Annotated in this window: 58 protein-coding genes (2 of these 58 only partly in view); 24 read left to right on the top strand and 34 right to left on the bottom strand. The window is 73.0% G+C overall.

The genetic code is table 11. The annotated features are described in order from the left end of the window. Both MRBLML1_RS13545 and MRBLML1_RS13540 read left to right on the top strand, forming a co-directional pair. Positions 1–1071: the 3' portion of an MFS transporter gene (locus MRBLML1_RS13545; protein WP_364516677.1), read on the top strand. 273 nt of this gene lie to the left of the window's left edge; the window shows 1071 of its 1344 coding nt (coding positions 274–1344); its start codon lies beyond the left edge, outside the window; its stop codon occupies positions 1069–1071. A 133-nt stretch (positions 1072–1204) separates the two neighbouring features. Continuing rightward, entirely contained in the window at positions 1205–1594 is a 390-nt protein-coding gene (locus MRBLML1_RS13540; protein ID WP_192686794.1) for an RNA polymerase-binding protein RbpA, read from the top strand. A 12-nt stretch (positions 1595–1606) separates the two neighbouring features. Here the strand turns inward: MRBLML1_RS13540 and MRBLML1_RS13535 are convergent, their stop codons facing one another. From MRBLML1_RS13535 to MRBLML1_RS13520, 4 genes are all read right to left on the bottom strand, one after another. After that, positions 1607–2080: an FxsA family protein gene (locus MRBLML1_RS13535; RefSeq protein WP_364516674.1), complete on the bottom strand. Its 474-nt coding sequence runs from the start codon at positions 2078–2080 to the stop codon at positions 1607–1609. Between the two features lie 13 nt (positions 2081–2093). Further along, the gene (locus MRBLML1_RS13530; protein ID WP_364516672.1) at positions 2094–2876 is read right to left on the bottom strand and encodes a polyprenol monophosphomannose synthase; all 783 of its coding nucleotides are present in this window, start codon (positions 2874–2876) and stop codon (positions 2094–2096) included. Next, positions 2866–4389, bottom strand: a complete 1524-nt coding sequence (lnt, locus tag MRBLML1_RS13525; RefSeq protein ID WP_364516670.1) for an apolipoprotein N-acyltransferase — start codon at positions 4387–4389, stop codon at positions 2866–2868. The genes MRBLML1_RS13530 and lnt overlap by 11 nt, the downstream gene beginning before the upstream one ends. Positions 4390–4818: 429 nt before the next feature. Next, on the bottom strand, positions 4819–5280 hold the full coding sequence (locus MRBLML1_RS13520) for an Lrp/AsnC family transcriptional regulator (RefSeq protein ID WP_364516668.1): 462 nt from the start codon (positions 5278–5280) through the stop codon (positions 4819–4821). Positions 5281–5363: 83 nt separating this feature from the next. Between MRBLML1_RS13520 and MRBLML1_RS13515 the strand changes: the two genes are divergently transcribed. The 12 genes from MRBLML1_RS13515 (at position 5364) to MRBLML1_RS13460 (ending at position 15640) form a co-directional block, all read left to right on the top strand. Continuing rightward, complete coding sequence (locus MRBLML1_RS13515) at positions 5364–6314, top strand: 5'-3' exonuclease (protein ID WP_364516666.1); 951 nt, start codon at positions 5364–5366, stop codon at positions 6312–6314. Positions 6315–6452: 138 nt separating this feature from the next. Continuing rightward, entirely contained in the window at positions 6453–7697 is a 1245-nt protein-coding gene (urtA, locus tag MRBLML1_RS13510; protein ID WP_364516664.1) for an urea ABC transporter substrate-binding protein, read from the top strand. 101 nt (positions 7698–7798) lie between these two features. Then, entirely contained in the window at positions 7799–8683 is an 885-nt protein-coding gene (gene urtB / locus MRBLML1_RS13505; protein ID WP_364516662.1) for an urea ABC transporter permease subunit UrtB, read from the top strand. Then, positions 8680–9759, top strand: coding sequence for an urea ABC transporter permease subunit UrtC (gene urtC, locus MRBLML1_RS13500; RefSeq protein WP_364516660.1), 1080 nt, complete (start codon positions 8680–8682; stop codon positions 9757–9759). Before urtB ends, urtC begins: the two co-directional genes overlap by 4 nt. Then, positions 9756–10517: an urea ABC transporter ATP-binding protein UrtD gene (gene urtD, locus MRBLML1_RS13495; RefSeq protein WP_364516658.1), complete on the top strand. Its 762-nt coding sequence runs from the start codon at positions 9756–9758 to the stop codon at positions 10515–10517. Before urtC ends, urtD begins: the two co-directional genes overlap by 4 nt. Continuing rightward, complete coding sequence (locus tag MRBLML1_RS13490; protein WP_364516656.1) at positions 10510–11190, top strand: ATP-binding cassette domain-containing protein; 681 nt, start codon at positions 10510–10512, stop codon at positions 11188–11190. Before urtD ends, MRBLML1_RS13490 begins: the two co-directional genes overlap by 8 nt. Before the next feature lie 4 nt (positions 11191–11194). Continuing rightward, positions 11195–11497: an urease subunit gamma gene (locus MRBLML1_RS13485; protein WP_364516654.1), complete on the top strand. Its 303-nt coding sequence runs from the start codon at positions 11195–11197 to the stop codon at positions 11495–11497. Between the two features lie 10 nt (positions 11498–11507). Further along, positions 11508–11846 (top strand): urease subunit beta, encoded by a 339-nt coding sequence (gene ureB / locus MRBLML1_RS13480; RefSeq protein ID WP_364516652.1) that lies wholly within the window; start codon positions 11508–11510, stop codon positions 11844–11846. Then, on the top strand, positions 11839–13545 hold the full coding sequence (locus MRBLML1_RS13475; RefSeq protein ID WP_364516650.1) for an urease subunit alpha: 1707 nt from the start codon (positions 11839–11841) through the stop codon (positions 13543–13545). The genes ureB and MRBLML1_RS13475 overlap by 8 nt, the downstream gene beginning before the upstream one ends. 5 nt (positions 13546–13550) lie before the next feature. Continuing rightward, positions 13551–14207 carry an urease accessory protein UreF gene (locus MRBLML1_RS13470; protein WP_364516648.1) on the top strand — a complete coding sequence of 219 codons (657 nt, stop codon included), beginning with the start codon at positions 13551–13553 and terminating at the stop codon, positions 14205–14207. Further along, positions 14200–14910, top strand: a complete 711-nt coding sequence (ureG, locus tag MRBLML1_RS13465; RefSeq protein WP_364516646.1) for an urease accessory protein UreG — start codon at positions 14200–14202, stop codon at positions 14908–14910. The genes MRBLML1_RS13470 and ureG overlap by 8 nt, the downstream gene beginning before the upstream one ends. Then, the gene (locus MRBLML1_RS13460) at positions 14894–15640 is read left to right on the top strand and encodes an urease accessory protein UreD (RefSeq protein ID WP_364516644.1); all 747 of its coding nucleotides are present in this window, start codon (positions 14894–14896) and stop codon (positions 15638–15640) included. Before ureG ends, MRBLML1_RS13460 begins: the two co-directional genes overlap by 17 nt. 6 nt (positions 15641–15646) lie before the next feature. Here the strand turns inward: MRBLML1_RS13460 and MRBLML1_RS13455 are convergent, their stop codons facing one another. Beyond that, positions 15647–16723, bottom strand: a complete 1077-nt coding sequence (locus MRBLML1_RS13455; RefSeq protein ID WP_364516642.1) for a substrate-binding domain-containing protein — start codon at positions 16721–16723, stop codon at positions 15647–15649. 155 nt (positions 16724–16878) lie between these two features. Here MRBLML1_RS13455 and MRBLML1_RS13450 point away from each other — a divergent pair, with 155 nt between their 5' ends. Beyond that, the gene (locus tag MRBLML1_RS13450) at positions 16879–17241 is read left to right on the top strand and encodes a MarR family winged helix-turn-helix transcriptional regulator (RefSeq protein WP_364516640.1); all 363 of its coding nucleotides are present in this window, start codon (positions 16879–16881) and stop codon (positions 17239–17241) included. Here the strand turns inward: MRBLML1_RS13450 and MRBLML1_RS13445 are convergent. From MRBLML1_RS13445 to pafA, 9 genes are all read right to left on the bottom strand, one after another. After that, complete coding sequence (locus tag MRBLML1_RS13445) at positions 17238–17639, bottom strand: NUDIX hydrolase (protein ID WP_364516638.1); 402 nt, start codon at positions 17637–17639, stop codon at positions 17238–17240. The genes MRBLML1_RS13450 and MRBLML1_RS13445 overlap by 4 nt on opposite strands. Next, entirely contained in the window at positions 17636–20425 is a 2790-nt protein-coding gene (locus MRBLML1_RS13440; protein ID WP_364516636.1) for a DEAD/DEAH box helicase, read from the bottom strand. The genes MRBLML1_RS13445 and MRBLML1_RS13440 overlap by 4 nt, the downstream gene beginning before the upstream one ends. Further along, positions 20422–21291 (bottom strand): diacylglycerol kinase, encoded by an 870-nt coding sequence (locus MRBLML1_RS13435; RefSeq protein WP_364516634.1) that lies wholly within the window; start codon positions 21289–21291, stop codon positions 20422–20424. The genes MRBLML1_RS13440 and MRBLML1_RS13435 overlap by 4 nt, the downstream gene beginning before the upstream one ends. 20 nt (positions 21292–21311) lie before the next feature. Continuing rightward, positions 21312–22154 (bottom strand): twin-arginine translocase subunit TatC, encoded by an 843-nt coding sequence (gene tatC, locus MRBLML1_RS13430; protein WP_364516632.1) that lies wholly within the window; start codon positions 22152–22154, stop codon positions 21312–21314. 27 nt (positions 22155–22181) lie between these two features. Further along, positions 22182–22430 carry a twin-arginine translocase TatA/TatE family subunit gene (gene tatA / locus MRBLML1_RS13425; RefSeq protein WP_364516630.1) on the bottom strand — a complete coding sequence of 83 codons (249 nt, stop codon included), beginning with the start codon at positions 22428–22430 and terminating at the stop codon, positions 22182–22184. A gap of 76 nt (positions 22431–22506) precedes the next feature. Then, complete coding sequence (locus MRBLML1_RS13420) at positions 22507–23526, bottom strand: helix-turn-helix transcriptional regulator (protein WP_364516628.1); 1020 nt, start codon at positions 23524–23526, stop codon at positions 22507–22509. Further along, positions 23523–24485 carry a helix-turn-helix transcriptional regulator gene (locus MRBLML1_RS13415; RefSeq protein WP_364516626.1) on the bottom strand — a complete coding sequence of 321 codons (963 nt, stop codon included), beginning with the start codon at positions 24483–24485 and terminating at the stop codon, positions 23523–23525. Before MRBLML1_RS13415 ends, MRBLML1_RS13420 begins: the two co-directional genes overlap by 4 nt. Positions 24486–24510: 25 nt before the next feature. Next, on the bottom strand, positions 24511–25593 hold the full coding sequence (locus tag MRBLML1_RS13410) for an FKBP-type peptidyl-prolyl cis-trans isomerase (protein WP_364516624.1): 1083 nt from the start codon (positions 25591–25593) through the stop codon (positions 24511–24513). 55 nt (positions 25594–25648) lie between these two features. Beyond that, positions 25649–27010 (bottom strand): Pup--protein ligase, encoded by a 1362-nt coding sequence (pafA, locus tag MRBLML1_RS13405; protein ID WP_364516622.1) that lies wholly within the window; start codon positions 27008–27010, stop codon positions 25649–25651. A 44-nt stretch (positions 27011–27054) separates the two neighbouring features. On the opposite strand from pafA, the gene MRBLML1_RS13400 reads away from it, so the two are divergent. From MRBLML1_RS13400 to MRBLML1_RS13390, 3 genes are read left to right on the top strand one after another with little or no spacing between them, the layout of a single operon-like run. After that, positions 27055–28464 carry an FAD-dependent oxidoreductase gene (locus MRBLML1_RS13400; RefSeq protein WP_364516620.1) on the top strand — a complete coding sequence of 470 codons (1410 nt, stop codon included), beginning with the start codon at positions 27055–27057 and terminating at the stop codon, positions 28462–28464. A gap of 46 nt (positions 28465–28510) precedes the next feature. After that, complete coding sequence (gene kstD, locus MRBLML1_RS13395; protein WP_364516617.1) at positions 28511–30184, top strand: 3-oxosteroid 1-dehydrogenase; 1674 nt, start codon at positions 28511–28513, stop codon at positions 30182–30184. Further along, positions 30174–31055 (top strand): MaoC/PaaZ C-terminal domain-containing protein, encoded by an 882-nt coding sequence (locus tag MRBLML1_RS13390; RefSeq protein WP_364516615.1) that lies wholly within the window; start codon positions 30174–30176, stop codon positions 31053–31055. The genes kstD and MRBLML1_RS13390 overlap by 11 nt, the downstream gene beginning before the upstream one ends. On the opposite strand, the gene MRBLML1_RS13385 is transcribed toward MRBLML1_RS13390, so the two are convergent. After that, on the bottom strand, positions 31048–31473 hold the full coding sequence (locus MRBLML1_RS13385; protein WP_364516613.1) for a MarR family winged helix-turn-helix transcriptional regulator: 426 nt from the start codon (positions 31471–31473) through the stop codon (positions 31048–31050). The two genes, MRBLML1_RS13390 and MRBLML1_RS13385, sit on opposite strands and share 8 nt — an antisense overlap. A gap of 69 nt (positions 31474–31542) precedes the next feature. Between MRBLML1_RS13385 and MRBLML1_RS13380 the strand changes: the two genes are divergently transcribed. Further along, positions 31543–31983 carry an OsmC family peroxiredoxin gene (locus MRBLML1_RS13380; protein WP_364516611.1) on the top strand — a complete coding sequence of 147 codons (441 nt, stop codon included), beginning with the start codon at positions 31543–31545 and terminating at the stop codon, positions 31981–31983. Here MRBLML1_RS13380 and MRBLML1_RS13375 read toward each other — a convergent pair. Continuing rightward, a complete protein-coding gene (locus MRBLML1_RS13375; RefSeq protein ID WP_364516609.1) occupies positions 31955–32407 on the bottom strand; it encodes an MOSC domain-containing protein in 453 nt (150 codons plus the stop codon). The two genes, MRBLML1_RS13380 and MRBLML1_RS13375, sit on opposite strands and share 29 nt — an antisense overlap. A gap of 30 nt (positions 32408–32437) precedes the next feature. Between MRBLML1_RS13375 and MRBLML1_RS13370 the strand changes: the two genes are divergently transcribed. After that, positions 32438–33016 (top strand): hypothetical protein, encoded by a 579-nt coding sequence (locus MRBLML1_RS13370; protein ID WP_364516607.1) that lies wholly within the window; start codon positions 32438–32440, stop codon positions 33014–33016. On the opposite strand, the gene MRBLML1_RS13365 is transcribed toward MRBLML1_RS13370, so the two are convergent. Next, positions 33013–33585: a hypothetical protein gene (locus tag MRBLML1_RS13365; RefSeq protein ID WP_364516605.1), complete on the bottom strand. Its 573-nt coding sequence runs from the start codon at positions 33583–33585 to the stop codon at positions 33013–33015. The two genes, MRBLML1_RS13370 and MRBLML1_RS13365, sit on opposite strands and share 4 nt — an antisense overlap. Before the next feature lie 72 nt (positions 33586–33657). Between MRBLML1_RS13365 and MRBLML1_RS13360 the strand changes: the two genes are divergently transcribed. After that, a complete protein-coding gene (locus MRBLML1_RS13360; protein WP_364516603.1) occupies positions 33658–34485 on the top strand; it encodes an ERCC4 domain-containing protein in 828 nt (275 codons plus the stop codon). 6 nt (positions 34486–34491) lie between these two features. On the opposite strand, the gene rpe is transcribed toward MRBLML1_RS13360, so the two are convergent. Beyond that, a complete protein-coding gene (gene rpe, locus MRBLML1_RS13355; protein WP_364516601.1) occupies positions 34492–35157 on the bottom strand; it encodes a ribulose-phosphate 3-epimerase in 666 nt (221 codons plus the stop codon). Between the two features lie 152 nt (positions 35158–35309). On the opposite strand from rpe, the gene MRBLML1_RS13350 reads away from it, so the two are divergent. Then, on the top strand, positions 35310–35516 hold the full coding sequence (locus MRBLML1_RS13350) for a hypothetical protein (RefSeq protein WP_364516599.1): 207 nt from the start codon (positions 35310–35312) through the stop codon (positions 35514–35516). On the opposite strand, the gene MRBLML1_RS13345 is transcribed toward MRBLML1_RS13350, so the two are convergent. The 4 genes from MRBLML1_RS13345 to MRBLML1_RS13330 all read right to left on the bottom strand — a co-directional run bounded on the left by MRBLML1_RS13345 (position 35506) and on the right by MRBLML1_RS13330 (position 40069). Then, positions 35506–36711: a kynureninase gene (locus MRBLML1_RS13345; RefSeq protein WP_364516597.1), complete on the bottom strand. Its 1206-nt coding sequence runs from the start codon at positions 36709–36711 to the stop codon at positions 35506–35508. The genes MRBLML1_RS13350 and MRBLML1_RS13345 overlap by 11 nt on opposite strands. Positions 36712–36720: 9 nt before the next feature. Continuing rightward, the gene (ligD, locus tag MRBLML1_RS13340; RefSeq protein ID WP_364516595.1) at positions 36721–37668 is read right to left on the bottom strand and encodes a non-homologous end-joining DNA ligase; all 948 of its coding nucleotides are present in this window, start codon (positions 37666–37668) and stop codon (positions 36721–36723) included. A gap of 9 nt (positions 37669–37677) precedes the next feature. Further along, positions 37678–39450 carry a phosphatidylglycerol lysyltransferase domain-containing protein gene (locus MRBLML1_RS13335; RefSeq protein WP_364516593.1) on the bottom strand — a complete coding sequence of 591 codons (1773 nt, stop codon included), beginning with the start codon at positions 39448–39450 and terminating at the stop codon, positions 37678–37680. A gap of 73 nt (positions 39451–39523) precedes the next feature. Further along, positions 39524–40069: an NUDIX hydrolase gene (locus tag MRBLML1_RS13330; RefSeq protein WP_364516591.1), complete on the bottom strand. Its 546-nt coding sequence runs from the start codon at positions 40067–40069 to the stop codon at positions 39524–39526. A gap of 75 nt (positions 40070–40144) precedes the next feature. Here MRBLML1_RS13330 and MRBLML1_RS13325 point away from each other — a divergent pair, with 75 nt between their 5' ends. Continuing rightward, positions 40145–40651: a SigE family RNA polymerase sigma factor gene (locus MRBLML1_RS13325; RefSeq protein ID WP_364516589.1), complete on the top strand. Its 507-nt coding sequence runs from the start codon at positions 40145–40147 to the stop codon at positions 40649–40651. After that, the gene (locus tag MRBLML1_RS13320) at positions 40648–41247 is read left to right on the top strand and encodes a hypothetical protein (protein ID WP_364516587.1); all 600 of its coding nucleotides are present in this window, start codon (positions 40648–40650) and stop codon (positions 41245–41247) included. The genes MRBLML1_RS13325 and MRBLML1_RS13320 overlap by 4 nt, the downstream gene beginning before the upstream one ends. Here MRBLML1_RS13320 and MRBLML1_RS13315 read toward each other — a convergent pair. The 12 genes from MRBLML1_RS13315 to mihF all read right to left on the bottom strand — a co-directional run. Continuing rightward, the gene (locus MRBLML1_RS13315) at positions 41234–42016 is read right to left on the bottom strand and encodes an alpha/beta fold hydrolase (protein ID WP_364516585.1); all 783 of its coding nucleotides are present in this window, start codon (positions 42014–42016) and stop codon (positions 41234–41236) included. The genes MRBLML1_RS13320 and MRBLML1_RS13315 overlap by 14 nt on opposite strands. Positions 42017–42038: 22 nt before the next feature. After that, complete coding sequence (locus MRBLML1_RS13310; RefSeq protein ID WP_364516583.1) at positions 42039–43058, bottom strand: LLM class flavin-dependent oxidoreductase; 1020 nt, start codon at positions 43056–43058, stop codon at positions 42039–42041. Between the two features lie 28 nt (positions 43059–43086). Next, entirely contained in the window at positions 43087–44421 is a 1335-nt protein-coding gene (locus tag MRBLML1_RS13305) for an RsmB/NOP family class I SAM-dependent RNA methyltransferase (protein ID WP_364516581.1), read from the bottom strand. Beyond that, positions 44418–45344 carry a methionyl-tRNA formyltransferase gene (gene fmt, locus MRBLML1_RS13300; protein WP_364516579.1) on the bottom strand — a complete coding sequence of 309 codons (927 nt, stop codon included), beginning with the start codon at positions 45342–45344 and terminating at the stop codon, positions 44418–44420. Before fmt ends, MRBLML1_RS13305 begins: the two co-directional genes overlap by 4 nt. Beyond that, positions 45341–45886 (bottom strand): peptide deformylase, encoded by a 546-nt coding sequence (def, locus tag MRBLML1_RS13295; RefSeq protein WP_364516577.1) that lies wholly within the window; start codon positions 45884–45886, stop codon positions 45341–45343. The genes fmt and def overlap by 4 nt, the downstream gene beginning before the upstream one ends. Before the next feature lie 20 nt (positions 45887–45906). Next, a complete protein-coding gene (locus tag MRBLML1_RS13290; protein ID WP_364516575.1) occupies positions 45907–47955 on the bottom strand; it encodes a primosomal protein N' in 2049 nt (682 codons plus the stop codon). Between the two features lie 49 nt (positions 47956–48004). After that, a complete protein-coding gene (locus tag MRBLML1_RS13285; protein ID WP_364516573.1) occupies positions 48005–50782 on the bottom strand; it encodes a M4 family metallopeptidase in 2778 nt (925 codons plus the stop codon). 132 nt (positions 50783–50914) lie between these two features. After that, a complete protein-coding gene (gene metK, locus MRBLML1_RS13280) occupies positions 50915–52114 on the bottom strand; it encodes a methionine adenosyltransferase (protein ID WP_364516571.1) in 1200 nt (399 codons plus the stop codon). Positions 52115–52195: 81 nt separating this feature from the next. Beyond that, positions 52196–53422, bottom strand: coding sequence for a bifunctional phosphopantothenoylcysteine decarboxylase/phosphopantothenate--cysteine ligase CoaBC (gene coaBC, locus MRBLML1_RS13275; protein ID WP_364516569.1), 1227 nt, complete (start codon positions 53420–53422; stop codon positions 52196–52198). 13 nt (positions 53423–53435) lie between these two features. Further along, on the bottom strand, positions 53436–53768 hold the full coding sequence (gene rpoZ, locus MRBLML1_RS13270) for a DNA-directed RNA polymerase subunit omega (RefSeq protein ID WP_364516567.1): 333 nt from the start codon (positions 53766–53768) through the stop codon (positions 53436–53438). 8 nt (positions 53769–53776) lie between these two features. Beyond that, on the bottom strand, positions 53777–54349 hold the full coding sequence (gene gmk, locus MRBLML1_RS13265) for a guanylate kinase (protein WP_364516565.1): 573 nt from the start codon (positions 54347–54349) through the stop codon (positions 53777–53779). After that, on the bottom strand, positions 54346–54641 hold the 3' portion of the coding sequence (gene mihF / locus MRBLML1_RS13260) for an integration host factor, actinobacterial type (RefSeq protein WP_364516563.1). 25 nt of this gene lie beyond the right edge of the window; only the last 296 of its 321 coding nucleotides appear in the window; its start codon lies beyond the right edge, outside the window; it ends in the stop codon at positions 54346–54348. The genes gmk and mihF overlap by 4 nt, the downstream gene beginning before the upstream one ends.

Genomic DNA, 54641 nt, shown 5'->3' with positions numbered 1-54641 from the left:
CGCACCGACCGCAAGCCCGACCTGCTCGTCGCGCTGTCCTGGATCGGCGCGACCGCGGCCGGGCTGCTGTTCTTCATGAGCGGGGAGAACTGGCTGTTCGGCAGCATCGCCTTCATGGTCGCCAACCTGGCGGCCGGCGCGGCGATCGTGGTCAGCGACTCCGTGCTGCCGCTGATCTCCACCGAGCGCGAGCGGGACCGGGTCTCCTCGGTCGGCTGGGCCTACGGCTACGCCGGGGGCGGGCTCCTGCTCGCCGTGAACTTCGCGGTGGTGACCTTCCACGACAGCCTCGGCCTCGACAAGGAGATGGCGGTCCGGCTCTCCCTGCTCTCGGCGGCCGTGTGGTGGGCGGCGTTCATGGTCATCCCGTGGCGCGGCATCAAGCGGCACCAGCCGGTCGACGTGGAGGAGGTCGAGGGCGGGCTGATCAGCCGGTCCTTCGGCCAGCTCTGGGCGACCCTGAAGGACCTGCGCAACTACCCGGTGGCGCTGACCTTCCTGCTCGCCTACCTGTTCTTCAACGACGGCATCCAGACCGTGATCGCCTCAGCCTCCACCTTCGGCATCGAGGAGCTCGGCTTCGGCGAGGGCACCGTGCTGGGGACCTACCTGCTCGTCCAGGTGGTCGCGATGGCCGGCGCGATCGGCTTCGGCCGGGCCGCCGCCCGCCACGGCGCGAAGCGGGTGATCCTCGCCGGCATCGCGGGCTGGATGGTGATCGTGACCGCCGCGCTCGTCGTACCGGACGGCCAGCTCGTGCCCTTCCTGGTCCTCGGCGTGGCGATCGGGATCGTGCTGGGCGGCACCCAGGCGCTCGCACGCTCCTACTTCTCGCTGTTCATCCCGCGCGGCAAGGAGGCGGAGTACTTCAGCCTCTACCACGCCATGGACCGCGGGACCTCGTGGTTCGGGACGCTGACCTTCGGGTTGGTCTACCAGGTCACCGACTCCTACCGTCCTGCCCTTTTCGCGCTCGTCGTGTTCTTCGTCCTGGGTGGTCTGATCCTGCTCCGCGTGGATACCGAACGAGGGATCCGGGAGGCCGGGAACGAGCGGCCGGCCGTCATCTGAGGTTCCGCCTCCGATTCGCGGTCCGGTGGCCGATCTGGCACTGTGATCTGATCTGACAATCGCTTATGGTTGGAACTTTTTCGGCCCGGGTAGCGTTGTCAGATCGAGACGAAACACGGGAGGTGGATGTCGTATGGCTGAGCGGACACTGCGCGGCGCCCGACTGGGGGGCCAGTCGTTCGAGGACGAGCGTGGCATCGAGTTCGCGGCCCGGCAGCAGGTGGGCTACCGCTGTCCCCAGGGTCACGACTTCGAGATCACCATGTCGATCGAGGCCGAGGTCCCCGCGATCTGGGAGTGCCCGCGCTGCGGCCTGGAGGCCGAGAGCACGGCGGGCATCGAGCGCGAGGTCAAGGTCGAGAAGCCGCAGCGCACCCATTGGGACATGCTGCTCGAGCGGCGCTCGGAGAAGGAGCTCGAGGAGATCCTGACCGAGCGGCTGGAGCTGCTGCGCGGCGGAGAGATCGGCCCGGCCCACCTGCACCGTGCCAACGCGCGCAAGAAGAAGCCCGCGAAGGCCTGAGCCCCGCGGAGGCTAGTCCTCCTCGACCACCTCGCCCTGGACCACATCCGGTCCGGGGCGAGTGGCATTTCCGGGGCCACCCGCGCCGGGGTAGGCACGGATGCTGACCCGGGAGACGGCGTACGACGTCAGCAGGCTGCGGAACAGCGGCCGGGTGAACGGCAGGATCAGCAGGATGCCGAAGGCGTCGGTCACGAAGCCGGGGCTGAGCATCAGCGCGCCACCGAGCACGATCAGGGCGCCGTCGGCGAGCTCGCGGTGCGGCATCCGGCCGGTCTCGACCCGCTCGCGCAGCGCGTCCCAGGCCCGCCGCCCCTCGCGCTTGATCAGCCAGGTGCCGAGGATGCTGTCGAGGACGAGCAGCAGGATCGTCCACCAGGGACCGATGACCTGCCCGACCTGGATGAGCACGTAGATCTCCAGGACGGGCACCACCAGGAAGACGAGCAGCAGCAGCGCCGCCACCCGCCGCCCACGGCGGCTCATCGCTCCCTCGGTCTCATCGGGTCGACACCAGCTCCCGGCCGGCCGTGGGCCGGCCCTTGAGCTGCTGCCAGCGCTCGCGCAGGCCCCAGGCGGTGATCCGCTTGAGGGACTCCAGCGCCACCTGGCCGCTCATCTTGGACTCCCCGCGCACCCGCTCGACGAACTCGATCGGCACCTCACGCACGGTCAGGCCGGCGTGCAGGGTGCGGCTGACGAGGTCGGTCTGGAAGACGTAGCCGGTCGAGCGCACCTCGTCGAGGTGGATCTTCTCCAGCGTCGTGCGACGGAACAGTCGGTAGCCCGCGGTCGCGTCGCGGATGGTGATGCCGAGCAGCATCCGCACGTAGAGGTTGCCGCCGCGCGAGAGCGCCTCGCGCTGCCAGGGCCAGTTGACGACGGAGCCGCCGGGGACCCAGCGCGAGCCGATGACCAGGTCGGCCGACAGCAGGCCGCTCAGCAGCCGCTGCAGCTGCTCGGGCTGGTGCGAGCCGTCGGCGTCCATCTCGCCGATCACGTCGTAGCCGCGGTCGAGGGCCCACCCGAAGCCGGCGAGGTACGCCGCGCCGAGACCGCCCTTGCTCGTGCGGTGCAGGACGTGGACCTGGCTGTCCGCCTCCGCGAGGCCGTCGGCGATGCCGCCGGTGCCGTCCGGGGAGCCGTCGTCGACGACGAGCACGTCCACGGTGGGCTGCGCGGCGCGCAACCGCCCGACGATCCAGGCGATGTTGGCCGCCTCGTTGTACGTCGGGACGACCATCACGACTCGGCCGAGGTCGGAGGTGTGGTCAGCAAGCATCGGTGGGCTCCTTCGCCGGAACGTGCACAGGTCCGGCAAACTCTCGCCCTCGACGGTACGCGATGGCACCAGCGACAAGAGCGCCAAGGGTCGATCCGATGAACAACCGGGTGGGCCAGGCGCCCAGCCGCATGGCCGGGGTGAGGTCGGTGCTGAGACCCACCTGCTCGACCAGGACGTCGGTGGTGCGGGTCGACGCGGTGGCGACGACCGAGCCGTCGGGCCGGATGATGCCGGTGCGCCCGTTGGTCGAGGCGACCGTCAGCCAGCGCCCCGCCTCGATCGCGCGCAGCCGGGTGATCGCGAACTGCTGCTCGATCTGGTGGGTGAAGATGAAGCTCGCGTTGCTGGTCTGCACAGTGAGCAGCTCGGCGCCGGCCCGCACCTGCGGGGGCATCACGTCGTCGTAGGCGACGTCGAAGCAGATCGCGTCCGCGACCGGGATCCCGGCCACCCGCAGCGGCTCGGTGCTGGTGCCGCTCTTCATGTCACGGGTGATCAGGCCGAGCTGGCCGAACTTGGGGTCCCAGATGTCGCGGAAGGGGATGTACTCGCCGTACGGCACCGGGTGGTGCTTGGTGTAGCGCTCCCCCGGTCCCGACACGGGGTCCCACACGATGCCCTGGTTGAGGATGTGCTTCGGGCCGTCGTCGACGATCGCCCCGACCACGACCGGCACCTGCACGGCCGCGACCGCACGCAGGATCATCGAGTTGACGGGTACGTCGGAGAACGGGTCCACCGCCGTGGAGTTCTCCGGCCACAGCACGAAGTCCGGGCGCGGCCGCTTGCCGGTCACCACGTCCTCGGCGAGCTGCACGGTCGCGTCCACGTGGTTCTCGGTGACGCCCTCGGGGTCGAAGAGGATGTCGTTGCCCGGCCCCGGCACGTCACCCTGGACGACCGCGACGGTCGCCGACCCGCTCTCCTCGACCGTGAACGGCCGGACGGCGGGCAGGACGAAGAGGGCGAGCAGCCCGACCACACCGGCCACGTGCGGCAGGGTGCGTTCCTCGACCGCGCGCGCGAGCAGGAAGCCGAGCAGCGCCAGGAGGAAGGACAGCCCGGTCATCCCGACGTAGGCCACCATCGGCGCCGCCGGGGTGTCGATCGCCGCGAACGACAGCCGCCCCCACGGCATCCCGCTGAACGGCCACCCGCTGCGGACCGTCTCCATCGTGGTCCAGGCCGCGGCCAGCCACACCGGCCACCACGGCAGCCGCCGCAGCACCGGCGTAGCGAGCCCCAGCAGCCCGTAGAACGCCGCCTCGATGCCCGCCAGCGCCGCCCAGGCGTCCGGGCCGATCGACGTCCGCATCCAGGCGATGTGGGTGAAGTAGAAGGCGACCCCGAACGCGAGGCCGACCAGGCCGGCGCGTCGTACGGTCAGGTCGCGGGTGACCAGCGCGAAGCAGGCGACGCCGAAGGGCAGCAGCCACGGCAGGGCCAGCGGCTCGAAGGACGCGGTGAGGAGGAATCCTCCGAGGACCGCGAGGAACGAGCGCTGCAGCACGCCGGAAGCCTAGTCGGCCCACCGAGGAACGGTCGCGGCCCTCAGGCGCGGAGGAGCCCAGGGTGCCTTCGGACCATCCCGGCTCCCGGCTGGCTGCCGATGCGCGCGACGTTGTCTAGGGCGACCCCGAGCCCCTCCGGTCCGCTCTCGAGGTGCGAACCGACCTCCGCGAACCGTGTCCGGGTGGAGCTGGTGCGACTCCCCCGACGTGACGGCCACTCGGACGTCGGTCCGCCGGCCACGACCTGCACGAGCGAACGGTTCCGTACTTTGGTCACCCTGACCGGCGCTGTCAACCGGCTGCTGACCTGCGGTGATACGTGTTCTCGCAGGTCAGGAAGCCCCCGTCGGAGCGGAAAAATCTCAGAAATTCGCCGGTAGAACCGGCGTGTCGCGCCGCGCCACGCCGACGGAACGTCGAGGCGCCGGTCAGCGGACCGGGCGGTTCTCGTAGTACGTCGAGAGCACCATCGTGGTGCGCGTGGAGACGTTCGCGACGGAGCGGATCCGGGCGAGCAGGCTCTCCATCTCGGCGGGCGAGGTGGTGCGCACCTTGAGGACGTAGGACTCCGCCCCCGCCACCGACCAGCAGGACTCGATCTCCGGCATGTCGACGAGCCGCTCCGGGCAGTCGTCGGGCGCGGAAGGGTCGATCGGGCGGATCGCGATGAAGGCGGTGAGCGGCAGACCGATCTCGGCGTAGTTGACCGTCGCGCCGTAGCCCAGGATCAGGCCGCGCTGCTCGAGCCGCTTGACCCGCTGGTGCACGGCCGAGGTGGAGAGACCGGTCGCGCGTCCGAGGTCGGTGTAGGACATCCGCCCGTCCTTGGCCAGGAGCTCCAGGATCTGCCGGTCGGTCGACTCGACCGCGGGACCGTTGCTCTGACTCACGCGGGCCACCCTAGCGGCGACCGGTGCGATCCGACGGCGACGCGCCACCATCCGGTCACGAAGAGGCAATATGCTCCCTCTCGATGACGACCACGACACAGCGCCTCCTGCTGCTCGACACGGCCAGCCTCTACTTCCGCGCCTTCTTCGGATCCCCCGAGATCCTCTCCCCCGACGGCACCAACGTGAACGCCGTGCGCGGCCTGCTCGACTACATCTCCCGCCTCGCGGAGCAGTACGAGCCGACGCACCTGGTCTGCTGCTGGGACGACGACTGGCGCCCCCAGTGGCGGGTGGACCTGCTGTCGTCGTACAAGGCGCACCGGGTGGTCGCCGAGATCGCCGGCGCACCGGACGTCGAGGAGGTGCCGGACCCGCTGGAGCTGCAGGTCCCGGTGATCCGCGAGGTCCTCGCCGCCTTCGGCATCGCGGTGGTCGGCGCCCCCGGCTACGAGGCCGACGACGTGATCGGCACGCTCGCCACCGGTGCCGGCCTGCCGGTCGACGTGGTGACCGGTGACCGCGACCTGTTCCAGCTCGTCGACGACGCGGCCCAGGTCCGCATCCTGTACGTCGGCCGCGGAGTCGGGCGGCACGAGAAGGTCGACGAGGCCTGGGTGCTGGAGAAGTACGCCGTGCGCGCCGACCAGTACGCCGACTTCGCGACGCTGCGCGGAGACGCCTCCGACGGCCTGCCCGGCGTGAAGGGCGTGGGCGAGAAGACCGCGGCCAGCCTGCTGCAGAAGTACGACGACATCGCCGGCATCCGCGCCGCGGCCGAGGACCCGGGCAGCGACCTGGGGCCGGGACCGCGGACGAAGATCAAGGACGCGGCGCCGTACCTGGAGGTGGCGCCGCGGGTGGTCGCCGTCGCCCGCGACATCGACCTGCCGCGGGGCGACGCGCTCGCCCTGCCGGCCACGCCGGCCGACCCCGAGGGCCTCGAGGCGCTGGCCGAGCGGTGGGGACTGACGAGCCCGGTGGCCCGGCTCACGGGCGTGCTGGAGAAGCTCGGAGCTGCGCGCACCGTGTAACACCGATTTCATTCCATTTGGTACTAGTTCGAAATCAGCCCTTCCTAGGTTCGTCGTCACCGGGGCCCGGCGCCGTGCCCCATGGCCCAGCACCTGCCTCCCGAGAGGGCGGGTGCGATGACCGAAGGGTTGTCCCACGTGACGATTTCCCGCGCCCGTCTAGCGACCGGCACCGTCCTCGCGCTCACCACAGCGCTCAGCCTGAGCGCCTGCGGGGGCTCCAAGTCCGGGGAGTCGAGCGCAGCCGAGAGCTGCGTCGACACCTCCGGCGACACCATCAAGCTCGGGTTCCTCAACTCCACCTCGGGAGCCATGGCGATCAGCGAGCAGACCGTTCGCGACTCGCTCGCCATGGCGGCGGAGGAGATCAACGCCAGCGGCGGCATCCTCGGCAAGAAGATCGAGCCGGTCGTCGAGGACGGCGCCAGCGACCCGGCCGTCTTCGCCGAGAAGGTCGAGAAGCTGCTGACCGGTGACTGCGTCGCGGCCGTCTTCGGCGGCTGGACCTCCGCCTCGCGCAAGGCGATGCTGCCGGTCGTCGAGGCGGACAACGGCCTGCTGTTCTACCCGGTGCAGTACGAGGGCCTGGAGGCCTCGAAGAACATCTACTACACCGGCGCGACCACCAACCAGCAGATCATCCCGGCGATGGACTTCTTGAAGTCGAAGGGCGTCAAGACGCTCTTCCTCGCCGGCTCCGACTACGTCTTCCCGCGCACCGCCAACAAGATCATCAAGCAGTACGCCAAGGAGCTCGGGATCGAGATCGTGGGCGAGGAGTACGTCCCGCTCGACGACGACGACTGGACCACCCAGGTCTCGAAGATCGTCAAGGCCAAGCCGGACTTCGTGTTCAACACGATCAACGGCTCCTCCAACGTCGGCTTCATCAAGGCCTACTACGAGCAGGGCCTGAGCCCGGCCACCTCGCCGATCATCTCGGTCTCGATCGCCGAGGAGGAGGCGCCGGCGATGGGCAAGGACGTCACCGGCCAGTTCGCGGCGTGGAACTACTTCGAGTCGGTCAAGAGCCCGGCGAACGAGAAGTTCATCAAGGCCTTCCAGTCCAAGTACGGCGCCAAGCGGCCCACCTCGGACCCGATGGAGGCGGCGTACACCTCGCTGTACCTGTACAAGGCGCTCGTCGAGAAGGCCGACTCCTTCGACGTCGACAAGATCAACGAGAGTGCCGACGGCGTCAGCTTCGACGCGCCCGAGGGCACCGTCACCATCGACGGCGACAACCACCACATCGCCAAGACCGGGCTGATCGGGCGCATCAACTCCGACAACCAGTTCGACGTCGTGTGGTCCTCGGACGCACCCATCGAGCCCGACCCGTTCCTCAAGGGCTACGACTGGTGGGACCCGAGCGGCAAGTGACCTGAGCCGGCACCGCCGGTCCAGCACACCCTCCCCTCCCGGGGGTGCCGCGCTCGCGCAGCGCGGCATCCCCGGGCACTGCCCTCAGGAGACCCTCCGCCGTGGATGCCTTCACCACCCCGCTGCTCGCCGGTACGGCGACCGGCGCCCTGCTCCTCATCGCCGCGCTCGGCCTCGCCCTCACCTTCGGACAGATGGGCGTCATCAACATGGCGCACGGCGAGTTCCTCATGGCCGGCGCCTACACGACCTACCTCACCCAGCAGGTCGTCACGAACACCGACCTCTCCCTGCTGGTCGCGCTGCCCGCCGCGTTCCTCGTCGCGGGCGCGCTCGGCCTGCTGCTCGAGGTGGCGATCATCCAGTGGATGTACCGCCGCCCGCTCGACACCCTGCTCGTGACGGTCGGCGTGAGCCTGCTCCTGCAGCAGCTGGCCAAGGACGTCTTCGGCGCCCAGGGCGACCCGGTGCACACCCCGGGCTGGCTCGACGGCAACGTCGACGTCTTCGGCTACCACTGGCCCTACCGGCAGATGTTCACCATCCTGCTGGCCGTCGCGGCCCTCGCCGGGCTCGGCGCGCTGCTGAAGTACACCGCCTACGGTCGCCAGATCCGTGCCACCGTGCAGAACCGCGACCTCGCCGAGACCATGGGCGTCTCCACCCGCGCGGTCGACCGGGTCACCTTCTTCGTGGGCTCCGGCCTGGCCGGGGTGGGCGGCGTGGCCGTCTCGCTGATCTCCGGGACGAACCCGAACCTCGGGACGACGTACATCATCTCGGCGTTCCTGGTGGTCGTGGCCGGCGGCCTCGGCCAGCTCAAGGGCACGGTCATCGCGGCCTTCGTGGTCGGCGTGGTCGGCGCCTACTTCACCGACTGGTTCAGCTCCAGCCTGGCGCAGGTCCTCACCTTCGCCCTGGTCGTGGTCTTCCTCCAGCTCAGGCCCCAGGGCCTGTTCACCGTCCGGACGAGAGGTCTCGCATGAAGCACCTGCAGGCGAGCGCGCGGACCTGGGCCCCGCTGCTGGCGATCGCGGTCCTGGCCGTCGTCCTCATCGTGGTGGCTCCCGCCGTGCTCAGCCCGTTCCGGCTCAACAACCTCGGCAAGTACGTCTGCTGGGCCATCGCAGGCGTCGGCATCGGTCTCGCGTGGGGTCGCGGCGGCATGCTCGTCATGGGCCAGGGCGTCTTCTTCGGGCTCGGCGGCTACGCCATGGCGATGCACCTCAAGCTGGAGGCCGCGATGGCCACCGGCGGCCCGGACGCCATCCCCGACTTCATGGTCCTCTACGGCGACGGCACCATGCCCGGCTGGTGGGAGCCGTTCCGCAGCGGCGCCTTCACCCTGTTCGCCATCGTCGCGGTCCCCGCCGTGGCGGCGACCGTGCTCGGCTGGGCGATCTTCAAGCGACGGGTCAAGGGCGCCTACTTCGCGATCCTCACCCAGGCGCTCGCGGTCGCCTTCGCCACCCTGCTGGTGGCGACGATCAAGCAGACCGGCGGATTCAACGGCCTCAACCAGTTCACCCAGTTCTTCGGCTACAACCTCTACGACCCGGTCAACAAGCGGATGATCTACACGATCGCCGCGGGCGCGCTCATCGTCTGCCTGCTCGTGGTCTGGCAGCTCTACCGCAGCCGCTTCGGCGAGCTGCTCGTCGCCACCCGGGACGCCGAGGAGCGGGTCCGCTTCCTGGGCCACGACCCGGCGAACATCAAGCTGGTCGCCTTCGTGGTCGCCGCGATCATGGCGAGCATCGGCGGTGCGCTCTTCGCGCCGATCACCGGGATCATCTCCCCCTCGGACGTCGACGCGACGGCCTCGATCTTGCTCATCGCCGGTGTCGCGCTCGGTGGACGTGCGCTGCTGCTGGGCCCGGCCCTCGGCGCGCTGGCGGTGGGCTACGGGCGCACCTCGCTCTCCGAGTCCTTCCCCGACCAGTGGACCTACTTCCTCGGCCTGCTGTTCATCGTGGTCATCCTGTTCTTCCCCGCGGGGCTGGGCAGCGCGTGGTCGCAGGTGACGGCGCGGCTGCGCAAGCAGAAGGCGGTGACGTCGTGAACGACGACTACCTGGAGGTGCGCGGGCTGACCGTCTCCTTCGACGGCTTCACCGCGGTGGACGCGGTCGACCTGACCCTGCTGCAGGGCCGCCTGCACTTCCTCATCGGGCCCAACGGCGCGGGCAAGACGACCCTGGTGGACGCGGTGACCGGGCTGGTGCCCGGCACCGGGCTGGTGCGCTACCGACGCAAGGACCTGCTGCGCACCAAGTCCCACCGCATCGTGCGCGCCGGCATCGGGCGGACCTTCCAGACCGCGACGGTGTTCGAGGGACTGTCGGTGCTGCAGAACCTCGACATCGCCGGTGGGATCCACCGCCCGGCCTGGCGGATGCTGCTGGCCCGCCGTGGCACCCCGGCGTACGTCGAGGAAGCGCTCGAGACGATCGGTCTGACCCACCTGCGGGACAAACCGGCGGGGGTGCTGGCGCACGGGCAGAAGCAGTGGCTCGAGATCGGCATGCTGCTCGTGCAGGACGCCCGGGTGATGCTGCTCGACGAGCCGGTCGCCGGGATGAGCGCCGAGGAGCGCGAGCAGACCGGCGACCTGCTGCGCCGCATCGGCCGCGAGCGCACCATCGTCGTCATCGAGCACGACATGGAGTTCGTGCGCAGCTATGCCGACGTCGTCACCGTCCTGCACGCCGGCAAGGTGCTGGCCGAGGGATCGGTGGCCGAGATCCAGGCCGACCCACGCGTCCAGGAGGTCTACCTGGGCCGCACCCCCGACCCGATCGAGGAGACCGACCATGCTTGAGCTGCGCGGGGTGACGGCCGGCTACGGCCGGACCAGGGTGCTGGAGGACGTCTCGCTGGTGGTGCCCGAGGGCGGCGCGGTCGCGGTGATGGGCCACAACGGCGCGGGCAAGACCACACTGCTGCGGGTCGCCGTCGGGCTGCTGCCGGTGATGCGCGGCCAGGTGCTCGTCGACGGCGAGGACGTGACCCGGCTGCGCCCCAACAAGCGGGTACGGCGCGGCGTCGGCTACGTCCCGCAGGGCCAGCTGTCGTTCCCGCAGATGACGACCCTGGAGAACCTCCAGCTCGTCACCACCGACAAGGCGGCGATCGACGGCGTGCTGGACACCTTCCCGGCCCTGGGCGACCTGCTCGCCCGCCGGGCCGGGCTGCTCTCCGGCGGCCAGCGCCAGCAGCTGTCGATCGCGCGCACCCTGCTGACCCGGCCGCGCCTGCTCATCCTCGACGAGCCGACCGAGGGCATCCAGCCCAATGTCGTCGCCGAGATCGAGGCCGTCATCACCGCGCTGACCGCGCGCGGCGACCTCTCGGTGCTCCTCGTCGAGCAGCACGTGGGGTTCGCGCTGCGGAGCACGGACTCGTACTACGTCCTCGAGTCCGGCCGGGTGACCTCGAGCGGTGAGGGCGGTCCCGGGGCGCTGGAAGCGGTCCGCGCGGCGATGGCGGTCTGAGCCGATGCACCTGACCCCCGCGGACACCGAGAAGCTGCTGCTCAGCGTCGCCGGGATGGTCGCCCGCGACCGCCTGGCTCGAGGCGTGCTCCTGAACTACCCCGAGACCGTCGCCCTGCTCTCCTGCTGGGTCATCGAAGAGGCCAGGGCCGGCGCCCGGGTCGCCGACCTCATGGAGCGGGGCCGGGACGTGCTGACCCGCGACCAGGTGATGGCCGGCGTCGCCGAGATGCTCGTCGACGTCCAGGTCGAGGCCACCTTCCGCGACGGGCGCAAGCTCGTCACCCTCCACCACCCGATCGCCTGAGGAGCCGCAGATGGGAATCGTGACCGACGGACCGGGCGCCGTCCGGACGGGCGAGGGGACGGTCGTGCTGAACGGCGACCGCTCCCCCGCCGAGCGCCTCGAGCTCGTGGTGACCAACACCGGCGACCGGCCGGTGCAGATCGGGTCGCACGTGCACCTGCCCGATGTGAACCCGGCCCTCGCCTTCGACCGGGCGGCCGCGCACGGCTTCCGCCTCGACATCCCCTCAGGTACGTCGCGGCGCTTCGAGCCCGGTGCCTCCCAGGAGGTGGCGGCCGTCGCGCTGCGAGGCGCCCGCGTGGTCCCGGGCATCCAGGTGCGCGAGGGGAACGGCGCCCTCGATGGTTGAGATCTCCCGGGCGGCGTACGCCGCGCTGTACGGGCCGACCGTCGGCGACCAGGTCCGCCTCGGCGACACCGACCTGTGGATCGAGGTCGAGCGGGACCTCACCGTCGGGGGCGAGGAGGCGGTCTTCGGCGGCGGGAAGTCGATTCGCGAGTCGATGGCCCAGTCCACCCGGACCTCGGCCGAGGGCGCCCTGGACACGGTGGTCACCAATGCCCTGGTGCTCGACCACTGGGGCGTGGTGCGTGCCGACGTCGGGATCCGCGCGGGCCGGATCGTCGCGCTGGGGCGTGCGGGCAACCCGGACGTCGCCGACGGCGTGCACCCCGACCTCGTCATCGGTCCGGGCACCGACGTGGTCTCCGGGGAGGGGAAGATCCTCACCGCGGGCGCCATCGACATCCACGTCCACCTGCTGTCCCGCTCACAGCTCGTCGAGGCGCTGGCCACCGGCATCACGACCATCGGCGGGGGCGGCACCGGTCCCTCGGAGGCGTCCAAGGCGACCACGGTGACGCCGGGTGCTTGGCACCTCGCCGCCGTGCACCGCGCGCTCGACACGCTGCCGCTCAACATCCTGCTGATGGGCAAGGGCAACACGGTCAGTGCCGGGGGGCTGGCCGAGCAGGCGCTGGCCGGCGCCGCGGCGTACAAGGTCCACGAGGACTGGGGCGCCACCCCGGCCGCGATCGATGCCTCGCTGCGCGCGGCCGACGAGTTCGGCCTCCAGGTCGCGCTGCACTCCGACAGCCTCAACGAGGCGGGGTACGTCGAGTCCACGATCGGCGCCATCGGCGGGCGCGGGGTCCACGCCTTTCACGCCGAGGGCGCCGGCGGCGGCCACGCGCCGGACATCCTCACCGTCGCCTCGCTGCCGCACGTCATCCCCGGCTCGACGAACCCGACCCTGCCGCACACCGTGAACACGGTGGCCGAGCACCTCGACATGCTCATGGTCTGCCACCACCTCAACCCGCAGGTGCCCGAGGACCTGGCCTTCGCCGAGTCCCGGATCCGGGCCACGACGATCGCCGCCGAGGACCTGCTCCACGACATCGGGGCGCTGTCGATCACCTCCTCCGACGCCCAGGCGATGGGGCGCGTCGGAGAGGTGGTCTGCCGGACCTGGCAGGTCGCGCACGTCATGAAGCACCGGTACGGCGCGCACGGCGACCTCGCCGCGGGTCCGGCGGACAACGCCCGGGCCCGCCGGTACGTCGCGAAGTACACGATCAACCCGGCCGTCGCGCACGGCATCGACCACGAGGTCGGCTCGGTCGAGCCCGGCAAGCTGGCCGACCTGGTGCTGTGGGACCCGCGCTTCTTCGGCATCCGACCGCAGGTGGTGATGAAGTCCGGCACCCTCGTGTGGGGTGCGCTCGGGGACCCGAACGCCTCGATCCCGACACCGCAGCCGGTGCTGATGCGGCCCACCCTGGTCGAGGACGGCAGCCGCCACGGCGTCACCTTCGTCTCCCCCGCGGCGCTCGCGGACGGGCTCGCCGACCGGCTCGGGCTGCGCCGGCGGCTCGTGCCACTGCGTCCGACCCGTGCGGTGACCAAGGCGGACATGGTCAACAACACCGCGCTCCCGCGCATCGACATCGATCCGGAGACCTTCGCGATCGACGTCGAGGGCGAGCGGGTCGTCCCCTCCCCGGCCACGGACCTGCCGCTGGCGCAGCTCTACGCGATGTTCTGAGCGCCGTGCCCCACCCCGAGCTCCTCCTGCTGCTGCTCGCCGACGCGCGCCTGCCCGTCGGCGGGCACACCCAGTCGGGCAGCCTGGAGGGCGCGGTGATGGCGGGCCTCGGTGCTGCCGACGTCCCGTCGTACCTGCGGGCGCGGCTGCTCGGGGCGACCCGGACCGAGGCCGGGACCGCCGTCGCGGCGCGGCGTCGCGTGGTCGACGGCGGCAGCCTGGGGGACGTCGACCTGGCGTGGCAGGCGCGCACCGTCACGCCGGCGCTGCGCGCGGTCTCGCGCACCCAGGCGGTGTCCCTGCTCCGGCTGGCCCGCGGCCTGTGGCCCGCGATCGAAGGCGTCGGGCTCCCGGACGCTCCGGGCCGGGCCACCGTGCTCGGTGCCCTCGCGGGACTCCTCGGCCTGGACGCCGAGCAGGTCGCCCGCCTGGTCGCGTACGACGACGTGCAGACCGTCTGCGCCGCGGCGCTCAAGCTGCTGCCGCTGGACCCGGCCGTCGCCACCGGCTGGGTGGCCGGCGCGCTGCCGGCCGTCGAGGACGTGGTGAGCGCCGTCGCCGGCATCGAGGACCCCGCCGAGATCCCGGCGGTGGCCTCTCCCCAGATCGAGGCGTGGGCACAGGCCCATGCCCGCACCACCAGGAGGTTGTTCCGTGCCTGAGCACACCCATCGCGCCGCCCGCCCGCTGCGGCTCGGCATCTGCGGACCCGTCGGCACCGGCAAGAGCTCGCTCATCGCGCTGCTGTGCCGCGAGCTCTCGAGCCGGCTCGACCTGGCCGTGGTCACCAACGACATCTACACCGACGAGGACGCCCGCTTCCTGCGCTCCTCGGGCGTGCTGGCCGCCGAACGGATCCGGGCCGTGGAGACCGGTGCGTGCCCGCACACCGCGATCCGCGACGACATCAGCGCCAACCTGGCCGAGGTGGAGACCCTGGAGGCGGACTACCCCGGGCTGGACCTGGTCCTCATCGAGTCCGGCGGCGACAACCTCACCGCGACCTTCTCACCCGCGCTCGTGGACGCCCAGGTCTTCGTGCTCGACGTCGCCGGAGGCGGCGACGTGGCGCGCAAGGGCGGGCCGGGCATCGAGCGCGCCGACCTGCTCGTGGTCAACAAGACCGACCTGGCGCCGTACGTCGGCGTCGACGTGCCACGGATGCTCACCGACGCCACCGAGGCCCGCGACGGGCGCCCGGTGATCGGGTTGTCGCGTCACGACCGTGCCTCGGTCGACGCCCTGCTGGCGTGGGTGGACGGCATGCTCGCCGGGCACTCGGCCGGCACCTGGGTGCCGGTCGACCCGGGGCCGATGGCGCGGCACGTGCACGCCGACGGGACGGCCCATGCTCACGAGCACTGAGCGCCTGGGCCGGACCCGTCTGCGGGTCTCCCCCGGCACCGGGACCGGCCGGTGCCGGGTGCGCACCGCGACCACGCAGTCGGACGCGACCGCCTCGGTCGTGCGCCCCGTGCTGGTGGCCCACGACCGGGACCGGGCCCGGGTCTCCCTGGTCCCGGAGGGGGCCCTGCTGCTGGCCGGCGACGCCGTGGAGATCGACGTGACCGTCGATCCCGGGATGAGCCTCGACCTGGTGGAGCCCGGCGGCACGGTCGCCTTCGACATGCGCGGCGGGACCGCCCGGTGGGACGTGCGGATCGACCTCGGCGCGGGCGCCCGGCTCACCTGGGCCGGCCTGCCGTTCGTGGTGTCCGAAGGCGCCGACGTGTCCCGCTCGCTGCGGGTGCGCTGCGGCCGCGACGCCCGGCTCCTGTTGCGCGAGGTGCTGGTGCTGGGCCGCTACGGCGAGGGCCCCGGGCGTCTGCGCCAGACCAGCACGGTGCTCGACGGCGACGGCCGCCCGGTGCTGGTCGAGGACCTCCCGCTCAGCCCCTCCTCGACCGCTCTGCTGCTCGGCGGCCACCGGGTGCTCGCCTCGGTGCTGGCCCTCGGCACCGACCTGCCGGCCGGCGACGACCCGGACCGCTACGACCTCGCCACCCCCGGCGCGGTGCTGTGGCGCCGTCTGGGCCACCACGCGCACGAGGCCGAGCTCGCCGCCGTGTGGCGGCAGGTCACCGGCGAGCGGTGAGGTGCCTCAGTGCACGCGCGCGATCTGCTGCTCGACCCGGAACTCCAGCCCGTCCGCGGCGGCGACGTACACGTCCTGGTCGAGCAGGTTGCCGTCCAGGCGCACCAGCCCGCGCGGGCTGGAGTAGAAATGCCCGCTCGGCAGCGCGGAGGCGGCGCCGACGGTGAGCGAGCCGCACACCTCGCCGACCCGGGCAAGGAACATGATCGACTCGAAGCACGACTCGCCGACGGCGTTGAGCGCCGGCGCCCAGCGGCCCCACCGGGCGTAGTAGTCCCGCGCCAGCGCCGAGCTCTCCGCGGTCCCGAGCCCGTCGAAGTACGCCGCTGCGGCGTAGAGGCCCTCGTTGGCCGGCGCACCGGCGGCGAGCAGCGTGTTCTCCTCCACCGCCGGGCTCAGCCGCGGCAGCGCGGCCGTCAGGCCGGCCCGGGCGAACTGGCGGTTGAAGTGGACCGCGTCCTGGCCCATCAGCAGCATGATCACGCCGTCCACGGGCTGTCGCGCGAGATCGGCGATGACCGGCGCGAAGTCGCTCGTGCCGAGCGGCACGTAGGTCTCGCTGACGACCTCCGAGGCGGTGTCCTGCAGGGCCAGGCGGGCCGTCGTACCGGTCACCCGGGGGAAGACGTAGTCGTTGCCGACGATCGCCCAGCGACCGACGCCCAGCTCCTCGCGCATCCAGTGCGCGGCCGGCAGCAGCTGGTTGATCGGACGCTCGCCGATCATGAAGACGCCGGGCGTCGGGTCGCCGCCCTCGTGCATGGCGGCGAAGGCGTAGACGACCCGCCCACCGACCCGGCGGGTGATCGCCTGGCGCACCGCGGAGATGTGCCAACCGGCCACCGCCTCCACCCGACCGCTGTCGACGAGGCGACCGACCTCCTCGGCGACGACCTCCGGCGCGCGGCCACCGTCGACGACCACGAGCTCGACCCGGCGCCCGGTGATCCCGGAGCCGGCGTTCAGCTGCTCAGCGGCCAGCTCCGCGCAGGCGAGGCAGGACGGCCCGTAGATGCCGGTCGGGCCCTGGAGCGGGACGACCAGTGCGACGGGCAGGACCTCGTCGGAGCGGGTGCGGGGCACGGGACCTCCGTGCGGGCCGGGGCTGCGGCCGCCGGCGTCGTTGCGGGCGAGGCGATCAACCGGAGTCTCTTGTGATCCCGCCTAGGATAGGCCCGACGCCGCGGCGTGGCAGCGTCGTCCCAGAGTTCGTGACGCATCCGAGCGAGGAGAGCGCCGTGACGCAGTCCGCACCGGCAGCGCTGGAGGCGCCGAGCCTGGCCGTCCACGTGCGCCAGGTCGAGGCCCGGCTGCGGCGCGTCCTGCAGCCCCTGCTCGACGAGCATGGGCTGAGCATGGACCACTGGCGGATCCTGGCCGTGGTCGGCGCGGCTCCCGGGCTGGGGATGGCGGACGTGGCGGCGCAGGCCGTCGTCGCTGCTGCGAGCCTGACGCGGCACATGGACCGGCTCGTCGAGCGCGGCCTCGTCGTACGACGTGTCGACACCGGCGACAAGCGCCGGGCCGTGGTCGCGCTCTCGCCGCTCGGCGAGGACTACGCAGCCCGCCTCCGCGGCGCCGAGGGCGACGCCGGCGCCTAGCCTGCGCTCGGCCCGAGCAGGCCCGCCCTGACGAGCGCGGGCACCACGTGGTCGCGGATGGCCGGCCCGAGCCCGGGCTTCGTGGCGTCACCGATCCAGTCGAGCGCGGCGAGCTCCGCCTGCGGCACCGGCTCGCCGTCGGTGTCGGCCAGGAAGACGGTCAGCCGCATCGGGACGCGCTCGATCGCGGCCGGCGCCTCGACGTCGAGGAAGTGCGTGGCCGTACCGACCACGAGACCCAGCTCCTCGCGGACCTCGCGCCGCATCGCCTGCTCCTGCGACTCACCCGGCTCCGGCTTGCCGCCGGGCAGGTAGAAGACATCGGGTGCAGCCTGCTTGCTGACCACGAGCAGGCGGCCGGCGCGCAGGATGACGGCGCCGGCGACGACCAGCGTCATCCGGCGGCGACGATGCCACGCCGCAGCAGCTTGACCAGCTGCCGCGCGGTGTCGCGCACCGGCGTCCCGGCGGCGGCGTCGGCGACCTGGCCGGCGAAGTCGATGAGCTGCTTCATCTGGCGCACGAAGTCACCCGCGGTCTGGTCGTTGCGGGTGATCACCTCGTCGAGCTCCTGCCCCTCCGCCCAGCGGTAGGCCGTCCAGGCGAAGCCCGCGTCCGGGCGCCGCAGGAAGTCGAGCCGGTGCGTGCGCTCCAGCCGCTCCAGCTCGCCCCACAACCGGGTCATCTCCTCGATCGTGGTGCCGATCGCACCGCCCGGCACGTTCGGCGGGCCGTCCTCGGGCCGCCGCGCCTCGTAGACCAGCGCGGAGAGCACGGCACCGAGCTGGGCCGGCGACAGGTCGTCCCACAGCCCCAGGCGCAGCGACTCGGCGGCGACCAGGTCGAGGTCGGAGTAGATCCGCATCAGGCCGCGACCACGCTCGGTGACCTCGTCGTCGGTGAGGTACTCCAGCGCCTCCAGCACCTCGCAGACCCGGTCGAAGGTGCGCGCCACGGTGTTGGTGCGCCGCTCGATGCGCTGCGCCAGGAGCTGGGTGTCCTTCTCCAGCTTGGCGTAGCGCTCGGCCCACCGGGCGTGGTCCTCGCGCTCGGCACAGCCGTGGCAGGGGTGCTCGCGGACCTGGGCACGCAGCGCGGCGATCTGCTGCGCGGTCTCGGCGTCGACCGGGCCGCGCTCGGCCTTGGGCCGGGTCACCGACAACGGCAGGCCGCGCACCGCCTCGCGGACCGCCTGGGCGACGTCCTTGCGCTGGTGCGGGTTGCGCGGGTCGAGCTTGCGCGGCAGCTTGATCTTGGCGACCGGCTCGACGGGCGTCGGGAAGTCCATCATCGCCAGCCGGCGGCCCTGGCGCTCGGCGGTGATCACCAGCGGCCGGTGCCCGTGCTCGGACAGGCCCGGGTCGACGACGACCGCCGGGCCCGCGAACTTCCCGACCGGTACGACGACGACGTCACCCGGCTGGAGGCGTTCGAGCGAGGCCTCCGCCTCGCTGCGCCGGTCGTGCCGGCGGGCCTTGCTCGACTCCTTCTCCAGCTCCGAGATCCGGCGCCGCAGGGCGGCGTACTCCAGGAAGTCGCCCAGGTGGCACTGCGCGGCCTCGGCGTAGCCGGCCAGGGCGTCCTCGGCCTTGCGCTGCTGCCGGGCCAGGCCGACGACCGCGCGGTCGGCCTGGAACTGCGCGAAGGACTGCTCCAGCAGCTCCCGGGCGCGGTGGCGGCCGTAGGCGTGGACCAGGTTGACCGCCATGTTGTACGACGGCCGGAAGGACGAGCGCAGCGGGTAGGTCCGGGTGGAGGCGAGCCCGGCGAGGTCGCGCGGGTTCATCCCCGGCTGCCACAGCACCACCGCGTGGCCCTCGACGTCGAGCCCGCGGCGGCCGGCGCGACCGGTGAGCTGGGTGTACTCCCCCGGGGTGATGTCGGCGTGGGTCTCGCCGTTCCACTTCGAGAGCTTCTCCAGGACCACGGTGCGCGCGGGCATGTTGATGCCGAGCGCGAGGGTCTCCGTGGCGAAGACCATCTTGACCAGCCCGCGCAGGTAGAGCTCCTCGACGCACTCCTTGAACGCCGGCAGCATCCCCGCATGGTGGGCGGCGATGCCGCGCGAGGCGGCGTCGAGGAAGTCGTGGTAGCCGAGCACGTGCAGGTCGTCGGCGGGCAGGCCACCGAGGGTGCGCTCGACGTAGGCGATCGCCTCGTCGCGCTCCTCGGGGTCGGTGAGGCGCAGGTTGGCCTCCAGGCACTGCTTGACGGCGGCGTCGCAGCCGGCGCGACTGAAGATGAAGTCGATCGCCGGAAGCAGGTTCTTGCGCTCCAGCTGGTCGATGACGTCGACCCGGCTCGGGATCCAGATCCGCCGCCCGTTGCCGACGTTGCGGCTGCCGGGCCCACCCTGGCGGCCACGCTGGCCCTTCGGCGTACGGCGGTCCTTGAGCCGGCTGGCGGCCCAGTCGTCGCGCGCGAGCTTCATCAGCTCGTCGTTGACCGGAGCGCCCTCGCGGACGAAGCCCGCGGCCGCGTCCACGTCGGAGGAGGCAAAGAGGTCGAGCAGGCGGCGGCCGACCATCACGTGCTGGAACAGCGGCACCGGGCGCCGCTCGGCGACGATCGTGCGGGTCGCGCCGCGCACCGTCTCCAGCCACTCGCCGAACTCCTCGGCGTTGGAGACCGTCGCGGACAGCGACACCACCGACACCGACTCCGGCAGGTGGATGATGACCTCCTCCCACACCGCGCCACGGGCCCGGTCGGCGAGGTAGTGCACCTCGTCCATGACCACGAAGCCCAGGCCGACCAGCGTCCGGGAGCGGGCGTAGAGCATGTTGCGAAGCACCTCGGTGGTCATCACGACCACCGGCGCCTCGCCGTTGATCGTGGTGTCACCGGTGAGCAGGCCGACCTTGTCGGCGCCGTGGCGGTCGACGAGGTCGCTGTACTTCTGGTTCGACAGCGCCTTGATCGGCGTCGTGTAGAAGCACTTGCGGCCGGTCTCCAGCGCCAGGTGGACCGCGAACTCCCCGACGACGGTCTTGCCGGCGCCGGTGGGCGCGGCGACGAGCACCCCGTCGCCGTCCTCGACGGCCTTGCAGCCCTCGACCTGGAAGTCGTCGAGCGGGAAGGCGTAGCCGGCCGCGAAGTCGCGGAAGACCGGGTGCCCCTTGTCGCGGCGGTACGACGCGTAACGCTCGGCGGCGCTCGGCTCGCCCTCGGTCGGACGGCTCATGCGCGCACCCGCACGGCGCCGGGGACGGCCTCGACAGTGAGCGGCAGCGGGCCGAAGCGCTCGCCGTCGGCGTACCCGACGATGCCGGCGCTGGCCACCGTCACCCGCCGGACGCGGTGGTGCTCGTACTGCGGATGGTTCACGTGGCTCCCGTCGAAGAGCTGGGGGAAGGTGCGCAACAGCTGGACCCGGCTGAGCGGCTTGATCAGCACCACGTCGAGCAGGCCGTCGTCGAGCTCGGCGCCGTGGGTGATCCGCAGCCCACCGCCGAACGACGGCCCGTTGCCGACCGCGACCAGCATCGCCTCGACGTGCCGCTCGACGCCGTCGAGCTCGAGCACGTAGCGCAGCGGCTGGAAGGTCCGCAGCTCGGCCACGGTGGCGAGGTTGTAGCGCATCTGCCCCTTGGGCCAGCGCATCCGGTTGGCCCGCTCGTTGACGACCGCGTCGAAGCCGGCCGCCAGGACCCCGCCGAAGTAGCGCCCGCCGATCCGGGCCAGGTCGATGGTGCGGGTGCGTCCGGAGATGATCCGGCCGGCCGCCGCGGCGCCGTCACCGAGCGGGACGTCGAAGTAGCGGGCGAAGTCGTTGCCCGTCCCGGCCGGCAGCACCCCGAGCGGCACGTCGGTGCCGGCCAGCGCCTGCAGGGCGATGTTGACCATGCCGTCCCCGCCACAGACCACCAGCACGTCGGGCCGCTCGGCCACCGCCACGCGGGCCAGGTCGGCGGCGTCGTCGGCGCTGCGGCTGGTCAGCGCCGTGGTCTGCCAGCCGGCGCCGTGGAAGCGCGGCAGCGCCTCGTCGAGCAGCCGCCCGGCACGCCCCTTCCCCGAGGTCGGGTTGGTCAGGACGACGGCGCGGGGCACGGGTGAAGGCTATCCCCGGCTCACAGGTCGAGCGGACTCGCCTCGTCGGGCGAGAGCCCCGCGTTGACGGACCTGCCGGCGCGGCGGCGGTCGTTGTAGCGGGCGATCACCTCGGAGACGAGGAACAGCAGCACCATCGGGACGGCCATGAAGGTCATCGTGAACGGGTCGCCGGAGGGCGTCATCACCGCGGCGAAGATGAAGGTGCCGACGATCATCCACGGTCGGTGCGCGCCGAGGGACTTGCCCTTGACGATGCCCGCGAGGTTCAGCAGGACGACGAAGACCGGGATCTCGAAGGCGATCCCGAAGCCGAGCAGGGTGCGCACGAAGAACGACAGGTAGTCGTTGAACTCCACCAGGTTCGTCAGGTCCGCCTGGGTGAACCCGATCAGGATCTCCAGGCCCTTGGGCAGGGTGACGTAGCCGAGCACGATGCCGACCAGGAAGAGCGGCCCCGCGACCAGCGCGAAGACCAGGCTCCACCGCTTCTCCTCCCGGTGCAGCCCGGGCAGGATGAAGGCCCAGATCTGGTAGAGCCAGACCGGGCTGGTGGCGATCACCGCGGCGATCCCGCAGAGCTTGAGGTAGAGCAGGAAGGGCCCGCCGATGCCGTTGGCCGTGGCCATCGTGCGATCGGCGCCGAGCGCTTCCCGAGCCTGCTGGTAGGGCTCGTTGATGACCGCGAAGATCGGGTCGAAGAAGAACAGCGCGACCACGAACGCCACCAGGATGGCGAAGGCGGACTTGAGCAGCCGGGCGCGCAGCTCACGCAGGTGGTCGGACAGCGCCATCCGGCCGTCGGTCCCGACGGGGTGGAGGGGCTTGCCGAGGAACAGCCGGGCGACCCCGGTCAGCGACATGGAGGAGAGACCTGCGGTGCGGGTCGGTCAGGCGTTCTTCTCACGGGGCTCGTCGACGATCTCGCCCTCGGCGACGTCGTCGGCGACACCGAGCTGGCTCGGCGGGGTCGGCTTCGCCGGGGGCGCGGCCTCGTCGTCGTCGCGCAGGCCCTTGGTCTCGGCCTTGAAGATGCGCAGCGCCTGGCCGGTGCCTCGGGCGAGGTCGGGCAGCTTGGCGGCACCGAACACGAGGACGACGATCGCCAGGATGATGAGCCACTCGGCGCCCTGGGGCATTCCGATCAGGGAAGACATCGTGCGGACCAACTCTCGCTTCTCAGGTGCAACGGACTCCGTCCATGCTACGCCCCCCTCACCCGTAGAGGCTGAGGGTCTCCTGTGCACGGGCCGTGAAAGAGTCGGTGAACTCTGCGGGCCGCACCACCACGGCGTACGGCGCCAGGCGCAGCAGCAGCCGGTCGAGCCAGCGCCGGTCGACGACCACGAGGTCCACCTCGGCCGAGCCGTCGGGGTCGGTGCGCACCGTGCGGACCGGGTAGTACTCGGTGGCCCAGCGGGCCTCCGGCGCCAACCGCAGGGTGACCACGACGTGGTCCTCCCCCGCGACGTCGGTGAACAGCCCGCTGCTCAGGTCGCGCGGCGGGCGGGGGTCGGTGGCGGTGGGCGTGTCGAGCACCTCGAGCTTGGTGATCCGGTCCAGCCGGAACAACCGCTCCCCCTCGGCCCGGTGGCACCAGGCGTCGAGGTAGGAGAAGACGCCGTGGCTGACCACCCCGCGCGGGTCGACCAGGCGCTCGGACTCCTCGTCGCGCGAGGGCACCCAGTAGGTCAGCCGGACCTGCTTGCCCGCGGCTGCCGCATCGGTGAGCACCCGGGTCCGGTCGACGATCGCGACCTGCTCGGCGTCGCGCGGCGAGGGCGTCACGTCCACGTGGGCCGCGCCCGCGGTCGCCGCCGCACCCTCCAGCTTCTCCAGGACCCGGCCGACCAGGTCGCGGTTGTCACCCGTGGAGGTGTCGCGCAGCATCCGCAGCGCCACGATGATCGCCGAGGCCTCGGTGGCGCTCAGCCGCAGCGGCCGGGCGAGGTACTCCGCGTTCTCCACCCGGATCATGCCCTCGGTGATCGCGCCGCCCTGCTCGGTCTGGATCGCGTCCATGTCGACGTCGATCAGGTCGTCCGGCAGACCGCCCGGCAGGCCGCACATGAAGAGCACCTTGAGGTCGCGGACCACCTGCTCGGAGGTGGTGCCGAGCAGCCGGGCCGCCTCGTCGAGGCGTACGCCGTCGCGGTGGTGCAGGAAGGGGACCAGCGTCAGCAGCCGGGCGACCTGGTCGCGCGCGCCCGAGGCGGGCAGGGCGTGGCGACTCATGCGACCACCTGGCGCAGCCGCTCCACGACCTGCTCACGCACCGCGAGCGGCTCCAGGAGCACCACGTCCGGACCGTGGGCCAGCACCTCGTCGGCGAGCCCGATCGCCGGGCGCACCAGCTCGACCCGGTCCCAGCGGGTCCGCTCGTCGGGGCCCGGTACGCCGGTCTCGACCCGCGCCGCGGAGCGCCGGAAGCCGTGGCCCGCACCGGCACGCACCAGGAGCACCGCGTGCTCGGTCGCGCTCGGCGGGGCCAGCCGGCGGGCGATCTCGCGCACGTCGGTGTCGGGCGGGACGTCGTAGGCGCCGGGGAGGCCGACCGTGCGCACCTCGCCCTGGACCCGTGACAGGCGGAAGACCCGCTCCGCCTGACGGTCGAGGTCGAAGCCCACGACGTACCACCGGCCGGTGGAGCGGACCACGCCCCACGGCTGGACGCGCCGGGTGCTCGGTGCGTCGGCGCCGGGGCGCTGGTAGTCGAAGGCGATCTCGGTGCGCTCGCACACGGCCAGCCAGCAGGTCTCGAAGCCGGGCTCCTCGGCGGTGAGCAGCGGCTGGGCGATGTCGAGCGCGTCCAGGTCGACGTCGATGCCGGCGGCGGACAGCTTGCGCACCGCGTCGGAGGTCGCCTGCGCCATCGTCGCGTGCTGCCAGACCCGCGAGGCGAGCCCGACCACCGCGGCCTCCTCGGCCGTCAGCTCGACGTCGGGCAGCGCGAAGGCCTCCGGCGGGATCCGGTAGCCGACCTCGTCCTCGAACAGCGGGTCGATCGTCGCCACGTCGACGGGCACGCCCAGGCTGCGCAGCTCGTCCTTGTCGCGCTCGAACATCTTCTCGAACGCCTCGGGGCGCGAGTCGGGGTAGAGCAGCTCCCGGATCCGCTCCTTGGCGATCGGGCGCCGCTGGACGAGCAGCATGATCAGCAGGTTGAGCAGCCGCTCGCTCTTGGGTGCGGGCATGGGGTCGATTCTGCCCTGTGGGGCGCTACTGCGAGGGCGTCGCCGACGGCGAGGCCGGCGCGCTCGTCGAGCCCGACGGCGAGGCGGCGCCGGTCGGCGCCGGGGTCGGCTCGGGCTTGGCGGTGTCGAGGACGTCGACGACGAAGTAGAGCGTGGAGTTGGCCGGGATGTCGGTGCCCTGCGCCTTGTTGCCGTAGCCGAGGCTCGGCGGGATCTCCAGGATCACCCGGCTGCCGACGGTCTGGCCCACCAGGCCCTGCGACCAGCCCTTGACGACGCTCGCCTGGGCACCGCCCAGGACCGCGGTGAACCCGCCGCGGGTGAAGCTCTCGTCGAAGGGCTTCTTGCCCTTGGCGAGCTGGCCGACGTAGTTGAGGATCGTCTCCTGGCCGCTCTTGACGACCGGGCCGGTGCCCTTGGTCAGCACCGCGACGCGGAGCTGGCCGTTGGGGGCCGGGACGCCGGTGAAGTCGAGACCGGTCGGGATGCCGTCCTTCTCGACGACCTTCGGGGCCCAGGCGGGCGCGGCCTGGGTGGCGCCCTCGGGCTTGGCGAGGCCGACGATGTCGGCGACGTAGAGCATGCCGTCCTCGTTGCCGATGTCGAGGTCGGCGAGCAGGGACGCGGCCTGGCTGCCGAAGTAGTTGCCGAAGGCCTTGTCGCTGCCGACGGTGACGGCGATCCGGCTGCCGATGGTCTGGCCGGCCTTGATCTGGCCGTCGAGGCCGAGCGCGAGCACGTCGGACAGCGAGGTCGGGTCCGCGGCCTTCGCGCCGATCCGGACGACCCGGCTCAGCTTGGTGTCCTGGTAGCTGTCGTAGGTGACCTTGTGGGTCCAGCCGTCGGCGAGGGTGAACTCGACCTTGACGATGTCGCCGTCCTTGAGGGCTGCGCCGTCGCCCTTGGTGACCACCTTCGACTTCGCCGCCTCGGCGGTCATGGTGCCCTTCCAGTCCAGCTTCGGCGTCTCGCCGACCTTGCCGGAGATGGACACGGCGTCGAAGCCCTTGAGCTCGGAGTCGTCGCTGCCGCACGCGGCCAGCGCCAGGGAGGCGGGCAGCAGAGCGGTCAGGAGCAGGGTCGTGGGACGTCGCAGGCGCAGCAGCACGCGCAAACCTTACCCATGGGACCCGAAATCCGGCGGCACCGGGCGGCGCCGGCGATCACATGCCGTCGATGAGGCGCTGGACGCGCTCGTCGTAGGCCCGGAAGGGGTCCTTGCACAGCACCGTGCGCTGCGCCTGGTCGTTGAGCTTGAGGTGCACCCAGTCGACGGTGAAGTCGCGACGCCGCTCCTGGGCCTTGCGGATGAACTCGCCGCGCAGCCGGGCCCGGGTGTTCTGCGGCGGCACCGACTTGGCCTCGAAGATCTTGAGGTCGTTGGTGACCCGGGTGACCGCGCCGCGCTTCTCCAGCAAGTAGTAGAGGCCGCGGCCGCGGTGGATGTCGTGGTAGGCCAGGTCGAGCTGGGCGATCCGGGCGTGGCTCATCGGCAACCCGTGCTTGGCGCGGTAGCGGTCGATCAGCTTCCACTTGATGACCCAGTCGATCTCGCGGTCGACCAGGCCGAGGTCGTCGGACTCCACGGCCTTGAGGGTGCGCTCCCACAGGTCGAGCGAGCGCTCGATGACGGGGGTGCTGATGCCGCGGCGGTCGACGAAGTCGCGGGCCTTGGTGAGGTACTCGGCCTGGATGTCCAGGGCGCTGGCCTCGCGGCCGTTGGCGAGGCGGACCTTGCGGCGGCCGGTGACGTCGTGGGAGATCTCCCGGATCGCGCGGATCGGGTTCTCCATCGTGAGGTCGCGCATCACCACGCCCTCCTCGATCATCCGCAGCACCAGGTCGCAGGAGGCGACCTTGAGCATCGTGGTCGTCTCGCTCATGTTCGAGTCGCCGACGATGACGTGCAGGCGGCGGTACTTCTCCGCGTCCGCGTGCGGCTCGTCCCGGGTGTTGATGATCGGCCGGCTGCGGGTGGTGGCGCTGGAGACGCCCTCCCAGATGTGCTCGGCGCGCTGGCTCACGGCGTACGACGTGCCCCGCGGCGTCTGGGTGACCTTCCCCGCGCCGACGATGATCTGGCGGGTCACCAGGAACGGGATCAGCACGTCCGCGAGCCGGGAGAACTCCCCGGCCCGGCTGACCAGGTAGTTCTCGTGGCAGCCGTAGGAGTTGCCCGCGGAGTCGGTGTTGTTCTTGAACAGGTAGATCTCGCCGGCGATGCCCTCGTCGTGCAGGCGCTGCTCGGCGTCGAGCAGCAGCCCCTCCAGGACCCGCTCCCCCGCCTTGTCGTGGGTGACCAGCTCGGCGACGTCGTCGCACTCGGGCGTGGCGTACTCGGGGTGGCTGCCGACGTCGAGGTAGAGCCGGGCGCCGTTGCGCAGGAAGACGTTGCTGGAGCGACCCCAGCTGACGACCTTGCGGAAGAGGTAGCGGGCGACCTCGTCCGGGCTGAGCCGGCGCTGTCCCCGGAACGTGCACGTGACGCCGTACTCGTTCTCGATGCCGAAGATGCGGCGGTCCATGTAGGCACACTACTGTCCCGGGCCGCATCGGGTAGCGAACCTGCATGGACACCCCGATCCCCGCCTCCAGCACCCCTGTCTGGTTCGACCGGCCGCGTCCGGAGCAGCGTCCCGCGGCGACCGGCCGGGCGTCGTACGACGTCGTGGTGGTGGGTGCCGGCATCGCCGGCCTGCTCACCGGCCTGCTGCTCGCCCGCGGCGGCCGCTCGGTGGCGGTGCTCGAGGCGCGGCGCGTCGGCGACGGCACCACCGGCCACACCACCGGCAAGGTCAGCCTCCTGCAGGGCACGAAGCTGAGCCGGGTGGTCCGCACGAACCCGCTCGGCGTCGCCCGGCAGTACGTCGAGGCGAGCCGCGAGGGCCAGGCCTGGCTGCGCCACTACTGCGCCGAGCACGGCGTCGACCACCGCTCCGGGCACGCGACGACGTACGCCACCACCCGGCTCGGCGAGCTCCGGGCCCGGGCCGAGCTCGCCGCTGCCCGCTCGTGCGGGCTGGACGTGACCTGGACCCGCGAGACCGAGCTGCCCTACGACGTGCACGGCGCCGTGCGGATCGAGGACCAGGTCCAGCTGCACGCGCTCGACCTGCTGTCCTCGCTGGTGAGCAGCCTGGAGGCCGAGGGCGGGACGCTCTTCGAGTCCTCCCGGGTGCTCGGCGTCGACCGGTCCGGCGACCGGGTGGCCGTCCGCACCGAGCAGGCGGAGATCGACGCGGACCGGGTGGTCCTCGCGAGCGGCCAGCCGATCCTCGACCGCGGCGCCTTCTTCGCCCGGCTCAAGCCGCAGCGCTCCTACGCCGCCGCGCTGTCCTCGCCGTGGGTGCCCGAGGGGATGCACCTCTCCTCGGACCAGCAGACCCGTTCCCTGCGCTCGGTCGCCACGGCCGACGGCGAGGAGCTGCTGATGGTGGGCGGCTCGGGCCACGTCACCGGACGCAGCGACCCGCCGCGCCGGCTGGCCTCCTTGTTGTCCTGGGCGGTCGAGACCTTTCCCGGCAGCGAGGTGCGCCACGTGTGGTCGGCCCAGGACCAGTCCCCGGTCAGCGGCCTGCCCTACGTCGGCCCGCTCCTGCCCGGGGACCACCGGATCCAGGTCGCGACCGGCTTCGACAAGTGGGGGCTGACGGCCGCGCCGGCCGCCGCCCTGGCGATCACCGCCGACCTGCTCGGCGGCAGCGTGCCGTCGTGGGCGCGGGCACTGCGCAGCTGGACCCCGCGCGAGGCCCTCGCCGCGGGCCGGGCCGCGCTCTTCAACGGCGAGGTCGGCGTGCAGATGGCCTGCGGCCACGCGGCTCGCCCGTTCCGCGGTGACGACGCGCCGCTGTGCACCCACCTGGGCGGCGTGCTGTCGTGGAACGCGACCGAGGAGTCCTGGGACTGCCCGCTCCACGGCTCGCGGTTCGGGGCGGACGGCGCGGTGCTGGAGGGTCCCGCCACCCGTCCCCTCCACTGAGCGGCAGGTCACCCGGACGACGGGTAGAACCTGTTACAGTTTTGCCATGAAGGACTCCTACGACGTCGTCGTGGTCGGCGCCGGCGGTGCCGGCATGTCCGCGGCGCTCGCCGCCGCCCGGCAGGGCCTCGACACCGTCCTGGTCGAGAAGAGCCCGTACTTCGGCGGCTCCACCGCCCGCTCCGGCGGCGGCGTGTGGATCCCCGGCAACTACGCGCTGCGCGCCGCCGGCCAGGTCGACGCCGGCGACCAGGAGGCCGCCAAGACCTACCTCGACGCGATCGTCGGCGACGTGGTGCCGAAGGTCCGCCGCGACACCTACCTCGACCGCGGCCCCGAGGTGCTCGACTTCCTGCGCGAGCACACGCCGCTGGAGTTCACCTGGGTCCCCGAGTACGCCGACTACCTCCCCGAGCAGCCCGGCGGCCGCCCGCGCGGGCGCAGTGTCGAGCCGGTCCCGATGGACGCGCGATTCCTCGGCGCGGAGCTGGAGCGGCTGCACCCGGCGTACACGAAGGCGCCGGCGAACCTCATCGTCACCCAGGCGGACTTCCGCAAGATCAGCCTCGGCCTGCGCACGATCAAGGGCCCGCTGACCATGGTCAAGGTGATGCTCAAGCGGCTGCTCGCGATGGTGACGGGCAAGAAGATGTTCGCGATGGGCAACGCCATCGCGATCGGGCTGCGCCAGGGCCTGCGCGACGCCGGCGTGCCGGTGGAGTACGAGACCGCCCTCCTGGACCTGCTCGTCGAGGACGGCCGGGTCGTCGGCGTCGTCGTCTCGACGGGCTCGGCCGACGGCGGGGAGCAGCGCCGTGAGATCCGCGCCCGCCGCGGCGTGATCCTCGGCTCCGGCGGTTTCGAGCACAGCCAGGAGCTGCGCGAGAAGTTCCTCCCCCAGCCGACCTCGACCGAGTGGTCCACCGGGTCGGCGTCCAACACCGGCGGCGGGCTGCTGGCGGGCACCGCGGCAGGCGCCGCGACCGACCTCCTCGACGACGCCTGGTGGGGCCCGACCATCCCGCTCCCGGGGCGGGCGTGGTTCTGCCTGGCCGAGCGCAACCTGCCCGGCTCGATCATCGTGAACTCCGCGGGCCGGCGCTTCATGAACGAGGCGCTGCCCTACGTCGAGGCGACGCACGCGATCTACGAGGGCCAGGCCACGGGGGTCGACCACGTGCCGGCGCACATGGTCTTCGACCAGACCTACCGCAACCGCTACCTGTTCGCCGGCGTGCCGGGCCGCCAGCCCTTCCCCGGTCGTTGGTACAAGGAGGGCGTCGTCGTGCGTGCGGACACCCTCACCGAGCTCGCCGCCACGCTGGGGCTGCCCGCGGGCGCGCTGGAGGCGAGCGTCGAGCGCTTCAACGGCTTCGCCCGCAGCGGCGTCGACGAGGACTTCCACCGCGGCGAGAGCGCCTACGACAAGTACTACTCCGACCCCACGGTCAAGCCGAACTGCTCGCTCGCGCCGATCGCCAAGAGCCCGTTCTACGCCGTGAAGATCGTCCCCGGCGACCTCGGCACCAAGGGCGGTCTCGTCACCGACGAGCGGGCCCGGGTGCTGCGCGAGGACGGCACCGTCATCCCCGGCCTGTACGCCGCCGGCAACGTCTCGTCCGCGGTGATGGGCAACACCTACCCCGGCCCCGGCGGGACGATCGGTCCCGCGCTCGTGTTCGGCTACCTGGCAGCGGAGGACGTCGCCCGTGCCCATTGATCCCTCGGTGGCCATCGGCGCCGACCTCGGTGCCCGCACCTTCTCCTGGACCGCCTCCGACGTCCTGCTCTACCACCTCGGCATCGGCGCCGGGTCGCGCACGGGTGAAAACCTCGACCCCGGCGCGCTGCGCTACACCCTCGACGACGGCGCGCTCCAGGTGCTGCCGTCGTTCGGCGTCGTCGCGCCGACCTTCCACGAGACCGACCCGCCGCCGCTGGACCTCCCCGGCTGCGACATCAACCTCGCGCAGGTGGTCCACGGCTCGCAGTCGATCTCGGTGTCCGGCCCGCTCCCCACCTCCGGCACGGCGACCGTGCGCACCACCCTCACCGACGTCTGGGACAAGGGCAAGGCCGCCGTCATCTGGCAGGAGGGCGTCGCCACCGCCGACGACACCGGGGCCGAGCTGTGGCGGGTGCGCTCCTCGATCTTCGTCAAGGGCGAGGGCGGCTGGGGCGGCGACCGCGGCTCGTCCAGCCCGGTCGTGGTGCCCGAGCGCGCGCCCGACCACGTCTCGTCGTACGCCGTGACGCCGCAGCAGGCGCTGCTCTACCGCCTGTGCGGCGACCGCAACCCCCTGCATGCCGACCCCGCGTTCGCCGAGGCCGCCGGTTTCCCGGCGCCGATCCTGCACGGCCTGTGCTCCTACGGGATCGTGCTGCGCGAGCTCACCGACGGGCTCCTGGACGGCGACGCGGCGCGGGTCAGCGGGTTCGCCGGCCGGTTCGCCGGCGTGGTCTTCCCCGGCGAGACGATCCGGGTCGCCGGGTGGCGCGAGGGCGAGGAGGTCGTGGCGAGCGCGACCATCGAGGGCGGTCCGCGCGACGGCTCCCCCGTCCTGGCCGACTGCGTGCTGAGCGTCAGCTGACGGTCAGTGCCCGCAGCAGGCCGCGCAGCTGCGTGGCCTGCTCCTGCGTGATGCCGAGCGCGTCGGCGATCCGGCAGTGCACGTCGCCGAAGCGCTCGTGGACGGAGCGACCCGCCTCGGTCAGGCTCACCAGGACCGCACGCTCGTCGTCCGGACTGCGGTGGCGGGTGACGAGGCCGTCGCGCTCCAGGCGCCGCAGCAGTGGCGAGAGGGTGGCGTGGTCGAGGCGCAGCTCGCGGCCGACGTCCTTGATCGGGATCTCGTCGTGGGCACCGAGGACGACGAGGACGAGGTACTGCGGGTAGGTCAGGCCCAGCTCGCCGAGGATCGGTCGGTAGGCCGCGGTCACCCGGCGGGACGCGGCGTACAGGTCGAAGCAGATCAGGTCGTCGAGGACCGGCGTCGCGAGCGTGGCCATGGTGGGAATATACATCGTGTGCCATTATCTTGTGCACAATGTAATTTCCCCGACCGAGAGGAACCCCTCATGCCCACTCGCACCGGACGCACCGCCTGGAACGGCGGCCTGCAGGACGGCACCGGCCAGGTCGAGCTGACCTCGTCGGGCGCCGGCACCTTCGACGTCTCCTTCCCCAAGCGAGCCGCGGACGACGCCCAGGGCGCCACCAGCCCCGAGGAGCTCATCGGCGCCGCGCACTCCGCCTGCTACGCGATGTCGCTGTCGAACGAGATCGCCTCGGCCGGCGGCACGCCGATCGCGCTCGACGTCTCCGCGGACGTCACCCTCGGCCCGGACCCGGCCGGCGGCTTCCAGCTCACCGGCATCACGCTCGTCGTGCGCGGCGAGGTCGAGGGCCTCGACGAGGAGGCCTTCCAGGCCGCCGCCGGCGCGGCCAAGGTCGGCTGCCCCGTCAGCAAGGCCCTGTCCGGTGTGACGATCACGCTGGACGCGGCGCTGGAGAGCTGACCGGGTCACCGACCCTGATCGTCCCGCCCTCCAGGACCCGGAACACGGTCCCGGCCCGGCGCCGGAGCGCCTCCTGCGCTCCGGCGCCGATCGTGTCGTCGAGCAGCTTGCACGGCGCGGCGACCCGCACCACCTCCAGCAGCACGTCGCCGACCCGGAGCAGCGCCCCGGGGTCGCGGGGCACGACGCCGTCACTGAGCGTGAGGTTGCGGCGGGTCAGCTCCGCGGGGACCGGACGGCCGTAGACCTCGGCCGCCTCGTCGAGGCTGGTGCGACTCTGCACGGTCACGTGCCGGTGCCGGGTCCCGTGGTAGCGATCGCCCACGATCCCCTTGCCGGCCTCGACCTCCACCGACTGCTTCGGCTGCATCGGCAGGCGGCGCCCCTTGGCGACGTGGATCGCCTCCACCACCGGGTCCCTCACCCCTCGAGGCTAGCCACCTAGGGTGCAGCCATGGACGTGCGGCTGCCTCCGCCCACCCGCGAGCGGCCGCGCAGCGCGCCGGTCGCCGTCGTGGTCGGCCTGGTGCTGCTCGTCGCCCCGCTCGCCGCGGTCGGCACCCAGGGCCTGGAATTCTTCGACCGCCTGGACGCCATGATGCTGGCCCTCACCGGCCTCGTCATCGCCGGCTGGGGCGGCTGGCAGGTCGGCCGGCCCGGCCCCCGGCTGCGCCGGCCGACCGACGTCCACCTCGACGGCGTCGGCGTCACCGCGCGCGGCGCCGCGCTGACCTGGCCCGACGTCGCCCTGGTCGAGGTGCGCTGGTGGCAGATCGTGCCGCCGTACGTCGAGGAGGCCCAGCACCTGCCCGTGCTGCGGTTCGTCGCCCGCGACGACGGCGACATCACCACCGACGCCCACCTGAGGCCCGACGACGGGCTCGCCCACGCCTTCGGCATCACGCCCGCCGCGGCCGCGCTGACCGTCGTGGTCGGCCTCGACGGGCTGGAGCCGCTGGAGGAGGTGCTCGGCTGGCTCGGCGAGCACCGCGCCGACGTACCGGTGGAGGTGGGGGCGCCGCCGACGTTCTAGCGTCGCCGGGCCAGCCCGGTCCCCACCGCCGGGAGCACGATCCCGACCGCCAGCAGTGCGGCAGCGGCCGGCCACCACGGCCCGAGCCCGTCGAGGAGCAACGGGCCGTCGGCCTGGTCGGCGAAGTAGGTGGACCGCTCCGGTCCGTCGTGCGCCCCGCGGGGCGGCGCCGTGCAGGAGACGCCGATCCGGGCGCTGTCGGTGCGTCCCTCCGCGAAGGCGACCCACGGCACCGCGCCGCCGCCGCGCGTGCCCGCGGACATCGGCGTCAACGGCACCCGCTCGCCGGACGGGAGTGCGACCGCGGCGCACGCCGGGCTGTCCTCGTTCGCACCACGCCACAGCAGGAAGCGCTCCCCCGGCTCGACCGCAACCTCGTGGGCGGGCGCGCCCGCCACGACCTCGGCGTCCGCCGGCCAGTGCCGGTAGGAGGTGCCGTCGACCCACAGGAAGAGCGTGAGCAGCAGCCCGGCCGTCAGCGACCCGACGCCGAGGAGCACGACCGTCCGGGTGCCCCACCGCGGGCGCCGTCCGGTGGCGGCGGGTGCGGAGGTCAGGTCGAGGGACATGGAGGAAGTGTGGCAGGCGGCGGGAGCCCCCGCCGACGTTCTGGACGGGCCGCCGACGGGTAACGTCCCGGTGTGGTCGACGTGGGTCCGGTGCTCGTGGACCACCGCGAGCGTGGCAGCACGATCCCGGCCGCGCTGAGTGCCGCGGGCCTGGAGGTCCGGCTGGTCGACCTCCCGGTCGGTGACTACGTGCTCGGGCCCGGCCTGGCCGTCGAGCGCAAGGGCCCGTCCGACCTGGGCGCCTCCATCCGGGACGGCCGGATCTTCGACCAGGCGACCCGGTTGCAGTCGGCCTTCGTGCAGGCCGTGCTCCTGATCGAGGGTGAGCCGCAGGGCATCGCCGAGGACGCCTGGCGCGGCGCGGTGTGCCGCCTCGTCGAGGACGGCTTCACCGTGCTGCACAGCCTGGATGCCGAGGACAGCGCGGCCTGGGTCGTGCGGCTGGCCAAGCGTGCCCGCCGGGCGGGGCCGACGACCCGCACCGAGGGACCCCGCCGGGCACCGCGGCACCCGTCCGCGCAGGCGGAGGCGATGCTGGCCGTCGTCCCCGGCATCAGCACGACGATGGCCCGCAGCCTGCTCGGGTCCTTCGGCTCGCTCGCGGCGGTCGCCGCCGCCGCACCGGAGGGCCTGCGCCGGCACCCCGGCATCGGCCGGGTCCGGGCACACCGGCTCGCGGAGGCGCTGCACGCGTCGTACGTCCCCTCCAGCGAGCGGGAGCCGGAGCCGGGACGTCCCGCCCGCGGCGAGCGCCCGGACCGCCGTTGGGTGGTCGTCGAGGCGGGTGGCGAGACCCGCTCCTTCGACCGCCGGGCCATCGCGCTGCGCACGCTGCGCTCGGCCCCCGACGGCAGCCAGCTGGTCGACGGGCTGACCGGCGAGGTCGTGGCCCGCGACTGAGGACCGCTAGGAGCGGGCCGCGGCGGCCCTGTCGCGCAGCGCGGCGACCATCGCGTCCGGGTCCTCGGCGGAGTAGACCGCCGAGCCGGCCACGAACACGTCCGCACCGGCCTCGGCGCAGCGCTCGATGGTCTCCAACGAGACGCCGCCGTCGACCTGCAGCCAGGTCTCGACGCCGTGCTTGTCCATCAGCGCGCGGGCCCGCCGGATCTTCGGAAGGCACAGGTCGAGGAACTTCTGCCCGCCGAAGCCGGGCTCCACGGTCATGATCAGCAGCATGTCCAGCTCGGGGAGCAGGTCCTCGTAGGGCTCGATCGGGGTGGCCGGCTTGAGTGCCATCGACGCCCGGGCGCCTGCCGCACGGATCTCGCGGGCCAGCCGGACCGGAGCCTTCGCGGCCTCGACGTGGAAGGTCACCGAGCCGCAGCCCGCCTCGACGTACGCCGGGGCGTTGCGGTCGGCGTCCTCGATCATCAGGTGCGCGTCGAGCGGCACCGGGCTGACGCGGGCGAGCGCCTCGACCATGGCCGGGCCGAAGGTGAGGTTCGGGACGAAGTGGTTGTCCATCACGTCGACGTGCACCCAGTCGGCGCCGGGGATCCGGGCCACCTCCTCGCCGAGACGGGCGAAGTCGGAGTTGAGGATCGACGGCGTGATCTGCAGGTGGCCCACGGGCGAGCAGTCTAGGGGTCGCGTCCGGCCGGACCCGATGCCGGATCTGGTCTCGGCGGCACATCGATTCGGCCATTCGGCTCCGGAACGGCCGGCGCGCGCCGATCATCGAAGCAGGAACCACGGCGGTTCCGGCGAGGGGAGGTCTCCCGATGTCGATGATGAACAGCGAAGCCCGCAAGCGCGCCGCGGCCAGGCTCGCGGAGCCCGATCCGACGGCGGTGGCCGCCCGGCTCGCCGACGCCTGGGACCGCGAGGCCGACCACGAGGACGCCTGCGGCAACGGCTTCGCCGCCGTGATCCTGCACGCGCATGCCCGCGAGCTGCGGGCCGCGCTGCAGCCGCCGCTCAGCGCCTGAGCGCCTCCGCGATCGCCTCCACCCCGCGCGCCACCTCGGCGAACGAGGTGGACAGCGGCGAGAGCCCGATCCGCAGGCCGTCGGGATTGCGGAAGTCCGGGATCACGTCGCGCTGCCACAGCGCGGCGGTCACCTCACGCATGCGTGCATGGGAGAGGGTGACGTGGCCGCCGCGCCGGGCGGCGTCCCGCGGAGAGACCAGGTCGACCTCCGGGAGGTCGCGCTCGACCAGCGCCACGGCGTACGACGTCAGGTCGATCGACTTCGCGCGCACCGCCGCGATGCCGACCTCCTCCAGCAGCCCCACCATGTCCTCCAGGCCGAGCATCCCGACCACCGGCGGGGTGCCGCTGATCAACCGCCGGATCCCGGCCGCGGGCTCGTAGCCCTGGCCCATCGCGAACGGGTCGGCCGCGCCCATCCAGCCCTGCACCGGCTGCTGGAAGTCGCCGGAGTCCAGGTGGCGCCGCGCGACGTAGCCGAACGCCGGCGCGCCCGGCCCGCCGTTGAGGTACTTGTAGGTGCAGCCGACCGCGACGTCGACCTGCCAGGCGTCCAGCTCGACCGGCACGGCGCCGGTCGAGTGGCACAGGTCGAGCAGGATCCACGCTCCGGCGTCGTGGGCGACCTTCGTCAGCGCCGGGGCGTCCGCGAGCCAGCCGGACTTGTAGGCGACGTGGCTGACCACGACCAGCGCGGTCCGCTCCCCCACCACCTCGGCGAGCCCCTCGGGCGTGACGCCGCCGGCCGGGTCGACGTCGAGCCAGCGCACGGTCAGCCCGCACTCGCGGGCGACGCCCTCCACGACGTACCGGTCGGTGGGGAAGTTGTCGCGGTCGATCACGATCTCGGTCCGGCCCGGCCGCGCGGCCACCGCGCCGCGGACGAGCTTGTAGAGCAGCACCGTCGTGGAGTCGCCGATCGCGGTCTGGCCGGGCGCCGCGCCGAGCCCGACGGCCGCGAGCCGGTCGCCGAGCACCAGCGGCAGCTCGAACCAGCGCTCGTCCCAGCCCCGGATCAGCCGGCCGCCCCACTCGTCGGTGACGAACTCCCGGACCCGGTCCGCGGTCGCGCGCAGCGGCCGCCCGAGCGAGTTGCCGTCGAGGTAGACCAGCGGGGTCTCGGCGCCGGCGAAGCGGTCCCGGTGGGCGGCGAGCGGGTCCTGCGCGTCCAGCGCGGCGGCGTCGAGAGTCACCCGCAGAACCTACTCCTCGTCCCCCTCGTCGGTGGGCAGGTCGTCGCGGTCCGCCCACTCCAGCAGCGGCCCCAGGTCGAAGACGTGGTCGTCGATGTCGTGGTGCAGGTCGCCGATCTCGGCGAAGCGCGCCGGCACGGTGCGGATCGTGAAGTCGCGGGGGTCGGCGTCGTCGATCTCGTCCCAGCGGACCGGGGTGGAGACCCGGGCGTCCGGGAGCCCACGGACCGAGTACGCCGCCGCGATCGTGTGGTCGCGGGCGTTCTGGTTGTAGTCGACGAAGACCGCCGCCGGGTCGCGGTCCTTCTTCCACCACGTCGTGGTGACCAGCTCGGGAGCCCGCCGCTCGACCTCGCGGGCGAAGGCGAGCGCCGCGCGTCGTACGCCCTTGTGGTCGTGCTCGGGCTTCACCCGCACGTAGACGTGCAGGCCCTTGCTGCCGCTCGTCTTCGGGTAGCCCACCGCGCCGAGCTCGTCGAGGACCTCGTGCGCGACGTGGGCGACCTTGCGGATGTCGTCGTACGTCGAGGCGGGGCCGGGGTCGAGGTCGATCCGCCACTCGTCGGGCATCTCGGTGGCGCCGCGACGGCTGTTCCACGGGTGGAACTCGACCGTCGACATCTGCACCGCCCAGATCACCGAGGCGAGCTCGGTGACGCAGAGCTCGTCGGCGGTGCGCTTCCAGCGCGGGAAGAACAGCTGCACCGTCTCCACCCAGTTCGGCGCACCCGAGGGCAGCCGTTTCTGGTGGACCTTGTCGCCGTCGAGACCCTTGGGGAAGCGGTGCAGCATGCACGGGCGCTCCCACAGCGCGTTGACGATGCCCTCGCCCACGGCGAGGTAGTACTCGACGAGGTCGAGCTTGGTCGCCCCGATCTCGGGGAAGTAGACGCGGTCGGGGTTGCTCACCCGGACCACGCGGTTCTCGACCTCGATCTCCACCGCAGGCGACGCCATGGGGCGAGGCTAGCGGGGATCCAGCGACGCGGCCGGGACCTCGGGGTCTGCTCCGACCGCGGGGATCTCCTCCACAGCGCCGGCACGCGAGGGCTTGCGGCTGATCCGGCGGTACCAGGCGGGCGCGACGACCAGGGCCTCGGCGCGCAGCACGGCGCTGGCGACGCGCGGCAGGTCGGCGACGTCGCCGTAGACGAGGTAGCGCGGGACCCACTCGGGGCGGTACTTCACGTTGGAGCGGTAGAGCGCCTCGATCTGCGCGAAGCGCGAGGCCCACAGCAGGATCGCGCGCCACATCTTCAGCACCGGGCCGGCGCCGATCCGCTCGCCGCGGGCGAAGACGCCACGGAAGGCGGCGAAGTTGAGCGACACCTTGGTGACCCCGATCTGCTCGGCGTCGGCGAGCAGGGTGGTCACCATCAGCTCCACGATGCCGTTGACGGCCTCGGGGCTGCGACGCATCAGGTCGAGCGAGATCCCGTCGTCACCCCAGGGCACGAAGGACAGGAAGCCCGCGACCCGGCCGTCGTCGTGGCGGGCGATCACCACGGCGCCGGCGTCGTCGCGCTCCTGGCCGAAGCGGCCCAGGGCCATCGCGAAGCCACGCTCGATGGCGCCGTCCCGCCACGCGATCGCGTCGGTGCGCAGCTCCTCGCGCAGGTCCCGTGGCAGGTCGGCGACCCGGTGCACCGTCGCCGACAGCCCGGAACGCTCGGCGCGCGAGACCGCCTGCCGTACGCCGCGCATGGCCCGGCCCTCGAGGGTGAACTCCGCGACGTGCAGCACCGCCTCGTCCCCGACCTCCAGCACGTCGAGCCCGGCACCGTGGAAGACCTCCGCGCCGCGCTCGCTGCAGCCGAGGTTGGCCGGTGCCCAGCCGTAGGAACGGGTCTCCTCCAGCCAGGCGGCGACGGCCTGCGGCCAGTCGTCGGGATGACCGAGCGGGTCGCCGGCGGAGAAGGAGACGCCGCCGATGACCCGGTAGGACACAGCGGAGCGGCCGGTCCGGCTGAACACCACCGCCCGGTCGTCGCGGGTCGCGAAGTAGCCGAGCGAGTCGACCCAGCCCCACCGGTCGAGCAGCCCGCGCAGGGCCGTGTGCTCCGCGGGCGTCATCGGGTGCGGGCCGTCCGGCGGAGCGAGGGCCGCGACGAAGGCGAGCAGCAGCACGGCGATGCCGAGCACGGCCAGCCCGACCGCGGCGACGGTCTCGCTGTGGCCGTGGTGGGTGAACCGGACCGGGCCGGAGACCCCGACCAGGCCGAGGACGGCGTGCGCGAGCCGGTCCCCGGACGTCGTACCGGGCGCCTGGCCCTCCTGGCTCAGGCTCAGCCACAGCCAGCCGAGACCGGTCGCGAGGACCGGGCCGAAGGTCAGCACGGTGACCACCCGGCGCAGCGACAGCGGGTCGGGGCGGGCGGTGAAGCTCTTGCGCGCGGCGACGAGCTGGACGACGAACAACCCGCACAGCGCGGCCTGCTCCACCTGCAGCCCCCGCAGCAGGTGGATGAGTCCGGCGGCGCAGGTCAGCAGCAGCGTGACCGTCCAGGCGCGGGCCTTGCCGCGGCGCAGGCCCCGGGAGAGCACCACGAGCATCACGCCGATCGCCGCGCCGCCCGTGGTCGCGGCCGCGGGGAAGGACGCCGGCACCACCTCGTGCACCAGGCGCACCCGCGCGCCGATGCCGGGCAGGTAGGCGCTGAGCAGGCCGACGGCACCCACCAGCAGGACGACGCGACTGACCCACAACGGGGAGCGGAGTGCCGCGAGCCAAGATCTCACGTGTTCGAACGGTACGCCGCCCGGGCGTGTCGCGGCGCCTGCTGGGCGCGAGACACGCGCCACAGTCGGCCGCTCAGCCGGCGCCGCCCCGGGCCAGCAGCGCCAGGAGCAGGCAGGCGAGGCTGGCCTCGTCGGTGATCTCCCCGCGGCCCGCCCGGGAGAGGACCTCGGCGAACGGCAGGCGGTGCATCCCGACGATGCCGTCGGCGAGGTGGTCCTCTCCCCCGGCGTACGACAGTCCACGGGCGAGGTAGACGACCTGCGGGGCGTCCGCGACCCCGACGAGCCCCCGGGTGCGCCCGATCTCCTGCCAGTCCTCGGCGACCAGGCCGGTCTCCTCGCGCAGCTCGCGGCGGGCGGCGTCCAACGGGTCCTCGCCGTCGGTGCTGCCGGCCGGCACCTCCAGCGAGCGTGGGTCGCCGGTCGTGTACCGGTCCACCTCCACGAGCACGACCTCCTCGTCCTCGGTGAGCGCCACGACGAACACGGCCGGGTGACGGACCTCCACCACGCCGTAGATGCCCTCGGTGCCGTCGGGACGCACCACCTCGTCCTCGCGGACCCGGATCCACGGGTTCTCGTAGGCGGTGCGGGTCGACCGGCGCTGCCAGGTGCTCATGGGCCCAACCTAGGCCGGGCCGCCGTAGCGTGGCCGCATGGACGCTGTCACGCGATCGCGACGCCGAGGCGTCAGATGGGTGTGAAGGCAGACAGGCAGGCCGCCGAGTTCACGGCGTTCGTCCACGCGACCGGCACCCAGCTGCACCATGCGGCGGTGCTGCTCACCGGCGACCACCACCTCGCCGAGGACCTGACCCAGGCGACGTACGCGAAGGTCTTCCTGCACTGGCGGCGGGTCAGCGCCGCCGACAGCCCGCTCGCCTACGCCCGGACCACGCTGCTCAACACCTTCCTGTCGCACCGCCGGCTGCGCCGCAACACGGAGCGGCCCGCCGAGCTGACCCCGCCGGACGCGGGTCACGAGCCCGACCCCGGCACCCGGCTCGACCTGCTCGCCGCGCTCGGCACGCTGCCGCCGTTGGACCGGGCGGTCGTGGTGCTCCGCTACTGGGAGGACCGCAGCGTCGCCGACACCGCGACCGACCTCGGGCTCACCGAGACCGTCGTGCGGACCCGCGCCCGGCGCGCCCTGCAACGCCTCCGACCACTCATCGACATCCCCGAGAGGACTCTCCCGTGACCGACATCGACACCACCCTGGGCCCGGCGCTGCGTGAGCGCCTGCGCACCGAGGTCCCCGACCTCGAGCACCTCGCCGCCGCCTCGTTGCGCACCGGCCTGCGGATGCGCCGCCGGCGCCGGATCGCCACGGCCGCCGGCGGGGCCGCCGCCGTGACCGTCATCGGCGTCGCCGCCAGCCAGACCGGCGGCGGTACGACGGCCCACGACCCCGACGTCGCCGCCAGCACGACGGCGCCGGCGACGCCCGCCGCCACAGTGACGACGGACGTGCCCGACGTGCCGACGGTCGGGACGGCCCTCCCCGTCCGGGTCACCGCGCCGGGCTGGGACTGCGAGTCCTTCCCCGTCGACGAGAAGATGTCCTGCCAGAAGGGCGCCCTCGGGATCTCGATCGTGGTCCGGCCCGCGTCCGACTACGACGCCTGGCGGGGATCGGCGGACAAGGAGGGCTCCGCCGAGTGGACGAGCCCGCTCCACGGCAACTACTTCGTGACGATCCAGGGCGGCACCGCGCCGTTGCGGCCGGCCGAGCTCGACCGGCTCGTGGCCGGCCTCGCCTTCGACCCGCACTGGACGCGCGTCACCGGAGGCTGAGCTCGACCCGGTCCAGCCAGTCCCCGACCAGCGCACCCACGACCGCCGGTCGCTCCAGGTGGAGGTTGTGCCCGGTGCCGTCGAGGATCGCGAAGGTGCCACGCGGGTAGTGCTCGCGCAGCGCGACGCCGTCCTCGAAGCCGACGACGTGGTCCTGACGGCCGAGGACGTGCAGCGACGGCGCGTCGAAGGGTGGGGCGTCGGCCTCGGGGACGGGCGCCTCGGCGTAGCGCTCCCCGAGGCGCGCGAGGACCGTCTGGTCGGCGCCGCGCATGCCCGGCACGACGTGGCGGCGGAAGGCGCGGAAGGCCGCCGGGGTCTGCAGCACCGCCATCTCGGCGAAGTCGTCGCGGACGTCGGCGGCCTCGTCGAGCACGCCGTCGTCGGAGCGGAGGACCTGACGCCCCGGCAGGCGACGCCGGGCGTGGTCCATCTCGAAGACGCCGGCGAGGGTGGCGAGCCCCGCACACTGAGTGCGGAGGGCGTGCGCCGCGTGACGGGCGACCATCGCGCCGAAGGAGTTGCCGAGCACTGCGAAAGGCCCGTCGCCGGCGAGTGCGCGGACCTCCTCGACGACGGCGTCCGCCAGCTCACCCGGGGTCGCGACACCGGTGTCCTCGGCGCCCTCGGCCCACGGCAGGTCGACGTAGACCCGCTGCCAGGGCCGCTCGCCGACCATGTCCTCCAGCGGGAGCATGATCCGGTGGTCCACGGCGAACCCGTGGACGACGACGAGCGGGAGGCCCTCCCCGGAGGTCTGCGCGATCACCGGGCCGAGCGTAGCCGCGGCGTCAGCGCCAGCCGAGCTCCGGCGCGACGTGGCTGAGGATCGACTCCAGCACGTGGGCGTTGTAGTCGACGCCGAGCTGGTTGGGGACCGTCAGCAGCAGGGTGTCCGCCTCGGCGATGGCCTCGTCGGCACGGAGCTGCTCGACGAGGCGGTCCGGCTCGTCGGCGTACGTGCGCCCGAAGATCGCACGCATGTTGTCGATCTGGCCGACCTGGTCGGACTCGTCGCCGCCGGTGCCGAAGTACGCACGGTCGGCCGCCGAGACGATCGGGAAGATCGAGCGGCTGACCGAGACCCGCGGCTCGTGGTCGTGGCCGGCCTCGGCCCACGCCTCGCGGAACGCGCGGATCTGCTCGGCCTGCTGGACGTGGAAGGGCTGGCCGCCCTCGTCCTCCTTCAGCGTGGAGCTCATCAGGTTCATGCCGAGCCCGGCGGCCCAGCGGGCGGTGCCGTTGGACGCCGCGCCCCACCAGATCCGGTCGCGCAGGCCCTCGGAGTGCGGCTCCAGGCGGAGCAGGCCCGGCGGGTTGGCGAACATCGGTCGCGGGTTCGGCTGGGCGAAGCCCTCGCCCTTGAGGACCTCCAGGAGCACCTCCGTGTGGCGGCGGGCCATGTCGGCCTCGGTCTCGCCCTCGGCCGGGGCGTAGCCGAAGTAGCGCCAGCCGTCGATGACCTGCTCCGGTGACCCGCGCGAGATGCCGAGCTGGAGCCGGTGACCGGAGATCAGGTCGGCGGAGCCGGCGTCCTCGGCGAAGTACATCGGGTTCTCGTAGCGCATGTCGATCACGCCGGTGCCGATCTCGATCCGGCTGGTGCGCGCGCCGACGGCCGCGAGCAGCGGGAACGGGCTGGCGAGCTGCCGCGCGAAGTGGTGGACCCGGAAGTACGCCCCGTCGGCGCCCAGCTCCTCCGCCGCGACGGCGAGGTCGATGGACTGCAGCAGGGTGTCGGCCGCCGAGCGGGTCGACGACTGCGGACTCGGCGTCCAGTGCCCGAACGAGAGGAACCCGATCTTCTTCATGATTGGTTGAACGGTCAACCTTCTCGGATCATTCCGTGCGCAGCAGCGCGAGGAACATGGCGTCCGTGGCGTGGCGGTGCGGCCACAGCTGCACCGTGCCGGGCAGCGGCCCCTCGGCGTCCGGTACGACGGGCAGCGCCGCCGCCGCGTCGTCGAGGCGCAGCCCCGGGTGGTCGCCGAGTGCCGCCGTGACGACCTCCGCGGTCTCCTCCAGCACCGGTGAGCAGGTCGCGTACAGCAGCGCTCCCCCGGGCCGCAGCACCCGGACCGCCTCGTCCAGCAGCGCCCGCTGGAGGGTCACCAGGGCCGTCAGATCGGCAGCCGTGCGCCGCCAGCGCGCCTCCGGCCGCCGCCGCAGCGCCCCCAGCCCGGTGCACGGCGCGTCGAGCAGGACCCGGTCGGCGGAGGCGTCCGCGAAGGGCGCCCGGGTGCCGTCGGACTGGACGACGCCCGCGAGCCCGGCACCCCCCGCGGCCCGCGCGACCAACCGGGCCCGGTGGTGGTGCAGCTCGACCCCGGTCAGGGAGGCACCGCGCTCGGCGGCCAGCGCCGCGAGCAGGGCCGCCTTGCCGCCGGGGCCGGCGCACAGGTCGACCCACCGCTCGTCGCGGCCGGTGACGGGGGCGGAGGCGAGGGCGAGCGCGACGATCTGGGAGCCCTCGTCCTGCACGCCCGCACGACCCTCCGCGACGGCGGGGACGGAGGCGGGGTCACCGCCGTCGAGGGTGCTGCCGAAGGGCGAGTACGGCGTCGGCGTACCGGGCAGATCGGCGCGGTCGGCCCGCCCGGGCCGGGCCACCAAGGTCACCCGGGGCGGGTCGTTGTCGGCCGCGAGCAGCGCCGGCAGCTCCTCGGCGCGCTCGCGCAGCGCGCGGCGCAGCGCGGCCACCACCCAGGCGGGGTGGCTGTGCGCGACGGCGAGGTCGCCGGGCGCGACGCGGGCGAGCCAGCCGTCGAGGTCGTGGCCGGCCACCTTGCGCAGCACCGCGTTGCTGAAGCCCGCGGCGCCCTGGTTGACCTGCTGGCGCACCAGCGTGACCGTGGTGTCGATCGCGGCATGGGTCGGCACCCGCATCGCCAGCAGCTGGTGGGCGCCGAGCCGCAGCGCGTCGAGCACCTTCGCCTCGACCTTGCGCAGCGGCCGGTCGATGCACGCGGCGAGCACGGCGTCGTAGGTCCCCTGCCGGCGGATCGTGCCGGAGGCCAGCTCGGTCGCGAACGCCGCGTCCCGTCCGGTCAGGCCGTGCCGGGCGAGGGCGGCGGGCAGCAGCAGGTTGGTGTACCCGTCGTCGACCCGGACCGCCTTCAGCACCTCGAACGCGGCCAGCCGGGCCGGGTCGACCGCTCGCCGCGGCCGGCTCACTCGAAGCTCGCGCTCTCGGGCAGGCGTACGCCGCGCGCCCAGTCGGCCGCCGCCATCTGCTTCTTGCCGAACGCCTTCAGGTCGGTCAGCCGGACCGGGTCGCTCGCGGTGCCGACGAGCACCTCGTTCTTACCGACCTGGAGCACACCCGGGGCGAGGTCCGGGCCGTCGGCGACGACCTCGACGCGGCCGAGCTTGACCCGCTCGCCGTCGAGGGTGGTCCAGGCGCCGGGGCCGGGAGTGCAGGCGCGGATCCGCCGGTCGACGCCGACGGCCGGCTCGCGCCAGTCGACGCGAGCGTCGTCGACGGAGATCTTCGGTGCCAGGCTGACGCCCTCCTCCGGCTGCTCGCGCGCCTCCAGGGCACCCTCGGCGATCCCGTCGAGGGTGGCGACGAGCAGGCTCGACCCGCCCTCGGCCAGCCGGGTGAGCAGGTCGCCGGCGGTGTCGGTGGGCCGGATCCGCTCGGTCATCACGCCGAACATCGGGCCGGCGTCGAGCGCCTCCACGATCCGGAAGGTCGTCGCGCCGGTGAGCTCGTCACCGGCCCAGATCGAGTGCTGCACCGGCGCCGCCCCGCGCCAGGCGGGCAGCACGGAGAAGTGCAGGTTGATCCAGCCGTGCCGCGGGATGTCGAGCGCGCTGCGCGGGATCAGCGCGCCGTACGCCACCACCGGGCAGCAGTCCGGCTCCAGCGCACGCAGCGCCTCCTGGAACTCCGGCTCGCGCGGATGGGCCGGCTTGAGCACCGGCACGCCGAGCTCCTCGGCCCGCTGTGCCACGGGGCTCGGCGTGAGCTTGCGCCCCCGGCCGGCCGGAGCGTCGGGGCGGGTCACCACGCCGACCAGCTCGTGCGGGGAGGCGGCGATCGCATCCAGCGCCGGTACGGCGACCTCGGGCGTGCCCGCGAAGACCACCCTCATCGGCCGAACCCGCCCGTCGCGTGCGGCGAGACCCGGACGGTCGGCTTCTCCAGCCCGAACCACTCCGCCTCGCGGATCTCCCGCATCGCCGCCTTGCGCCCGGCGTCGTCGAGCCGGTCGATGAACAAGATGCCGTCGAGGTGGTCGGTCTCGTGCTGGATCGCGCGCGCCAGCAGGTCGGAGCCCTCGATGGTGACCGGCTCGCCGTGCATGTCGAACCCGGCCGCGACGACCGACAGCGCCCGCAGGCAGTCGTAGGTCAGCTCCGGCAGGGACAGGCAGCCCTCGGGACCGTCCTGGGTGTCCGCGGAGAGCCGCAGCTCGGGGTTGACCAGGTGTCCGACCACGCCGTCGACGTTCCAGGTGAAGACCCGCAGGCCAACCCCGATCTGGGGCGCGGCGAGACCGGCACCCGGAGCGTCGAGCATCGTGTCGGTGAGGTCGGTGACGAGCTGGCGCAGCTCGGCGTCGAACTCGACGACCTCGATCGCGGGCTTGCGCAGGATCGGGTCGCCGAACAGGCGGATGGGTCGGATGGCCACCGGCTCATCCTAGTGAGCGCTCAGATCTCCGGCGGATCCACCTGCACCCGCACACCCTCCAGCTTGCGCGCCGAGCGCAGCCGCTGGGCCTCGCCCAGGGCCCGCGCCAGCGCGGCTCCCTGAGCGCGCGGCACCCGGACGACCAGCCGCTCCTCGCCGTCGTCGCTGCCGGCCACCGGCACCGGTCCGAGCAGGTCGGCCGCCTCCGGGAGGTCCAGCAGCGCCCGCAGGTCGTCGAGCGCCCCCGGCGTCCCCGTCAGCGTCGCCACCCGCGCGGCCGGGGGCAGCCGGGCCGTGCGCCGCTCCTCGGCCTCGCGCGCCGCGAAGCCGCCCGGGTCCCAGCGCACCAGCGCCTGGAGCACCGGCAGGGCCGGGTCGCCGACCGCCAGCGCCCGGCCGCCTGGTCGCAGCAGCCCGATCGCGTTGCACCAGCGGCGCAGCGCCTCCTCGCCCGCGCGCATGCTGTCGCGCCCGAGCGCCCACCACGTGTCGAGGAGCACCACGACGGCGTAGCCCCCCTCGGCCACCGGCTCCGCCCCCGGGGTCGCCACCACGATCCGGGCCTCGCCGCCGACGCCCGACCGGATCCGCTCACCCGAGGAGGTGAGCACCGAGATCGACGGGAACGAGCGGCCCAGCTCGTCGGCCGTGCGCGCGTCGCCCAGCACCGGCGCCCGCAGCCCGGACGCCCCGCACTCCGCGCAGGACCAGTCCGGCGCCTCGCTCGCGCACCAGCGGCAGCGAGGCGGTGAGGTGGGGCCGGTGAGCTCCAGCGGGCCTGCGCAGGTGGCGCAGCGCGCGGGCCTGCGGCAACGCTCGCAGGCCAGCTTGACGGCGTAGCCCGCCCGGGGGGTCTGCACCAGCACCGGCCCGCGCTCCAGCCCCCAGCGCACGGCTTCGTAGGCCTCGCGCGGGATCCGCGCCGTCGAGGCGAACGGGTCACGCGCCAGCGCGTGGTCGCTCGCCCCGGTGATCCCGACCAGGGCCCGCTCACGGACGGCCGTGCGCGGCAACCCCAGCTCGTGGGCCCAGCCCGAGCGGAGCAGCTGGTCGGCCTCCACGGTGCGCGCGAAGCCCCCGACCAGCGCCGCGGCGCCCTCGTGCTCCGAGCGCAGCAGGAGCACCTCCCGCGTGTGCGGGTAGGGCGCCCGCGGCTCCGCGTGCAGGTCGTCACCGTCGTCCCACACCACCACCAGGCCCAGGTCGCGGACCGGCGCGAACGCCGCCGAACGGGTGCCGACCACGATCCGCCGGGCGCCCCGGCTCACCGCGAGGAAGTCCCGGTAGCGCTGGGCCGGGCCCGGCTCGGCCTGCAGCGTGACGTGGTGGTCCGGGCCGAGCAGCGCGGTGAGCGCCGCGTCGACCCGGGTGACGTCGCGGTGGTCGGGCAGGCACAGCAGGCTCCCCCGGCCGGCCGCCAGTGCGGCCGCGGCGAGGTGGGCGAGCAGCAGCGGCCAGTCCTCCCCCGGTCCGGCGCCCCACACGGCGCGCGGCGCGTGCCCCGAGCGCAGGTGGGCGAGGAACGCCTCGGCCGCCGGGTAGGCCGCCCACGCCCCCTCTGCACCCTCCACCTCCGGCAGCGGTGGCTCCGGCGGTGACGCGGCCCTCTCGACGGTCGCGTGACGTGGGGGCACCGCCAGGCGACGTACGTCGGCGCTGACGCCGGCGTAGCGCTCGGCCACCCGCTCGCACAGCGTCGCGACCGCCGGGCTCAGCACCGGCTCCGCGCTCACCACCCGGCGCAGCGGCGCCAGGCGGCCCTCGTGCTCGGAGGCCGGGGCCCGCGCGACCACGAAGCCGTCGACGTCTTGGCCGCCGAAGCGAACCTTGACCCGCGCCCCGGGCACCGCGTCGTCGCCCATCGCCACCGGCACGGCGTAGTCGAACGTGCGGTCCAGGTGGGCCAGCGGCAGGTCGAGCACCACCCGGGCCACCGGGTCGGTGGTCGCGATCTCCGCCTCGGCCACCTTGCGCGCCCGCGTCGCGGCCGCCTTGACCCGGCCCTCGGCGGCGCGGTCGCGCACGAGACCGGGCAGGTCCAGTGCCGGCTCGTCCGGGGTCGGGGTCATGGCCGCAGTTCTACCAGCGGGGTCCGATGGAAACCCCGCCGAGCGTCGCTCACCTCCGGACGAGCACCGAGGCCGCCGTCCGGTAGGTCGTCGCGTAGCCAGCGCGCGAGGCCGTGATCCGCACCGTCACCCGGTGCCGCCTGTCCGCCTTCTTCAGCACGTACGTCGATCGGGTGGCGCCGGTGATCGGCCTCCCGTCGCGGTACCACCGGTAGGTGAAGACGAGTGGGGTCGGCCACCAGGTGTTGCGCACGGCGGTGAGCCGCCGGCCGACGTACGGCGTGCCGGCGATGCGGATCGTCGGCGGCGCCGAGATCCGGCCGGCCGCCACCCGGGCCGGCGCGGTCGCGACGACCGGCACCCGTTGGACCCCCGACAACGCGGTGATCGTGACGCTGAGGACCTGTCCGTAGTCGGCCGCGACCGGGGTGTACCGGAGACCGCGCGCGCCACTGATCGCGACGCCGTTGCGCCGCCACTGGTACTCCCGGCCGGCGAGCGGCAGGTTCCAGAGGTCGCCGCCGACGGAGCTGGGCACCCCGACGCGCGGGCGCGGGTCGGCCACGCTCGGCGCGGAGGTGGGCTCCAGGCGCGGGTCGCAGGTGTAGACGACGATGTCGTCGACGTACCAGCCGGGACCGCCGTTGGTCGTGTCGGTGCGGACGGTGAAGGTGGGGTGCACGGCGAGCCCCGCGTAGGCCGAGAGGTCCACCCGGCTGCCGACCCAGCCGCGGCTGCTGCCGGCGAAGGCCCTGCGACCGGCGTTGGGATCCTGGAGCGCGCGGGTGGGTCCGAAGTCCCACGGCCGGTTCGCGAGGGAGTAGGTCGTGCCGTCGTCGGTGCCCAGCTCGACCGTCCCGCCGTCCCACCAGTAGGGCGTGCCGTCGGAGGGGTCGATGTCGAACTCGAAGAGGTGCCAGTGCCGGAAGGCCAGGTAGGTCGCCTGGTCGGAAGGGACCGTGATCGCATCGCTGGTGCGCAGCGACCAGGCGCCCTTTCCGGACGGCTCGCCGCCGACCCAGGCGGTGTCCCCGGAGTAGGCGTTGACGCCGTACTCCTTGTTGACCGTCGTGGTCGGGGTGCGTCCCCAGACGCTGTCCTTGGTGAACTTGGCGGCCGGGTCGGGGCCGGTCTCGGAGTTGAACAGCTCACGCGGGAACCGGCCCTCGGGGCAGGTCCGCGGCGCGTCCTTGACCGGGTCGCTGACCGGCGGCGTGGCCAGCTCGGTCGCGGTCGTCGCCTTGCGCACCGACGCGCAGTCGGCCGCGGTGAACCCGCGGAAGCCGATCAGCGCGGTGCAGGTCTGGTCGAGCACGACCGCGAGGTCGGCGTACTCGGTGAACGCGGTGAGCGCGCCCATCGTGCTCACCCACAGCGTCGCCGACTTCGTCAGCGACGGGTCGCCCGTGTCGATGCCGGTGACGGTCTGGCCGTTGAAGGTGCCGCCCTGGGAGATCAGGTGGAAGGTCTTGTTGCCGACCCCGGAGTTGGTGTGCACGCCGCCGTTGTCGACGTAGCGCGGATCGGCGGCCCAGAGAGCGCTGGTCATCCGGTCCGGCTGCCCGAACACCGTGGGGTCGGCCATGTCGCGCGCCGCGCCGTCCGGCAGGTCCTCACCGAGCCGCCAGTCGGTGGCGCTGTCGCCGGCGGAGGGGGTGCGGTGGTCGACGATCTCGCCGATGATGTCGGCCAGCGACTCGTTGATCGCACCGGGCTCGTCCCAGTAGAGCAACCCGGAGGTCCGCTCGATCACGCCGTGGGTCATCTCGTGGCCGACGACGTCGTCCGCGCCGGCGTACCCCTGGCCGTAGAACATCGCCGACCCGTTCCAGAAGGCGTTGGCCCACGGGCAGGACTCGCTGCTCTCGGGCACGCAGACCCGCACCGTCGAGGCCAGCTTCGGCCCCTCGGCGGTCGGTACGCCGATCGCGGTGGTCAGGTCCAGCGAGACGACCTGCAGGTAGAAGTCCGAGACGGCCTTGGCGTTGGCGAACGCCGCCTCGGCGTCCGCGAGGCCGGAGTCGCCGGAGCCCTCGGTGCGGATCGCCCCGGAGGTGCACGGCACGTCGGCGGCGCGCACGTTCTTCTGGTCGCACACGACGCGGTCGATCTCCTGGACCAGGTCGACGTCGCGCAGCACGTCGCCGCTGCGGTCGTCGACCAGCACCAGGCGTCGTACGTCGACGCCGGAGCGCACCTCGAAGCGCCACACGCCGCGTGTCCCCAGCGCCGGGTCCATCCCCACGGCGTCGGGATCGAGCAACCAGCGGCCCTGGTCGGTGACTGCGAGGCTCGCGCGGCCGGTCTTGCGGACCCGCTCCTCGGCCGTCGCCCGGGCCGCGGCCTCGCTCACCGTGGCTTCCGGCAACGCGGTCGCGTCGGTGAGGTGGGCGTTGATCGACTCCAGCTCCCGGTCGGCACCGACCCCGACGACGACCTCGCCGCCCAGCACCGGCACGCCGCCGACCTGCTGCTGGTAGCGCACCAGGTCGCCACGGCCCAGCGGCCGGGCCGGTCCTTCGGCCACCAGCCGCGTGCCGGGCCGGTCCGCGCCGACCACGGCGCCGTAGCGGCGCAGGTGGGCCCGGGCCGCGTCGCTCACCGAGGTGGCGCGCCCGACCGCGGGGTTGTCGATGTCGGTGCCGACCGGCGCGCCGACGTACGTGGCGACGCCGGCCTCCTTGCGGATGCGGAGCGGTCCGTCCGCGTCGGCGCGCAGCGAGGCCTCGCCGTTGCCGGGGTCCGCCTCCGCTCCGGGCAGGGAGACGGCGGCGAGCGTCGTCGCCGAGACGGCGGCAGCACAGGCCAGGGCGAGGGTACGACGCATGGGGGGTTCCTCCCGGGAGACACGAGCCCGGGAATCCTCGCATCCGTCGGCTCTCGCCGGCAGCGAGTTCTCGCAAACGAAACCGCCCGTGCACCCACGAGGGGCGCACGGGCGGCTCCTGGAGCTGTCGGGTCAGAGACCCGCGGCCGCCTTGAGGGCGTCCGCGCGGTCGGTCTTCTCCCAGGTGAACTCGGGCAGCTCGCGGCCGAAGTGGCCGTAGGCGGCCGTCTTGGCGTAGATCGGGCGGCGCAGGTCGAGGTCGCGCAGGATCGCGGCCGGGCGCAGGTCGAACACCTCGAGCACGGCCTCCTGGATCTTCTCGTCCGGGACCACACCGGTGCCGAAGGTCTCCACGAAGACACCGACCGGCTTGGCGACGCCGATCGCGTAGGCGACCTGGACCTCGGCGCGACGGGCCAGGCCCGCGGCGACGATGTTCTTGGCGACCCAGCGCATGGCGTAGGCAGCCGAGCGGTCGACCTTCGACGGGTCCTTGCCGGAGAAGGCGCCGCCACCGTGGCGGGCCATGCCGCCGTAGGTGTCGACGATGATCTTGCGGCCGGTCAGGCCGGCGTCACCCATCGGGCCACCGACGACGAACTTGCCGGTCGGGTTGATGTGCAGCTTGTAGCCGTCGAACGGGACGCTGGTCTTGAACTGCTCGAGGACCGGCTCGATGACCTTCGCCTGGATGTCGGCCTTGAGCTGCTCCTGGCTGACGTCCTCGGCGTGCTGGGTGGACAGCACGACGGTGTCGACCCGCACGGCGCGGTCGTCCTCGTCGTACTCGATGGTGACCTGGGTCTTGCCGTCGGGGCGCAGGTAGGCGAGCGTGCCGTCCTTGCGGACCTCGGTGAGCTTCTCCGCGAGGGTCTGCGCGATCTTGATCGGCAGCGGGAAGAGCTCCGGGGTGTCGTCGCAGGCGTAGCCGAACATCAGGCCCTGGTCGCCGGCGCCCTGCTGGTCCAGCTCGTCGGAGGAGCCACCGAGGCGCACGTCCTCAGCGGTGTCGACGCCCTGGGCGATGTCGGGCGACTGCGCACCGATGGCGACCTGGACACCGCAGGAGTTGCCGTCGAAGCCCTTGTCGGAGGAGTCGTAGCCGATCTCGAGGACCTTCTGGCGCACCAGCTGGGCGACCGGGGCGTAGGCCTCGGTGGTCACCTCGCCGGCCACGACGACCAGGCCGGTGGTCAGCAGCGTCTCCACGGCGACCCGGCTCTTCGGGTCGTGCTCGAGGAGGTAGTCCAGCACGGTGTCGCTGATCTGGTCGGCGATCTTGTCGGGGTGACCCTCGGTCACCGACTCCGACGTGAACAGGCGTCCGGTCATAGTCGTGAAAACTCCTGGTAAGGGGGGCTGGATGGGCTGTGGTCCAACGATACGGACCGCCGGAGGTGATGCAGGTGGGTCTCAGGAAAGTCGCGGGACGACCTGGTCCCAGATCAGGTGGGCCAGCGCCGACTTCGAGCCGTGCGGTACGTCGACGGCCGTGCCGTCCGCGCTGAGGATGACGGCCTCGTTGTCCGTGCTGCCGAACACCGCTCCCCCGCTGACGTCGTTGACGACCAGCAGGTCACAGCCCTTGCGGGCCAGCTTGGCGCGGGCCAGGTCGAGCACGCTGCCGGTGGCGTCACCGGTCTCCGCGGCGAACCCCACGACGACCGCACCCGGGCGGACCCGGTGGTGCGAGATCTCCTTGAGGATGTCGGGATTCTGTTGCAGCGTGATCGACGGTGCCGATCCGTCCTCGGCCTTCTTGATCTTGGTGTCCGACAGGGTCGTCGGACGGAAGTCGGCCGGCGCTGCCGCCATCACGACCGCGTCCGCGCTCGCCGCGGCGCCGAGCACCGCGTCGCGCAGCTCGGCGGTCGACTCGACGCGGACCACCTTCACCCCGGCGGGATCGGGCAGCGTGACGTTGGCGGCGACCAGGGTGACCTCGGCGCCACGGGCCGCGGCGGCACGGGCCAGCGCGTAGCCCTGGCGCCCCGAGGAGCGGTTGCCGAGGAAGCGCACCGGGTCGAGCCGCTCCCGCGTGCCGCCGGCGGAGACCACGACGTGGCGGCCGGCGAGGTCGGCGCTCTTCGCGCCCTCGTGCCCGGCGCGGCCGAGCACGTCCCGGGCCAGCTCGAAGATCTCCTCCGGGTCCGGCAGCCGGCCCTTGCCGGTGTCGGCGCCGGTCAGCCGGCCCTCGGCCGGCTCGACGACCAGCACCCCGCGCGAGCGCAGGGTGGCGACGTTGGCCGCGGTCGCCGGGTGCTCCCACATCTCGGTGTGCATGGCCGGGGCCAGCACGACCGGGCAGCGCGCGGTGAGCAGCGTGTTGGTCAGCAGGTCGTCGGCGAGCCCGTGGGCGGCCTTGGCCAGCAGGTCCGCGGTCGCCGGGGCGACCACGACCAGGTCGGCGGTCTGGCCGAGCCGGACGTGCGGGACCTCGTGCACGCCGGTCCAGACCTCCGCCGAGACCGGCTTGCCCGACAACGCCGCCCAGGTGGGCGCGCCGACGAACTCCAGCGCCGCCGCCGTCGGTACGACGGTCACGTCGTGGCCGGACTCGGTGAACCGCCGCAGCAGCTCGCAGGCCTTGTAGGCGGCGATGCCGCCGGAGACTCCGAGCACCACCCGGGGCCGGGACATGAGGGTCGTCAGATCACTCGGCGTCGGCGGCGGGAGCGGCCGGCTTGGCCGCGGCAGCAGCGGCGGCCTCGGCAGCCAGCTCGGCCGGGTCGACGTCCTCGCAGGTCAGCAGGTCGTCGTTGATCTCGCGCAGCGCGATCGACAGCGGCTTCTCCTGGACGTGGGTCTCCACCAGCGGGCCGACGTACTCCAGCAGGCCCTCGCCGAGCTGGGAGTAGTAGGCGTTGATCTGCCGCGCGCGCTTGGCGCTGTAGAGGACCAGCTTGTACTTGCTGTCGGTCTTGGACAGCAGGTCGTCGATCGGGGGGTTGGTGACACCCTCGGCGGCGATGTTCGGGGCAGACACGGAGGTCCTCACTGCTCGGTGGACGAATCAACCATCAAGGCTACCAACTCCTCGACCGCAGCGTTAACTTCCCGGTTGACGATGGTGACGTCGAACTCCGCCTCGGCGGCCAGCTCCTCGCGTGCGGTGCCCAGCCGGCGCTCCCGCTCCTCCTCGTCCTCGGTGCCGCGGCCGACGAGCCGGCGGACCAGCTCCTCCCACGACGGCGGCTTGAGGAAGACGAAGACGGCGTCCGGAGCGGTCTCGCGCACCTGGCGCGCACCCTGCAGGTCGATCTCCAGCAGCGCCGGGCGGCCCTCGGCCAGCGCGGCGGCGACAGGGCCGCGCGGCGTGCCGTAGCGGTTGACGCCGTGGACGACCGCCCACTCCAGCATCTGCCCCTCGGCGACCAGCCGGTCGAACTCATCGGTGCTCACGAAGTGGTAGTGCACCCCGTCGACCTCGCCGGGACGCGGCGAGCGCGTCGTCGCGGAGACGGACAGGTAGATCTCGGGGTGGCGCTCGCGCATGGCGGCGGCCACCGTGCCCTTGCCGACGGCAGTGGGTCCCGCCAGGACGAAGAGCTTGGCCTCGTGGGTCATGCCTCGGGGGCGAACTCGCGCTCCAGCGCGGCGACCTGCTTGGCGCCGAGCCCCCGCACCCGACGCGACTCGGCGATGCCGAGGCGCTCCATCACCTGGCGGGCGCGGACCTTGCCGAGACCGGGCACGGACTGGATCAGGTCGAGCACCTTCATCTTGCCGATGACCTCGTTGACCTGGCCCTGGGCCAGCACCTCGCTGATGGAGGCGCCGGAGTTCTTCAGCCGGTTCTTGACCTCGGCCCGCTCGCGCCGGGCGGCCGCCGCCTTCTCCAGGGCGGCCTGGCGCTGTT

Origin of the sequence: Nocardioides sp. LML1-1-1.1 (genome assembly GCF_040676175.1) — a bacterium.
GTDB lineage: Bacteria > Actinomycetota > Actinomycetes > Propionibacteriales > Nocardioidaceae > Nocardioides.
The sequence above is the reverse complement of the archived record's forward strand: the minus strand, read 5'-3'. Positions and strand labels throughout refer to the sequence as shown.

Bases quoted from the DNA above. Each gene is read 5' to 3' on its own strand.
- MRBLML1_RS13540 (WP_192686794.1), top strand. From the start codon at position 1,205: ATGGCTGAGCGGACACTGCGCGGCGCCCGACTGGGGGGCCAGTCGTTC.
- MRBLML1_RS13535 (WP_364516674.1), bottom strand. From the start codon at position 2,080: ATGAGCCGCCGTGGGCGGCGGGTGGCGGCGCTGCTGCTGCTCGTCTTC.
- MRBLML1_RS13530 (WP_364516672.1), bottom strand. From the start codon at position 2,876: ATGCTTGCTGACCACACCTCCGACCTCGGCCGAGTCGTGATGGTCGTC.
- MRBLML1_RS13515 (WP_364516666.1), top strand. From the start codon at position 5,364: ATGACGACCACGACACAGCGCCTCCTGCTGCTCGACACGGCCAGCCTC.
- urtC (WP_364516660.1), top strand. From the start codon at position 8,680: ATGAAGCACCTGCAGGCGAGCGCGCGGACCTGGGCCCCGCTGCTGGCG.
- MRBLML1_RS13490 (WP_364516656.1), top strand. From the start codon at position 10,510: ATGCTTGAGCTGCGCGGGGTGACGGCCGGCTACGGCCGGACCAGGGTG.
- MRBLML1_RS13485 (WP_364516654.1), top strand. From the start codon at position 11,195: ATGCACCTGACCCCCGCGGACACCGAGAAGCTGCTGCTCAGCGTCGCC.
- ureB (WP_364516652.1), top strand. From the start codon at position 11,508: ATGGGAATCGTGACCGACGGACCGGGCGCCGTCCGGACGGGCGAGGGG.
- MRBLML1_RS13475 (WP_364516650.1), top strand. From the start codon at position 11,839: ATGGTTGAGATCTCCCGGGCGGCGTACGCCGCGCTGTACGGGCCGACC.
- MRBLML1_RS13460 (WP_364516644.1), top strand. From the start codon at position 14,894: ATGCTCACGAGCACTGAGCGCCTGGGCCGGACCCGTCTGCGGGTCTCC.
- MRBLML1_RS13445 (WP_364516638.1), bottom strand. From the start codon at position 17,639: ATGACGCTGGTCGTCGCCGGCGCCGTCATCCTGCGCGCCGGCCGCCTG.
- MRBLML1_RS13440 (WP_364516636.1), bottom strand. From the start codon at position 20,425: ATGAGCCGTCCGACCGAGGGCGAGCCGAGCGCCGCCGAGCGTTACGCG.
- tatC (WP_364516632.1), bottom strand. From the start codon at position 22,154: ATGTCGCTGACCGGGGTCGCCCGGCTGTTCCTCGGCAAGCCCCTCCAC.
- tatA (WP_364516630.1), bottom strand. From the start codon at position 22,430: ATGCCCCAGGGCGCCGAGTGGCTCATCATCCTGGCGATCGTCGTCCTC.
- MRBLML1_RS13420 (WP_364516628.1), bottom strand. From the start codon at position 23,526: ATGAGTCGCCACGCCCTGCCCGCCTCGGGCGCGCGCGACCAGGTCGCC.
- MRBLML1_RS13415 (WP_364516626.1), bottom strand. From the start codon at position 24,485: ATGCCCGCACCCAAGAGCGAGCGGCTGCTCAACCTGCTGATCATGCTG.
- pafA (WP_364516622.1), bottom strand. From the start codon at position 27,010: ATGGACCGCCGCATCTTCGGCATCGAGAACGAGTACGGCGTCACGTGC.
- MRBLML1_RS13400 (WP_364516620.1), top strand. From the start codon at position 27,055: ATGGACACCCCGATCCCCGCCTCCAGCACCCCTGTCTGGTTCGACCGG.
- kstD (WP_364516617.1), top strand. From the start codon at position 28,511: ATGAAGGACTCCTACGACGTCGTCGTGGTCGGCGCCGGCGGTGCCGGC.
- MRBLML1_RS13385 (WP_364516613.1), bottom strand. From the start codon at position 31,473: ATGGCCACGCTCGCGACGCCGGTCCTCGACGACCTGATCTGCTTCGAC.
- MRBLML1_RS13380 (WP_364516611.1), top strand. From the start codon at position 31,543: ATGCCCACTCGCACCGGACGCACCGCCTGGAACGGCGGCCTGCAGGAC.
- MRBLML1_RS13370 (WP_364516607.1), top strand. From the start codon at position 32,438: ATGGACGTGCGGCTGCCTCCGCCCACCCGCGAGCGGCCGCGCAGCGCG.
- MRBLML1_RS13365 (WP_364516605.1), bottom strand. From the start codon at position 33,585: ATGTCCCTCGACCTGACCTCCGCACCCGCCGCCACCGGACGGCGCCCG.
- MRBLML1_RS13350 (WP_364516599.1), top strand. From the start codon at position 35,310: ATGTCGATGATGAACAGCGAAGCCCGCAAGCGCGCCGCGGCCAGGCTC.
- ligD (WP_364516595.1), bottom strand. From the start codon at position 37,668: ATGGCGTCGCCTGCGGTGGAGATCGAGGTCGAGAACCGCGTGGTCCGG.
- MRBLML1_RS13330 (WP_364516591.1), bottom strand. From the start codon at position 40,069: ATGAGCACCTGGCAGCGCCGGTCGACCCGCACCGCCTACGAGAACCCG.
- MRBLML1_RS13325 (WP_364516589.1), top strand. From the start codon at position 40,145: ATGGGTGTGAAGGCAGACAGGCAGGCCGCCGAGTTCACGGCGTTCGTC.
- MRBLML1_RS13310 (WP_364516583.1), bottom strand. From the start codon at position 43,058: ATGAAGAAGATCGGGTTCCTCTCGTTCGGGCACTGGACGCCGAGTCCG.
- fmt (WP_364516579.1), bottom strand. From the start codon at position 45,344: ATGAGGGTGGTCTTCGCGGGCACGCCCGAGGTCGCCGTACCGGCGCTG.
- MRBLML1_RS13290 (WP_364516575.1), bottom strand. From the start codon at position 47,955: ATGACCCCGACCCCGGACGAGCCGGCACTGGACCTGCCCGGTCTCGTG.
- MRBLML1_RS13285 (WP_364516573.1), bottom strand. From the start codon at position 50,782: ATGCGTCGTACCCTCGCCCTGGCCTGTGCTGCCGCCGTCTCGGCGACG.
- metK (WP_364516571.1), bottom strand. From the start codon at position 52,114: ATGACCGGACGCCTGTTCACGTCGGAGTCGGTGACCGAGGGTCACCCC.
- coaBC (WP_364516569.1), bottom strand. From the start codon at position 53,422: ATGTCCCGGCCCCGGGTGGTGCTCGGAGTCTCCGGCGGCATCGCCGCC.
- gmk (WP_364516565.1), bottom strand. From the start codon at position 54,349: ATGACCCACGAGGCCAAGCTCTTCGTCCTGGCGGGACCCACTGCCGTC.